Here is a 42,512-nt window from a genome sequence, read left to right as displayed (position 1 = left end):
GAAAATTTGGAAGCAATGAAGCTTATGGACGAGCATATTATGGAAGAACCTACTGCTGGAGTGATTACGATGAAGTGTATGCTGAAAGAAAAAGAAATAAATATGAGCTACGAAAGAGTTCGGCGTTTGATGCGAAAGGCGTCTATTATGCCAATCTATCCTCGCAGAATGCTCACACAAAAAGGGGAAAATAAATATATTTATCCTTATTTATTGAGGAATATGGAGATTAATAAACCCAATCAGGTTTGGCAAATAGACATCACTTATATACCTATGAAAAACGGATTTATGTATATGACAGCAGTGATAGACGTTTATAGCAGATATATTGTAGGTTGGGGAATTAGCAATTCGTTAGACGCTTCGGAATCATTAAAAGTGGTGGGCGAAGCCATTAAAATTCATGGTAGACCGGATATTTTAAACTCCGACCAGGGTACTCAATTTTCATGTAAGAGTTATGTAGAATATTTAAAAAAAGAGGATATAAAAATATCGATGGATGGGAAAGGTAGGTGCTTAGATAATATTTTCATTGAGCGGTTTTGGAGAACATTAAAATATCAGCATATCTTTTTAAATCCTGCGAAAGATGGATTAGAACTTTATCTGGGAATACAAAAATGGTTATTGCGATATCACAACAGAAGTCATCAAGGAATTAAACTCAAAAAGCCATTGGAAATGTATAAATTAGCAGCATAAAAACAATTAAGAAACAACTAATTGTGGTCTAAAGAAATGAGGGTAGAATAGTCATTTTCAACATTTCTATCATTAGTACATGCACTTAATAACGTAAATAGAAATAATAACATAGATAAGTAAGAACGATTTTTAATAATAAAAATTTTAATTGGTTAATATAAAACAAAATTAAAATTATGCAAGTTATTTTTGAAATTTTAACAATATTTACTCAATTTAGAATTAATTTACTAAAAAAATATATGGAAAAATTTAGAAATTTGGTAGAAAAGCGAAAGTCTCGCAGCAGACTTGAGTAAAGCTCCTTTTTGAAAAAAAGAGCGGGAACGGAAGGCATAAACAAAATTAAAGCGAATGCTTTAGTTGAAGTTTACGAACGAAGTTCTTGCTGCCCAAAAAATTATTAGAAGGAATATCTATTATAGTAAGTTTTGAAAATTAGAAAAGAAGATTGCTTCGTTCCTCGCAATGACTTACAAAAAAAATCCCCAATCTTGCGAAAGGGGATTTATATATAATTGCTTAAAGCCTAAAGCTTATAGCTTAAATCATCATACTTTGATCTCTACATCTACTCCACTAGGCAATTCTAGTTTCATTAATGCATCTACCGTTTTAGAGGAAGAAGAGTAGATATCCATCAATCTTTTGTGTGCAGTTACTTGGAACTGCTCTCTTGCTTTCTTGTTAACGTGTGGAGATTTCAATACTGTGAAAATTCTTTTGTGCGTAGGCAACGGAATTGGACCGTTTACGATAGCACCAGTTGCTTTTACAGTTCTGACGATCTTTTCAGCAGATTTATCTACTAAATTGTAATCGTAAGATTTTAATTTTATTCTTATTCTTTGTGACATTTTAATTTAATTTAGTAAGATTATCCTTTTGCTTTTGTAATCACTGTTTCAGAAACATGTGTTGGAGCTGCTTCATATCTATCAAATTCCATTGTAGATGTTGCTCTACCAGAGGAAAGTGTACGAAGTGAAGTAACATAACCGAACATTTCTGACAATGGAACATTTGCTTTGATAATCTTAGCATTGTTTCTATCGTCCATTCCGTTTACAGTAGCTCTTCTTCTGTTTAAATCTCCTACGATATCTCCCATATATTCTTCTGGAGTTACAACTTCCATTTTCATAATAGGTTCCATGATAACCGCTTTTGCTGCTTTACCTGAAGAACGGAATCCCATTTTTGCTGCTAATTCAAAAGATAATGCATCTGAATCTACCGCGTGGAAAGAACCGTCTTTCAAAGTAACTTTCATTGATTCTACTTCAAATCCTGCAAGAGGACCATTTTTCATAGAATCTTTGAAACCTTTTTCTACAGAAGGGATAAATTCTCTTGGAATATTTCCACCTTTAATTTCATTTACGAAAGTTAAACCTGGTTTATCTTCATCTGCTGGTCCAATTTCAAAAACAATATCTGCAAATTTACCACGTCCACCAGATTGTTTTTTGTAAACTTCTCTGTGTTGTGCAGTAGCTGTAAGAGCTTCTTTGTATTCTACTTGTGGTTCACCTTGGTTTACCTCAACTTTGAATTCTCTTCTCATACGATCTACCAAAATATCTAAGTGAAGTTCACCCATTCCAGAAATAATCGTTTGACCAGAAGCTTCGTCAGTTTTCACTTGGAAAGTTGGATCTTCTTCAGCTAATTTAGCCAAAGCGTTCCCCATTTTATCTTGATCTGCTTTAGTTTTAGGTTCTACCGCGATACCAATTACTGGATCTGGGAAGTCCATAGACTCAAGAATGATTGGATTATCAAGATCACATAATGTATCTCCAGTTTTTATAGATTTAAAACCTACCGCTGCACCAATATCTCCTGCTTCAATATAGTCTACAGGATTTTGTTTGTTAGCATGCATTTGATAAATACGAGAAATTCTTTCTTTATCTCCTGAACGTGTATTCAAAACATAAGAACCAGCATCTAATCTTCCAGAGTATGCTCTAAAGAATGCCAATCTTCCTACGAAAGGATCGGTAGCAATTTTAAAAGCTAAAGCTGCAAAAGGCTCTGTAACGCTTGGTTTTCTTAAAACTTCTTCGTCTGTTCTTGGGTTGATACCTGTAACACCTTCTTTATCCATTGGAGATGGAAGATATTTACATACAGCATCTAGCATAAATTGCACTCCTTTATTCTTAAAAGAAGAACCACAAGTCATAGGAATAATAGATAAATCTATCGTTGCTTTTCTCAAAGCCTCGTTGATTTCGTCTTCTGAAATAGAATCTGGATCTTCGAAGAATTTCTCCATCAAAGTATCATCATAATCTGCAACAGCTTCTACTAATTTTTCTCTATATTCTAGAACTTCTGCTTTCATTTCTTCAGGAATTGGCACTACTTCATAAGTAGCTCCTTGTCCTGCTTCATCCCAAACAATTGCTCTATTCTTAATTAAATCTACAACACCTTTAAATGTTTCTTCAGCACCAATTGGCAAAACGATAGGAACTGCATTAGATCCTAACATTTCTTTCACTTGCTTCACAACATTTAAGAAATCTGCACCTTGACGGTCCATTTTGTTTACGAAACCAAGTCTCGCAACGTTGTAATTATCAGCTAATCTCCAGTTTGTTTCAGATTGTGGCTCAACACCATCAACTGCTGAAAACAAAAATACAAGACCATCTAAAACTCTTAAAGATCTATTCACCTCTACCGTAAAATCTACGTGTCCTGGTGTATCGATAATATTAAAGTGATATGGTAATGTTTCTGGTAAAGCTTTACCTTGAGTAGTTGGGAAATTCCATGTACAAGTAGTTGCAGCAGAAGTAATTGTAATACCTCTTTCTGCTTCTTGCTCCATCCAGTCCATTGTAGAAGCACCATCATGCACTTCTCCAATTTTGTGATTAACACCTGTATAAAATAAAATTCTTTCTGTAGTAGTGGTTTTACCAGCATCAATATGCGCGGCAATACCAATATTTCTTGTGTATCTTAAATCTCTACCCATTTCTTAAAATTTAAAGTGGGAGAAAGCTTTATTTGCTTCTGCCATTTTGTGAGTATCTGCTTTCTTTTTGTAAGCTGCACCTTCTTCTTTAGCTGCCGCGATGATTTCTGTAGCCAATTTAAGAGCCATAGATTTATCATTACGAAGTTTAGAATATTTGATTAGCCATTTCATAGCCATAGAAATTTTTCTATCTGCTCTAATAGGCATAGGGATTTGAAAATTCGCACCACCTATTCTTCTAGAACGTACTTCTACGTGAGGCATTACGTTAGTTAATGCATCTTTCCAGATTTCTAAAGCACCTTTTTCAGTTTCTCCTTTTTTATTCTCTACCAATTCCATTGCGTCATAAAAAATCTTAAAAGAAATAGATTTTTTACCGTCTAGCATTAAATTGTTTACAAATCTCGTTACCAGTTGATCATTAAATTTTGGATCCGGTAACAACGGTCTTTTTTTTGCTTTCGTCTTTCTCATTGTTTTGTACCTTAAATGTTAATGATTACTTTTTAGCTTCTTTTGGTCTTTTTGCACCATATTTAGAACGTCTTTGCGTTCTTCCACTCACACCAGCTGTGTCTAATGCACCTCTTACGATGTGATAACGTACTCCCGGTAGGTCTTTCACCCTTCCTCCGCGTACCAATACTATCGAGTGCTCTTGAAGATTGTGTCCTTCGCCGGGAATATAGGCATTGACTTCTTTACCATTAGAAAGTCTTACTCTCGCTACTTTACGTAGTGCAGAGTTAGGTTTCTTTGGAGTGGTAGTATATACTCTTGTACATACACCTCGTCTTTGAGGACAGGATTCAAGGGCAGCCGATTTACTCTTCTTGGTAATTGCGACTCTTCCTTTTCTAACTAATTGTTGAATAGTAGGCATTTAATTGCTTTTTATTTTAGGGGGCAAAAGTAATGATTATATTTGGAACTGGCAACTAGTAGAACTGAGTTATTATTTTTTTTATTTTTTTCCAGTATAAATCTGAATAGGATAATAGCTTTCGCCAATGTTTTTATTCAAATTAAATTTCTGTAAATTCTTTTTCAGCGGCAAAATCTCTTCCTTTGAAAGCGCATAAAATACTACCGTTTTTCTTGCCGGTCCAAAACTATTTTCTGAAATTGTCCATGATGCAACAGGAAACCACTTTGCAGGAAGCTTCCCAGGAAACCAACCAGGATAGATGACGGCAACCTTGTAATTATTTTTTAAAATGTAATTTGATAAAAATCTGTTTTGAGTTTCTAATAAATGATCTTCAGTTTCATGCTTATTTTCTATAATATTTTTTGCAACATCCGTACTTCCTAATCCTACAATGTCTAACAGCTGAACATTGCTAAAATAAGCAATTGCGCCAATATCATTTGCGACAACTTTTTCATTTTTGTAAAACATCCCTAGAAATCTAGACATTTCTATCTGCTGTTCATTGATGCCTTTGCTAGAATAAACCAATGGATAATGCACAGATCCAAACCTGTATATTGAAAATACACCTATCATAAAAATAGAAAACAAATTTAAAACAGAACCAAAATTCAATTTTTCTCGTTTAAAATTCTTGAAAAAATCTGCAATTATCGGTGCTATTACCATTAAAAAGGCGATCATCAAATAGTTCTCATACCTATATTTTAAAACTGAAAATAAAGCATGCAAAATTCCAGTGATTACCATTGCAATTATTAAAGTTTCTTTCTTAAAAAAAGTATTTCTAAAATCAAATTTTCTGTATTTTTTTGCTAAATGAGCAATTATTAATACGAAAGGAAAGAACAAACATTTATAAAAACTTGGATTGAAAAGAATTCCAACTTCGAAAATTTTCCACATATTAGAAATAAAATGATTTCCTGAAGGGAAACTGCCTTTAATCATGACGGAATTTGGAAAAAAGTAGCCGCCATTTTTTATAGAAAATAATCCGAAAATTAAAATTGGGAAAACTCCTATTATCAATACCCAAATTCCTTGATAAATATTTTTTCTCAAAAAAAGCGCTACAGCTAAAGCAGACGTGAAAAACATACTTTCAAACCGAATTGTAGCTAGAAAAAAAACAATTATTAATAATTTAACAAATTCAAATCTGGATGAAAAATTAATTTCAACATTTTTATGGATAAAATAAACCGCCAACACCATCAAAAACATATGAATTGTATGCTCCATCCCAATCAAAACCGTGAAATGCAGCATCGTAAAAGGCAGCAATAGAAACAAGGCCCATTTAAATTCCGCAGCTCCATAAAAATCTTTGAAGTATCTATAAAATGCATAAAGCGTGAAATATCCAAAACATATATTGATAACTAATGGATAATATTCCCAATTCCCGAACAATTTTATGCAAAAACTCAACAGCAAAGTGTACAAAATAGATGAAGATGCACTATCAAATCCAGTAGAATTAATACTCCACGCTCCATTCTCTACATAATTTTTGGCTAAAGATAAATGAATATAGACATCATCTAACATATAAATATAGCGATGACTTGATGGCAATTGATGCCATCCCATGAAAAAGTAAAAAGCAAATATCGTTGTAAATAATAAAACGAGAAGAAACCAAAGTTTTTTCATTCTGCAAAAATGCGCAATTTTATCTTGACTAATAAATTGAATTCTCTATTTTTGTTTTAAATTATTTTTTACAATGATAAATATTCGCCTTCACTCTATTTTAGACAACGATTTCTATAAAATTACAATGCAGAACGCAGTTGTAAAATTATTTCCAGGGCAAATCGTGAAATATCAATTCATCAATAGAGGTGCACATATATTTCCAGAAAATTTTGGCTTAGAATTGAGAAAGGCAGTTGATGCAATGGCAGAACTTTCCCTTACAAAAGCAGAAAAATCTTTTTTAAAAGAAACTTGCCCTTATCTAGATTTACCTTATTTAGATTTTTTGGCAGGCTATCATTATGATCCTTCGGAGGTAAAAATTACACAAAATGGTGATGATGTAGAAGTATCTGTAGAAGGTCTGTGGTACAGAACAATATTGTGGGAAGTTCCATTATTAGCCTTAATTTCCGAACTTTTTTACCATCTAAATAATTTAAATAGAGATTCAGACGAAGAAATTATCGATAGTACTTTGCAGAAATCTGAACATTTGCAAGATCTTGGAGTTACTTTCGCAGAATTTGGAACAAGAAGAAGACATTCCTATTTGGTTCATGATTTGGTTGTGAATACATTACAAAAAAATTCTGGCAAAAATTTCATAGGAAGTTCCAACGTACATTTCGCGATGAAATACGGCATCAAACCTATAGGAACGCATGCTCACGAATGGTTTATGTTTCACGCTGCAGAATTTGGTTTCAAAATGGCGAATGAAATTGCACTAGAACACTGGGTAGATGTTTACCGTGGAGATTTGGGTGTTGCACTTTCGGATACCTTTACTACAGACGTTTTCTTCCGTCAATTTGATAAGAAATTCACCAAATTATTTGATGGTGTTCGTCACGATAGTGGAGACCCGATTGAATTTGCCGAAAAAACCATTGCGCATTATGAAAAAAACGGAATCAATCCTTTATATAAGTACATTATTTTTTCTGATGGTTTGAATTTGGAAAAAGTGGACGAAATAACCAAAGCTTGCCGCGGAAAAATAGGGATTTCATTTGGTATTGGTACCAATCTTACCAATGATGTCGGTTTAAAACCAATGAATATTGTGATGAAATTGATTGGAGTACAGGCGCCAAATAATGATTGGATTCCCACCGTAAAACTTTCTGACGAAAGAGGAAAATACACCGGCGATCCGAAAATGATAGAATTAGCGAAGGAATTTTTGAGGATTAAGGATTGAAATATATTTCAATAGATATCGTTAAATTTATATAAAAAGATTCCCATGAAAACAATTGAAGAAGTTTTAAAAAAATTAGACGAAATTATACTTTGGAGCAAGGAAAACCAAAATCCAATTGGCTATTTTGCTTGCACGTACAGAATAATGACGGCGCAAGTTTTGAAAGGAATTCAACAAAAAAAGTTTGAAGATAACAATCGGATGATTGCTCTAGATGTTGCTTTCGCAAATAGATATGTAGATGCTTGGGAAAATTATAAAGTTGGAAAAAAATGCACAAATGCATGGTTTATGGCTTTTGAGGCAGCTAAAAATCCGAAATTATTAATTCTTCAGCATATATTTTTGGGAATGAATGCACACATCAATCTAGATTTAGGAATTTCTGCAGCTTCCATTATGCCATATCGCAAAATAAATCCTTTGAAAAATGATTTTGGGAAAATAAATGTGGTCATTTCTGAAATTAATCAAAATGTACAAGATTCTTTAAATAAGATTTGCTACACCGTAGAATTGATTGACAAAATTTCCTACGGAAAAGACAATGTAATCTTAGACTTTGCCATCGCAAGAGCAAGAGATACTTCTTGGGCAACTGCAGTTATTGCTTCAAATACTCCAAATTTTTTGAAAGAATCTGTAGAAAGCATTATAGACTATGCAGCAGCAAAAGTAGCTTCTCAAATTTTAAATCCTAAATTGCTGTACTCACAAATTGCGGCACAATTAAGAAAATGTGAAAGCAACGATGTTGCAAAAAACATCAAAATCCTTGCGGACACAAAAAATATTTAATCCAAATCCGTAAAGCAAAATATTGTTACTTTTTGTAATTTTGAAAAATGGAAATTACATATTTAATCATCGGCTTTCTCGCTGGTGGAATTCTTGGAGCTACAATTTTATATTTCTTTTTAAAATCGTCAATGGTTTCAAGAAATTCTTTTGATGAAATTAATAATTTAAACATAAAAACAAATTCAAATTTTGAAAATTCTCAACTGAAAATAGGAGAATTGAACAGATTTATAGAAAATGAAAAATTCATTTATAAAGAACAATCTATAGAATTATCTACTATAAAAAATCAATTCTCAACAATTTCAGCTTCTTACCAATCACTACAAGATCAATTTATTGATACCAAAGAATTCATCGCGAAACAGACTTTGAAAATAGATGAATTGATTATTGAAAATAAAAATATATTTTCCACCAATACAGAATTAAACGCTATTAATGATAATTTAAAAAGAACGCTGGAAAACGAAAAAGCTGAAATTGAAAAAATACAAAAAGTCGCAAAAACAGAATTCGAAAATTTAGCTAACAGAATTTTAGAAGAAAAAACAGAAAAATTCACCCTTCAAAATCAAACAAATTTAAAAACCATCCTGGATCCGCTTCAAGAAAAAATAAATTTATTCGAGAAAAAAGTAGAAAATACACACAAAGAAAGCATCGATTATCATGCAGCACTTCGGCAGCAAATTATAGGTTTGCAAGATCTCAACCAACAGATGAGTAAAGAGACATTAAACCTAACCAAAGCATTAAAAGGTGACAATAAAATCCAAGGAAATTGGGGAGAGTTAGTTTTGGAACGGGTTTTAGAAAAATCTGGTTTGGAAAAAGGCAGAGAATATGAAGTGCAAAAAAGCCATACAAACGAAGATGGCAACAGAGTTTTACCAGACGTGGTCATTAATCTTCCTGACGGAAAAAAAATGGTGATCGATTCCAAGGTTTCCCTAAATTCCTACGAAAGATATATCAATGAAGAAGAAGAAATTCAAAAAAACATACATTTAAAAGAGCATGTTTCTTCTATAAAAAGACATGTAGAACAGTTGGGAAATAAAAACTATCAAAATTTATATCAAATGGAAAGTCCAGATTTCGTTCTGCTTTTCATCCCAATAGAACCAGCTTTTGCCATTGCTTTGAATGAAGATACTTACCTATATAACAAAGCATTCGAAAAAAACATTGTAATCGTTACTCCATCCACACTTTTGGCTACTTTGCGAACTATAGATAGTATGTGGAGCAACCAAAAACAACAGGAAAATGCATTTGAAATTGCAAGACAAGCAGGTGCATTGTATGATAAATTTGATGGATTTGTAGGTGATTTAATGAAAATTGGAAACAAGATAAAAGATTCTAAAAGTGAATATGACAACGCCATGAATAAATTGGTAGAAGGGAGAGGAAACTTAATAACAAGTGTAGAGAAATTAAAAAAAATGGGAGCGAAAGCAAAAAAAGCACTTCCAGAAAACATAATTGCAAGAGCAACTTCTGAGGAAGAAGAAATATAATTTTGGAAAATGATTGAAAGCTTACAAAACGATAAAATAAAATACATTTCGAAACTTTTAACAGATAATAGATTTCGGAAAAAAACTGGAGTCTTTTTAGTTGAGGGAAAACAAGAAAATGAAACCGCACAAAAATTTGGGTTTGAGATAGAAGCTTTGTTCATTGCCCCAGAAATTTATAAAGATGACATCCCAAATGAAAAGGTAGAACTCGTTTCTGAAAAGATTTACGATAAATTAGCCTATAGAAAAAATACAGAAGGCATTATCGGAGTTTATAAATCTAAAGAAAACAAGCTAGAAGATTTAAAAATAAGAGAAAATTCTACAATAATAGTTGTTGAAGGTGCAGAAAAGCCAGGAAATCTAGGTGCAATTTTGAGAAGTTGCGAAGCTTTTGGAATAGATGCGGTAATAGTAACAGATGCGAAAGTAGATTTTTACAATCCCAATGTCATAAGATCGAGTGTTGGCTGTATTTTCGGAATGAATATTTTCAATCTTGAAAATGAAGAAGCTGTAGCATATCTACAAAAAAATAATTTTCAGATTTTCACTACTCTTATGGATGATAGCTCGCAGAATATACAGAGTAAAGACTTCGCGAAAAAATCTGCTATAATTTTTGGTACAGAACATTCGGGCTTAAGCAATTTTTGGAGAAACAAAGGGGAAAATGTTTTAATTCCAATGTCTGGTTCTATAGATAGTTTAAATTTAAGCAATGCCGTTGCAATAGCCTGCTACGAAATATTACGACAAAAAACGACATAAAAAAACCGTTTCGATAAAGATCGAAACGGTTTCAAATAAATTTCTTGAGAAATTATTATTTTGTAGCTGGTGCAGCTGGTGCAACTTCAACAGTAGTAGCAGCAGGAGTTTCAACAACAACTGTAGAAGAATCTCCAGCTTTCATAGAAGTTGAATCTGCCATCATAGGAGCAGCCATTGTATCTGCAGACATCATAGTAGAATCTGTAGCGTTAGCATCAACAACTACTTCAGTTTTTTTACAAGCAACAACAGCTAATGCAGCGATAGCAGCTACGAATAATGATTTTTTCATAATAATATTTTTTATTTAAGTTAGTTTAGATTTGAGAAATAAGTGAGGCGAACCTCACTTAAAGTTGATTAGTATGTTACTAATTATTTAGTTGCAGTTTTAACAGCTTCTTTAGCGTCTTTTGCAGCATCTTTAGCAGCATCAGCAGCACCTTTAGCAGCTTCACCTGCACCTTTAGCAGCATCTTTAGCCATATCAGCACCAGCTTCAGTAGTAGCAGTTGCAGCATCTTTAGCAGCATCCATAGTTACACTAGCAGCAGAATCAACTACCATAGCAGCAGAATCAGCGATCATTGCAGAAGAATCTACCATTGCATTTGCAGTAGAATCAGCGTTAGACATAGTTTCAGAAGTTTCTTTTTTACAAGCTACAATAGATAAAGCAGCGATACCAGCGATTAAAATTGATTTTTTCATAATAATGATTTAAATTTGTTTATAATTTCGTTTGTGTTCTCTTATTTGAACAGGACAAAGATATAGTGAGAACAAAATTTGTTTTAGAAAATTAATTGTAATATATTTGTAAAGCTATTTTACAATTTTTAATAACTATAAATCAACGTGTTACGCGTTTATAAATATTTTGGAAGATTTAGACATACTTCATTTTGAACAGTTAAAATGTGAAATCCAAGCACGGTATTTGGAAAATCATATTCCATCTGACGATAATATTGCCAATTGGAAAGGAATAGACATCATTTATTTCCAAGAAGACTTGCGCAAACATAGCAAAGCAAACATCAGCGAGAAATCATTTTATACCTATTTTAAGACTAGCCCTGTACTTAAACTCCCTAGAATAGACATTCTAAACCTATTATCTATCTATGCGGGATATATTTCTTGGTATGAATTCAAAAAAAATCATCCTCTTGCACAAGAAATATTAGAAAATTTTTCCGAAAATTCATCAAAACTTCAGGAAATCAAGGTGGAAATTGATCCGAAACCAATTCAAAAGGACAATATTGTTGAAGAAAAACCAGTAGAGGAAACCAAGGAAGAAATACCAGTTATACAAATAAACAACTCTGATCTTGAAGAAGTTAAGCAATTATCTACTTCAAATAATACTACAAATTTACCATCAAAAAAGAGAAAAAAAATATTTCAGGAATATATATTCACAGGATTAACTGCAATTCTCACTTTGGTTGTAGGCTATCTAGGATTTGGAGATGATATTTTTGGAAAAACCTACACTTATAATTTTATGGATGCAGATCGCAACTCTGCAATCGCGAATACCTTAGAAGTAAAAGTAATAAAAGAGAACGAATCGCCTATTTTTTATCGGATTAAACCAAAAGAGCCATTCTACTATTCCACAAAGGATAAAAATCTTAAAATGGTGATCAGTTCACCTTTTTATGAAAACCTAGAGGTAAATAGAAATTTAGATAATGCTCCAGACGAAGAAACCATACTTCTAAGTCCAGACGATTATAAAATGGCAGTTTACACATTCTCTAAGAAAGATATGCGAGAAACTGCTGAAGAAATAAAGCAAAAAAGAAGACAATTAGAAAATTTAATTGCAGAAAATGCCGTAATATATCAAGTTTTTGATAGTGAGATTTACGGTGTAGAAACTTTAAATCGTCAGAAATACATAACATTGCTTACAATACCAACTACTTCTTTGAAAAATTTGAACATTATAGAAATGACAAAAGACAAAGGGAAAATTGTGGCAATCAAATTTAAAATCGACAATGAGAAACCTTAACCTATTTTTTATATTCTTGATTCTATTTACAATCCTTTCCTGTGATAAAAAATCACAAGATGTGAGCGAACTAGATACTCTAAGAAACAGCAGCAACAAAAAAACGTACCCTGCACAACAAATGGATAGTGTGCAAGCCATCAATTCTATCACCAGCCAAAAAGTACAGGATGTCTTTGATCTTTCCTCACTTTACATCGCCGGAAATAAAAACACAGAAATAGATTCTTCTATACATGCACAAATAAAGTTTTATTTCTACAAGCCAGATTCTCTCACATTAAAACCTTTATTCAAAGAATTGGAGAGCCTAAAAGTGAAATCCGCAAAAGTGAACAATCTGGAAGTGTACGATGTTTATTATAAGAAAGACACGCTCAACTTTGCAAAATTTAATGTTGAGTATTTTGATAAAGAGCGCAAAAGTATCGGAAAGTTTGATCACAAATCACAATTTATATTGGTACCTGCTCCGAAAAAATTTAAAAAAGAATTTAAATTCTATTTTCTCGATTTTTTCTCTAAACCTTTGAATGACAGCATAAAATCTGGGGTAATTAAATAATCCAACGCGACATCGGTAGTTGAAAAATCTTCAACATCTTCATCTGGAACGAAAAACCCGACCCCAATTTTTTTAGCATTTTTGTTTATCTCGCTGAAAAATTGATCATAGTATCCTTTTCCATAGCCAACTCTATTACCTAGATTATCAACATATAAAAGTGGTGTGATCACGTAATCGAAATTGGCACATTCATTTATAATTGAAGCTGGCTCCAAAATTCCAAAAGAATTTTTTACCAAAAACTCCTCCTCTTTTAATTGTACTGCAATTAATTGATCTCCTATCATTTTTGGAACGAAAATATTGGCGCCTTTTTCTTTAAAATAATTAATGAAAATCTGCGTATCTACTTCATTAAATTTTTCTATCGAAAGAAAGATGTGAACATTTTGACCAGAAAAAACTTCGAAATTTTCTAAAAATTGAGAAAATATTTCCAAAGACATTGCAAGAATTTCTTTTTTTGAAAAATTTTTTCGCAAAGCAATATATTTTTTCCTGATATCTTCTTTAGTCATATTAAAATCCCTTTAGATCATTTAAATTTTGACCAATTTATACAACTTATCAGATCTTCGTACACGGAATTCCGTCTTAAAGGTAATTACATCTCCTTCCCTAGCAAGCTTTTCGTCTGGCTTTTTGTCCACTCGCATTTCATTTACTACAATTTCTTGTTCCCCTGTGGTTTGTCCAGATATTAAAATTGAATCTCCAATTGCAACCTCATCTTTTGCAATTAAAAATTGCGCGATACTAGATTTTACAAAATAATGTTCTGCTTTGCCAATTAAAACTTTTTTCACTTTTACTACTGGAGTTTTAGCTTCTACTTTCGCAAATGATTTTTGAACTGGATCTCCAGAATTTTTAAATTTTAAAACTTCAGACCTTCCTTTTCTAAAGATTTTATTGCCTACTTCCAAGCCTTTTCTTAAAGATATTTGCTCATTGATAGGCAATTGCACAATTTCCAAACATTCGGTAGAGCAACAATTATCCATCATTGCCTTGCACTCATCACATTGAATAAATAATAAGTGGCATGCATCATTCGCGCAATTTGTATGGTTGTCGCAGGCTTTTCCACATTGATGGCATTTTGAAACGATATCATCTGTAATTCTCTCACCTAATCTATGATCAAAAACGAAATTTTTTCCTAAAAATTTGCTTTCGATAGCTTCTTCTTTTATTTGACGGGCATATTCTATAATTCCACCTTCCAATTGAAAAACATTTTTAAAACCTTGATGTTTAAAATAAGCACTCGCTTTTTCGCAGCGAATTCCGCCTGTACAATACATCAAAAGATTTTTATCTTCTTTAAAATCTTGTAGTTGCTCGTTAATAACTGGCAAACTTTCCCGAAATGTTTCTACATCTGGAGTTATTGCACCTTGAAAATGACCAACTTCACTTTCGTAATGATTTCTAAAATCTACCACAATAGTATTCGGATCTTCCAACAATGCGTTGAATTCATTAGCTTTCACATGAATTCCTTTATTCGTAACGTCGAAAGTATCATCATTCAAACCATCTGCAACTATTTTATGGCGAACTTTTATGGTTAATTTTAAAAATGAATGATCGTCTTGTTCCACCGCAACATTCAACCTTATACTTTTCATAAAATCATAAACCTCCAAAGTTGCTCGAAATTCTTCTAGATTTTCTGCAGGAATACTCATTTGCGCATTGATGCCTTCTTGGGCCACATAAATTCTACCTAATGCATCAAGAGCATTCCAGGCAATAAATAATTCGTCGCGAAATTGTTTGGGATCTGAGATTTTGGCGTACGCATAGAAAGATAAGGTGAGCCGTTGTTTACCAGCTTCATCTATAAGTTTTATTCTTTCTTCTGCGCTTAATTTGTTATACAGTTGCATGCTATCAACGATTTAAGTGAGAAAATTTAAAATACAAAGATAAACAAATATATTTTTTTTGAGAACTGACAAATTATACCTTGTAATCTTCAAATTTTATTTTTTCAAGCGAAAACGAATAAATTTTGTCACAATTTTTTTAAGAAAAACTTAAATCTTGTTAAACTATCGTTAAAGTTGAAACACTTCTGTTGCATATTATACCTATCTAGCATTAAATTTGATGTGGATAAAAAATAAATTAAACAAAATTAAAAATGAAAAATACATTTAAAAAATTTTTGCCATTTGCTTTTGTGGGAATTCTTTCTGGTGCAACTACTGTAGGAGCACTGAAATATATGGACAATAACGGTATTATTGAAGATACCGGATATTTTTCTCAATCAAAAAACACAACATTCACCAATTTGAGCGCAACTGCTCTAGGAGAAGATTTCACAAAGGCATCTAAGACGACAGTTCCTGCGGTTGTTACGATTAAAAATTACCAGAATAGCAATGCATCTAGACCATCAGATATGGATATATTCGAGCAATTCTTTGGTGCTCCACAAAAGAAGCGAGATGATAATATGCCTACAGGTCTAGGATCAGGTGTTATAATTTCACCAGATGGTTACATTATATCTAATAACCACGTTGTAGAAGGCGCTAATAAACTGGAAGTAGTTCTGAGCAACAGAAAGACATACATCGCAACTCTGGTTGGTACGGATCCAAATACAGATATCTCTTTGTTAAAAATTGAAGATAAAGGTTTGCCATTTTTGAATTTTGCAAACTCTGATATGATTGAAGTTGGGCAATGGGTTTTGGCTGTCGGAAATCCCCTCGGATTAAATAGTACCGTAACTGCGGGAATAATCTCTGCAAAAGGACGTGGAATTGGTATTCTTTCTGGACAAGGAACGGCAACAAATCCTATTGAAAGTTTTATACAAACAGATGCAGCCATTAACAAAGGAAATTCTGGTGGTGCATTGGTAAATATGAATGGAGAATTGGTAGGTATAAATTCTGCAATTGCATCTACGAATGGATATTACCAAGGATATGGTTTTGCTGTACCTTCTAATCTTGCAAGAAAAATAGTAGAAGACATCAAAAAATTTGGTCTTGTACAAAGAGGTTTCTTAGGAGTTAATTCCCTAGATTTATCGAATGATGAGCAACTTGCTGGATACAATAAAGATAAAAAAACCAATATAAAAGCTGGTAATGGAATTTTCGTAACAGGTGTAACAGAAAATAGTGGTGCAGAAGATGCAGGACTTAAAGAAGGAGACATCATCACTAAAATAAATGATATGGCTATCACAGATTTTGCAGATCTATCCCTTGCTGTTGGTAGCAAAAGACCTGGAGATCAAGTGGTAGTAAGCTATATGAGAAATGGAAAACCATATAATGCATCCATTACCTTGAAGGATCAGAAAGGAAACACCTCATCTAGAACGAAAGCAGACCTTACAGTTTCGGAAAAAATAGGAGCAGAATTTGAACCATTAACCAAAGAATTTAAAACCAATTATGGTTTAGACAATGGAGTTTATACCAAAAATGTAACTGGAAATGGCGTTTTAGGAAAATTAGGAATTCAAGATAATTTCATTATTATGGAGATCAATGGGAAACCTATAAATTCTCAAAAAGATGTAGAGAAAATTTTGAATAACTTCAAAGGAAATGTACAAATAAAATTTGCAGATCCAAGAGGACAAATCTATACGAGAGGTTTTGCAATGCCGAACTAGAATTAGCGATTAGCGATTAGCGATTAGCGATTAGCGATTAGCGATTAGCGAAAATTAAAAAACGCAGTTTGAAATATTCAGACTGCGTTTTTTTTATTCTCGAAGTTTTTTTATTTTCAATAATTTCTCTCTTCGCTTATTTCTTCTTTTATAAATAATTTCGGTTATTTTTCCGCCCATCCAAGAAAATGGAAAGAAAGTGAGGAACACACATATTTTGTAAAAAGTAGGATGATATGGAAATATAATAATATCCAGCATTGCAATGAAAAGCATTACAAAACCAATCAAAATTGCATAAGCAACCTTTGCGTATTTTACCAGAATAGCTGTTGCAACACCACCTAAAGTAGTTGATAAGCCTGATAAAAACAGAAGATATAAGAAAAAACCCTCGTCGTTTTGTACAGATTTTAGAAACTTGCCCCAATTTTGGAAAGGTGAAAATCTTTCATAAGTGATCCACTCGGTATTGATCCTTACACCAAATGTAATGACCAATCCTGCTATCACAAGACCTATTAAAATTGCAAAAATATTTCTTAAAATATTCATTAATACTAGTCTTGATGCGCTATCATAGAGATTTCTACGTTCACATTTTTTGGTAAACAAGAAACTTGTACTGTTTCTCTTGCAGGATAAGACCCTTCTTCTAAATATGATGCATAAATATCATTCATCACAGCAAAATCGTCCATAGATTTTAAGAAAATACTCGCTTTCACTACGTTCTTGAAACTCAAACCTGCTTCTTTTAGCACTGCATCTAGGTTTTTCATCACTTGATGAGTTTCGTTTTTTATACCTTCTACTAACTTTCCTGTAGCAGGATCTACTGGTATTTGTCCAGAAATGTATAATACTCCGTTTGCCATATTCGCTTGAGAATACGGTCCGATTGCAGCAGGTGCATTTGTAGTTGAAATTATTTTCTTCATGTAAAGATTTTTTAGATTACCGCAAATATATCATTTAATTAAAAATAAAAGAAGCTAGTTGTAAAAATTAGAAAACAGCGTTAGGTTGTTGAAAACTTCTTTCTTCGTATTTCACCGTATCACTAAGAATATTTGCTTTTATCCCAATAAAGAAATCATACACTTTAAATTGGCCAAAAGGAACCCAATTAAAATTGATAGAGAAACTTCTTTGATCTCTTGTGAAACCTATTCTTGTGTAGTCTAATTTCTTGGAAACCACATCGTAGAATGTGCTACCATTAATGCTCCAATAAGGGGTAAGATTCATAGTTCCATCTAATCCCACAGATGCAACTTTGGTTCCAAATAATGTTAGATTTCTTGTGTAGCTGTATTGCGCATTAATGTTTAAAGTCCATGGTTGCTGAAATCTTGCGTAGTTGTTTTCATCAAAATAGTAGACTTCATTTCGGATCTCTCCCTTGCTTTTATATTTTTTAGAAAGATCTTCTTGTTTTCCAAAAATTGCTTCACTCAAAGGATAAGATAATTGCAAACCAAAACCTTGCACGCTAAACGCCCCAAAATTATTGCTTCTAGTTCCAGATGTTTCGCCTGCAAGAAATATAGTTTCGTACGGATCTAATGTTAAATTCGTATTAATGTTTAATTTACCTTCAAATACAGAAGTTTGTCCACGTATAGAAAATGCCGACCAAGGATTGGTATCTGCTGCAAAATTGTAGCTTCCATCTATGCTTAAAGTTTCAAACAACTTTACTTTTTTACTACCCGTAGAATCTGTTTTAGATCTTACCTTCATTTCAATATTATTATTTAATGAAAACGTAAGTGCACCAATTTCACCCGAAGAAGGCGAGCCTACAATGCCGCCATCAAAGATAGAATATGGAGTAAGTGCACCTGCAATAGTATTGTAATTTCTGTAGTATCCAAAATTTTCTCTAGAAAAATCTGGTGAATAAGAAAATCCTACAGAAGGTGTAATCACATGGCGAATTCCTTGTATTGCAGAACCTTTTTTAAATATTTTTGTGCCGTACAAAGTTGTATTCATACTTGCATTCGTCGTAAAGGTAGAAAATCCTGCGATACCTTTATTCATAGTATCTTCTATTACATTCAATACAGGATTATATTCTTTAGACAAAGTTTTTGTAGTCAATGCATTATTTATTTGCCCACCCAAACTGACGGTAAAATACTTTGCAACCGTAGTATTTGTGGCTAACTGAATAGAATTTGTAAGACCTGTCTGCAGATTGTCAAACATTTCTTTTTGAAAGATTTTACCATCTTCAAAGTTGGAAGAATTGGTGAAATTGAAACCCGTATTTACATTGATATTCTCTAAAAGACCTTCACGAATTCCCGTTTTGGGAGTAAAAAGATAGAATTGATTGATTGCAACATTCATTTGTGGTAATCTAATGCTACCAATACCACTGGAAAAATTTTGAGAATATGAAGAAGTTCCGGTGATGGTAATCGGTAATCTCAAAAATCTTTTAGTAACACTTAATGTAGAATTTTGTTGTGCATTAAGCGTATTTTGGTTGAAAATATAGTTGTTATTGATGTTATTATTATAAAACTTATTGCTCACAACATCTACAGAAGCTGCAAATGTAAGCAGCGGATTAGATTTTGTATCTTGTGAGTGGCGCCAAGAAATTCTATAAGTCGCAGTTTTAGAATAATCATCTAGACCCTTAATTCCTCGAACTGTATTACCAATATCTAGATTTAAATTACCATTGTATTTATATTTCTTGGCATAGTTTACCTCTGGTCGTATGTTATAACTTCCTTTTGTATAATAATCTGCTAAAATTTTTAAATCAAAATGCTCACCTAACGGTTGATAATATCCAATTCCATTTAGGAAAAAACCAACATCTTCTCGTTCTCCAAAACTTGGTATTAAAATTCCTGCAGACCTTTTGTCACTGAAAGGTAGAATTGCGAAAGGCATGATCAACGGTGTCGGCACTTGCTCTATATATAGCTGTACAGGACCAGTGATAACAGAAGATTTATTCTTCCCTTTTACCAGTTTAATATTGGGAGCAAGCAGATAATAATCTGAAAGTGAGTCTTTTTTCTTCAAAAAATATTCATCTGTGGTATATTTTCCGCGTCTCATAAAAAATACAGAATCGTTGTATTTTTTAGTTTTTTGGGCAACTATTACGCCTTCACTTTCTTCTGTTCTAGCATTAAAAGCGATCGCTTGTCCAGTTTTTAAATTATAATTAAACTCTGTATACTCATAGGTTTTTCCAGCTTGAGTTGCAGAAGCTGCTCCTACAATTTTCCCCAAACTATCTTGTTTACCTCTTGCAAATACAGTGTTTGCAGCAATATCTAATTGAATATAGTCTGCATCAATCTGCATATCACCATATTTCACTTGTGCATTTCCAATCAAATAAGTAACTTTCTTTTTGGCAACATCAGATCTTGTTTCGTCTGCTTTTGTGTATAAAATGGAAGTTAATTGTTCTTTTTTAACAATTACGGTATCAGATTTGCGTTGCACAATATTACTGTCCTTAACTTTTGGCAAAACTTTAGCAGTTCTTTGTGCTAAAATATTGTTAAAAATTAGGATAAGTAATATATGTAATATATTTTTGAAGCTGATTTTGATTTATTTATTTAAATTATTAAAGGGTCAAAATTAAACAATTTTTAAAAATTGACAGATGATTAAAACGAATAGTTTAAAAAAATATTTCTTTCTAGCATTAATTTTCTTTAGTTCCATTTCTAATGCACAAAAGAAATTCACAATTGTATTGGATGCAGGACATGGCGGATCGGATATAGGCGCGAATCGCAAGTACGATTTTGGTTACCCAATGGAAAAGGATATTACCTTAGCAATTGTTCTAAAATTGGGAGCGATGCTAGAAGCAAACAAAAATTTTCATGTAATATATACACGGAAAACAGATTTTTATCCTTCTTTAACCGACAGAACGGATCTTGCAAACAGCAGTAAAGCAGATCTTTTTATGTCTATACATGTAAATTCCTCCCCGAGTAGAACTGCAACTGCAAGAGGTACAGAAACCTTCGTGCAAGGACCAGGACAGAATAGAGAAAACTTAGAAGTTGCGAAAAGGGAAAATGATGTCATATATTTAAACGATAAAGACAAGCAAACACTCGCATCTTATGATCCAAATTCTCCAGAATCTCTTATCTCTCTGAAAATTCAACAAAGTAAATATTTAGAAAAAAGTTTATTGATTGGCGGTTACATTGAAGAAAATTTTGATAAGGGCGGCCGTTTTTCGAGAGGTGTGAAGCAAACCAATTTGCACATCTTGAGAATGAGTGCTACTACATCCGTACTGGTAGAAACCGGCTTCGTAAATAATCCAGAAGATGCAGTCTATCTTTCATCAGAACAAGGACAAAAAAAGACAGCCGACGAAATTTATGATGCAATACAAAAATATTATAGTAAAGTAAACAATAGTCCATCGCCTACGATTGTAGTAAAAGAAAAGCCAGTAGAAACTCCCCTTAAAAATGATTTCCGAATTCTTTTGATGAGTACTAACATGAAATATACAGATGGACACCCTGCATTGCGTGGTTTAAAATACATTTTACCCATTAAAGAAAATGGTTTTTATAAGTATTACTACAGCGTTACCAATTTCGCATCAATAAGGGATAATAACCTTAAAACATCAAAAGATGCTGGTTTCCGCAATGCTTACGCGGTAGGTTTTATACCAAATCAGAAATTAAACTCAGGATATTATACCATTGAAGTTGCAGTGAGTGAAAGTAAATTAAGCAATTCCTCCCCTATTCTTTCCAAATTGAAGGATGTAGAAAGAGAGAAAGAAGGTAGGACATTCTACTATACTTGGGGGAAAGCAAGCACCTTAGAAGAGGCGGTCGCACTACAAGATCAACTAGAAAAAATGGGAATTACAGATACAACTTTACAAAAAGTAAATAAATAATCATTTTTATTTTGCAGTTCCAATAAATATTTCTATTTTTGCAGTCCTAAATCATTTGGCCTATTCGTCTAGTGGTGAGGACTCAAGATTTTCAGTCTTGCAACAGAGGTTCGATTCCTCTATAGGCTACTAAAAAATTTTAAAAAATAAATTTGTAAATATTAAAATAATTTATATCTTTGCACCCACATTTTAGAAACAATTATGGCAAATCATAAATCAGCATTAAAGAGAATTAGACAGAGCGCAGCGAAGAGATTGCAAAACAGGTTTTATCACAAAACCGCAAGATCTGCAATGAAGAATTTAAAAGCTGAAGAAAATAAAACAACAGCAGTAGAGCAATTACCTAAAGTAATTTCTTTATTAGATAAATTGGCAAAGAAAAACATTATTCACAAGAATAAAGCTGCCAACTTAAAAAGCAAATTGGCTAAGCATGTCAATTCATTAGCATAAACTAATTGATGGCCCGTTCGTCTATCGGTTAGGACCTCAGGTTTTCATCCTGGTAAGAGGGGTTCGACTCCCCTACGGGCTACATTTTTTGAAAAGAATCTCATTTTGAGATTCTTTTTTTTTGTTTAAAACTTTTTCGTTTTTAAAATATTCTATACTGCTTATCTATTTTTAAATAAAAATATCGCCAAATCTATGTAAGGCAATACTATTTAAAACTTCTTAATAGGATCTATTTTAAATAAAATCGTCCTCTTTAATTTCTACTTCACGCACAATGTTTATATTTGATAGCGCAAATCTTTATAAAAATAAGAATATCAATTACTGAAAATCTATGAACTCATTTGAACATATTAAAAATATTTTAAAAGAAATTGAAGAATTTTCAGATGGTACAGACGTTTTTAAAAACAAAATTGTAGAAGCCGCCTTAAGATTAGATCCAAAATTACTTTCTGTTTTGATGAAAGACGAAAGAAGTAATTCTATTTTTTTTCAGAAAGTAGATGATATTTTCATATTTGATAAAATTAAATTCCAAAAATTTATCTCTAACAAAGAATTTTTACCAGATAGTTTTACGTCTTTTAAAAATAAAATTGGGCTCACTGCAAATGGAGAATACCTAACGGAAGCAAAAGAAGTAGTATTAGATTTCCCATACAAAGATTGCATTTTAGAAGGTGGACAAACAAAGGAAGATCAAAAAAGGCAAGAAATATTTTGGAATGAAACACTAGCTTCTGAAGAAATTGATCGTCTATTTGAACCAAAAGCATTGATCAATTGGAAAAAATATGATGAAAATGGAGAACATATTGTAGAAGAATGCACTATAAATGATAATTTAATCCTCAAAGGGAATAATTTAATTGCCTTACATTCTCTTACAAAGAGCCATAAAGGAAAAATTAAACTAATATATATCGATCCGCCGTACAATACTGGCAATGATAGTTTTCAATACAATGATAGTTTCAACAGAAGCACTTGGCTAACTTTCATGAAAAATAGATTGGAAGTTGCCTGGAACCTATTGAAATCTGATGGAACATTTTTCATTCAAGTTGATGACAGCGAATTTGCTTATTTGAAAGTACTTTGTGATGATATTTTCGGAAAAGAAAACTTTCGAGAAACTATTGTTTTAAAATCTAGCACAGAAAGTGGAGTAAATGCCATAAATGTGAAACGCGGAGAAAGACTTTTTAAAGTAAAAGAATATATTTTATTCTATTCAAAATCTAAATCTTTCCGGTTTAAGCCTTTTTATACGAAAGCAGAATTTAATTTGAATTACAAATATGAGGTCATCAATAAAGATGGAACCTACACTGTAGAAGATATTTCTAAGAAATTTAAAGAAAAATTCACTCATCTAGACATTTCATCAACGGAAAAAGATCTTCTAACGAAAAAAGCTTTTGAAAATTATGCACTTCAAAATTCAGAAAATATCTATTCCTTAGAAAAAAACATTAAAAAAGCAGGTGAAAAATTTAAAAATTTTGCTTTAGCCAATAAAAGTAAAGGTATTGTAGAGGCCTACGAAAACTCTTTGAAAAAAATTGTGCTTATCTATGACGGTGGTGTTTTTGTGCCATTACAAGAAAGAGTTATAATAGAAGAGAATAAAAAATATTTTGGGGTTTTGGCTTCGGATTTATGGGTAGACATTGGCACAACACCTTCCAGTGAAGGAGGTGTGAAATTTAGCAATGGCAAAAAACCAGAAAAATTATTACAGAGAATCATTGCAATGACTACTGATGCAAATGATATCGTGTTAGATTATCATCTTGGAAGTGGCACTACAGCTGCAGTTGCGCACAAAATGGGCAGAAGATATATCGGTATTGAGCAAATGGACTATGGCGAAAATGATAGTGTTGTAAGGCTTCAAAACGTAATTTCTGGTGATACAACTGGTATTTCTAAGAATGTGAATTGGATCGGAGGTGGAAATTTTATATACGCAGAATTGGCAAAGCACAATGCGCAATATATTGCAAAAATTCAAGCTGCGAACAACGGAAACGATATTGAAAAAATACGGAAATCTATTTTAGAGGATTCTTCCAGAAATTACAAAATATCCAAGACTTCATTTGAAGAAAATATTCCTCTCTTTGAAGATTTAACTTTGGACCAGCAGAAGATCGTATTGATCAATTTATTGGATAAAAATGAATTATACATCAATTATTCTGAAATCGAAGACCAAACTTATAATATTTCAAAAGAAATAGTAAAAATCAATCAGCAATTTTATAATTCAAAATAAATTGTATGGCAAAATATACTGACGATAGAAGTTTTACGGATTTTGTGCACAAAAATATAGCAGTTTCAAAAATATATAATGAAATTGGATGGGTGCAAGAAGTATTGGAAGAGAAATATGCCGAAAAAATAGATAGGGAAAATGGTATAGATTACATTTTTAAGAAAGATGGGATTATAAAAACGGTCCAAGAAAGATTTAGAGAAAGAAAATTTCAGAAATATTCCGATTTTACGATAAGATATAGAAGAGATGGAAACATACACGAAGCGAGACGAGAATCAGAATATTACAAAATGAAAGCAGCTTTTTTCACTTATGGCATTACAAATTGCTTAAAAACAGATATTGCTGAATGTACAGATTTTATAAAATATGCCATTATTGATATGGAAAAAGTATATTCTAAAATAGATTCTGGCGAAATAAGGATAAAAGACAATGGCGCAAATTTTTGTAAAGTGATCATTGAAAACAATCAAAAGATAATAGAATGTCCTGTGAAATTTAATAAAGATCAATCTTCTTCATTTTTTCCGATAGAAATTTCTTATTTGATAGATCTTTTTGGAGAAAATATCGTGATTGCACAAAAAGGATTTTTATAAATTTATCTATGCCAAATCTGAATTCCGAAATATCAAAAGCTATAGAGTCTGGTTTTGTTTCCTTTGAAACCAATAAAAATATTGTGCAAAATCTTAATCCTAAATTGGCAATAAGACCCTATCAGGCAGAAGCTTTTGCACGCTTCAATTATTATTTTTCTGCATTTTTTAATGATAAGAAATCTTTCCAACTTTTGTTTCACATGGCAACAGGAAGTGGAAAAACTTTGGTGATGGCAGGTTTAATTTTAGATCTTTACGAGCGTGGATATCGAAATTTTATCTTTTTTGTACACAGCAATAATATTATTGAAAAAACCAAAGACAATTTTTTAAATAGTTCTTCGTCCAAATATTTGTTCAATAATATCGTTTCGTTTGCAGATAAAAAGGTCCAAATCGCAGAGGTAGAAAATTTAGAAGCTGTAAATTTAGAAGATATCAATATCGTATTCACTACAGTGCAAGGTCTTCATTTAAAATTGAATACACCACGAGAAAATGCCTTAAACTACGAAGATTTTGCAGATAGAAAAGTAGTTTTATTATCGGATGAAGCGCACCACATCAATGCTGACACCAAAAAAGGAAAACTTTCTAAAGACGAGCAAGAAGAGATTTTCAGTTGGGAAAGTACAGTAAATAAAATTTTCAAATCCAACTCAGAAAATTTATTGCTAGAATTTACGGCAACTGCAGATCTGGAAAATGAAAATCTGAAAGAAAAATATTTAGATAAATTAATTTTCGATTATCCTTTAAAACAATTTCGGATTGACCAGTATTCTAAAGAAGTTCAGCTATTGCAAGCAGATCTAGAACCATTTGAGCGTGCACTTCAAGCTGTTCTATTAAGTGTTTACCGAAGAAAGATTTTCGAAGATTTTAAAAAAAATATAAAACCTGTCATTCTTTTCAAATCTAAAACAATTGCAGATAGTATTAATTTTTTTGAGGAATTTGCATATAAGATAGAAAATTTAAAATCCGTCGAAATAGAGCAGATTAGAAATAAAAATTCAGAAAAAATTTTTGTAAAGATTTTCGATTATTTTAAAGAAAAGAATATTTCGCTAGAAAATTTATTATTAGAAATTAAGGAAGATTTCTGCATAGAAAAATGCATATCTGTAAATAGTAAAAATGATAGCGATGAAAAGCAATTGCTTATCAATAATTTGGAGGATGTAAAAAATGAATATCGGGTAGTTTTTGCTGTTGATAAGCTGAATGAAGGTTGGGATGTACTCAATCTTTTTGATATTGTAAGACTATACAATACAAAAGACAGCGACCACAAAGCTGGAAAAATTGGAAAAACCACCATGTCGGAAGCGCAATTAATCGGAAGAGGAGCAAGATATTGTCCCTTTCAAATTGATGAAACTCAAGCATTATTCCAAAGAAAATATGATGACAATTTGCAGCATCCACTAAGAATTTGCGAAGAGTTGTACTATCATTCTACTCACAATCCTAAATATATTTCTGAACTCAACAAAGCTTTGGAAGACATTGGATTAAAGCCTACTAAGGAAGAAAATTTAAGACAAAATGATAAAAAAACAGACACTACATTAGAAAAAAACAAAAAAGCTAATTATAAATTAAGCATTTCGGAACTTCCAATAGAACTGCGAGAAAAAATTTATACCGTGAAATTTAGCACCGGCTATTCTACCTCTTCCCGCATATTTGAAGATTCAATTCCAATTCCTATGGAAAATACGGTAGTAATTTATAATCTTTTGGATTTTGGAGAAGCCATCATTAGAAAAGCAATTAATAAATTGATATTCTACCGTTTCGATAATTTGCAGAAATTTTTTCCTAAACTTCTATCAATGAAAAATTTAATTACCGACGAAAAATTTCTAAAGGACATTAAAGTTAAATTAAATGGTCCTTCAGATGTGGTGAATAATCCTACCAAAGACATCCAACTAAAAGCTACAATTTCTGTATTGCAAGAAATTTCCGAAAATTTAATCTCTTAAAAATAGACCAAAATCATTAACTATACTCTTTTAATAGCTGCCTATATCCTGTTAAAATTTTCGATTTAGAAATAAAACCAACAAATTTTTCTTGCGAATCTAACACTGGCAAATGCCAAGCTCCAGTTTCATCAAATTTTTTGATTATTGCAACTGCATCATCATTTAAATGTACAATTGCTGGTGGCACTATCATTATCTTCTCTATACTTTCTGGCAATTCTTGATCTTTATTAAAAAGATATGGGCGAACATCATCCAAAGTAAGCACACCTTTCAAGTTTTGATCTTTATCTAATACCGCAAATATATTTTTTTTCCCATTTTTTATTAATGAAAATAAATCTGAAACAGGAGAATTTTCTAAAATTCCCTCAGAATTTCTATCGATAAAACTTTCTAATTGTAGAGAATTCACAAGATTGCTATCGTGCTCACTTGTAAAAATATGTCCACGATCTATCATTGGTTGCATTTCTGGATTCACTGGGGAAAACCACCTTGCCATAAGATAAGAAATTACGGCAACAATCATCAATGGGATAAATAGATCATAACCTTGGCTACTTTCTGCAATCAAAAATATGGCCGTTAAAGGTGCGTATAAAACGCCACTCATTACTCCTGCCATTCCTACCAATACGAGATTGCTCATCGGCACATTTTCCATCCCAAATTGTTTGCAAATAAGCGCAAATAGAAATCCTAGCGTGCCACCAGCAAAAAGAGAAGGCGCAAAATTTCCACCATTACCACCACTAAAAATAGTGATAGAACTCGCAAAAGCTTTTAATAAACAAATTAAAACAAGGAAGATGATGATTGTCCAACTTCCCAAATCTAGGTAGCCAAAAAAACTATTTTCTATGATGACTGCAGGATTTCCCATCGTCATTAATTTCAAGGTTTCATATCCTTCGCCAAAAAGTGGCGGCAAAAGCACACACAAAAAAGATAGAGCAGCACCTCCCAAAACTGCTTTTTTTAGTCGAGAAAATTTTAAATTTTTTATATAATGCTCAACTTTTAAATTTACATATACATAATATCTCGCGTAAAATCCGGTTGCTATTCCCAACAATAGATAATACGGAACATTGTAATAATCAAAAGATTGGCGTGTATAAAATCTAAACAAAACATCTTCTTGTAGCAATATTCTAGACAGTAAACTGCCACAAACTGCTGCCACAACCAAAGGTATGAAATCTGAAAAAACAACACCAGTTAATAATATTTCAAAAGCAAACATTACCCCTGCAATTGGCGCATTAAACGCAGATGCAATTCCCGCTGTTGCACCTGCAGCTAGCAAAAGTGTTCTTTCTTTGTAGCCCAATCTGTATGTTTGTGCAAAATTAGATCCTATCGCAGCACCAGTTACTGCAATTGGGCTTTCCAATCCTGCAGAACCACCAAGACCAACGGTTATAGCACTTTGTACTATTTGAGAATACATTTTTACGGAAGAAACTATACTAGAATTTTTTGCTATTTCGTAGAGAATTGCACCAATTCCTTTTCTATCATTACCTTTATACACATAAATTACCACGAGCGTAGTGAGTACAATACCTAAAAATGGGAAAACACCGTAGAAAAAAATTTGCTCTTCGAAATGAACTTTTGTAATGATAAAATGATGAATATAATGCACCAAAGTTTTCAGTAAAACTCCTGCCAAACCTGCGGTGCAACCTACTAAAATACCAGAAAGTATTAGAAATTGATTTCTGCTTAATCTATTGCTCAACCAATGCAAGACCAATTCATAACTGCGCACTTTCTTTAAGCCATAGCTTTGAAATTCATTTTTGTATTTTAAAAAACTGATTAATTTCTTTTTATTATGAATGTTCACAGATAGGTTTTGAGATTTTTTTGAAGTTACAAATTTACGAAAAACTATGAACCAAAATAATGGGATAGTCTTTGATTTCTTTTATGAACTGCGAAAAAATCTTTTTGTAGAATTAATATTTGAATGGTATATTTACTTTTAAATTTTATTTGATGAAAATATTAATAGTAAACGGACCCAATCTTAACCTTTTAGGAACGAGAGAACCAGAAATCTACGGAAATACTTCTATGGAAGAATGTTTAGAAGATTTAAAAATAAAATATCCTACCGCGGAAATAGATTTTTTTCAATCGAATATTGAGGGCGAAATTATTGATAGACTTCAAAAAATAGATTATGAAAATTTAATCATTAATCCTGGTGCATATTCTCATTATTCTTTTGCAATTGCAGATTGTTTGAAAAACATCAAGCTTCCAAAAGTAGAAGTTCATATTTCTAACATCTATCAACGAGAGGAATTTCGCCAAAAATCTGTAACTGCAGCTTCCTGTGATGCCGTACTTTCTGGTTTTGGGTTGAAAGGATATTCTTTGGCTATAAATTATTTATTAAAATAATAAAGAAACCATAAACATTTTGTGCTTTTATTAAATTATTTAAAAAAAACTAAAGAAATCCTTTGTAGTTTCATTTTTTTTAGGTTTATCTTGTTTGACAAATAAAAATACGCACTATGAAAAAAGTATTATTCGGACTTGTATTGTCCGTAGGAATGAGTGGAATGGCAATGGCAAATTCCCTTGACCCAATTAAAGAAATTAGTAAAGTGGATTTATCTACCACATGTTTCACTCAAAAAGTTACCGTTGTTTTAAATCATTGTGGAGGTCATGAAGGAACTATTGCTGGAGATCAAGTACCTATTACATGCGCTGAAGGACAGAACGAAGGTACAATCACTACGACTACAAAAACTTTAACTGAAGCAACGCCGCAAACTCTACATATATGCAGTTGTTCTCATTAGATAGTAATTATTAAATTTATTCTATGGTAAAAAAATTGAAATGTTTTATATTTTTATTCGTTTTTGTTTGCGTCAGCTCTCAAAAAGCAGATTTTGTTGTTGAATATATTTATGATTACGAACCTTTAAAAGGTAATAAAGCGTTTTTAATTGCTGATGCCAAAAATTCATATTTCTTTTTCTCAACAGATTCAAGTATTTCTTATGAAGATATTACCAAAAAAAATTAAAATGGAGTTAATACATCGTTCATACTAAATTATATATTTTCAGAAGACACAATGTATCAACCGGTTTATTTTAAAGGTATTTTGAAGAATGTTGAAGAAAATTTGATGAAAGATAAATTTGAAGATTTAAATTGGATTATTCAAAAAGAGAAAAAGACATTGTTAACATATGAATGTACTTTAGCTACTACAGAATTTAGAGGAAGAAAATATAAAGCTTGGTTCACTTATGACTTAAAAAATAATGCATTTCCGTGGAAATTAAAAGGTTTACCAGGTGTAATACTTGCTTTTGAAGATGAATCTGGAATTATTAAGGGAGAGGCTTCAAAAATATATATAAATTCGGATTTAAATATGCCTACAAAGTTTGCAGAATTTTTTGACAGTCATAGAACAAATTCAATACAATTTAAAAAAGTTATCCTTGAAATTAATAAATATTCTGCTGATCTTGAAAGTCAAGATCTTGCAAATTTACCGCTTGGAACGAAAGTAAAGAAGGGAAATCCGAGAGAATTTTCTGTAGAAAAGTCTTTTGAATGGGAAAAAGAATCATCAAAACCATAAACATTTTGTACTTTTATTAAATTATTTAAAAAAACCGAAATAAATACTTTGCAGTTTCATTTTTTTTTTTTTAGGTTTGTCCTGTTTAACAAATAAAAATAAACATTATGAAAAAAATTTTATTAGGACTTGTATTGTCCATAGGAATGAGTGGAGTTGCATTGGCCAAATCAGGTAAAGATGGTTATAATAAATTACATTATCGAAGCATTGAGACTATGAAATATAATTATTCTAAAGGATTAATTGTTAGTTGCACATTTTTTACAAGAACAAATGAATATAATATTTGTGGAGATCTTGTCAATTCCAGTGTAACTTCATATACATTACCTACTGCGCTGTGTGGTGATTTTGAAAATGGTGTTAGTATGAAAACTGAAAGATTTAATAATGGTTTTGGTGATTGTCATCCTGAAAAGAAAAGCAACAGTATTCAATAATTCACATGAGAATTATAACACTACTTACAATATTTTTATTTAGCTTTAGTTCTGCACAAAGTTCAATTATAATTTATAATAGAATAATAAATTTTGATAATGATACTAATAATATTATTTCAGATTATAAAGCATTGGTTTTCGAAAAAAATCATTCATTTTATTTCAATATTTATGATAGGGGAGATGAGATATTAAAATTTTTAAAAGAAAATAATAATATAATTAAAAGTACAAATGTTGTATTTAATAATAATGAATATTTAAAAATTAAAGATAATTCTTTTTCAAAAGAAATATTATTTTATAAAGATTTAAACCAAAATTATAATTGGAAAATAACTTCTGAAATTAAAAATATTTTAGGCTTTAAATGTAAAAAAGCGTTGGGTGAATTTAGAGGCAGAAAATTTGAAGCATGGTTTACTTCTGAAATTCCTACAAATTATGGACCCTACAAGTTCCGAGGATTACCTGGCACAATCTTAAGTATTTCAGACACTGAAAAAATGTATGTTTTTGAAGCTATAAAAATTATTAAAAACATCCAACCCAATATTAATGTGGAGTCCAAATTATCTTTCAAATTTCCATTAGGTTTAGATGAATACTTAACATATAAAGAATATATTGATTTAAACAATACTTATTTAAATGAACGTAGATCGAGAATACTATCATCTTTACCTTCAGGTGCAGTAGTTCAAGAAACATCTAAAAATCATGAATTCGATTTAGAAAAATCCTTTGAATGGGAAAAGGAACCAGAGAAACCGTAAACATATCGTACTTTTATTAAATTATTTAGAAAAAACTAAATAAATCCTTTGCAGTTTCATTTTTTTTTTTTTATGTTTGTCTTGTTTAACCAAATAAAAATAAACAATATGAAAAAATTAATTTTAGGACTTGTAATGTCCGTAGGAATGAGTGGAATGGCAATGGCTAGTAACGATGTGAAAATTGACAAATTGCAAAGTGTAGAAAAAGTTGCAGATTGTACGATCAATACACTAGTCACTGTAAGAGATTCTGAAGGTATACTAATTTCCTCATCGGAAGTTATTACTACTGGAACTGGAGCAGAATGTAATGGAGCGCAAAATGGTGTAGTTTATGGTATTTATATGGTAAGATTACGTGGTGCATCAATTCAACCTTAAATTACCATGGGCTACTATATAGCCCATTTTTATTCTATTTGATAATGAAAAAAATTTTTATAATATTTATTTTTTACAACGTATTTATAAAGGCGCAGACCAATGTGATTGAGTACATGTATAAAATTGACAATATTTCTATAGTAGATACTTATAATGAATTCCTTATTCATAATAATGTTGATGATATACTGTATTTTAGTTATGGAAATCAAGGTGAAAATTTAACTTTTGAGCAATTTGAAAAAGTAAAATTTGATAAAATAAAATTACAATATTTTATTTTAAATGATAAAAATAGTTTGCTTTATGAACTAGGCACGAAAATGCCACCTGTGAAGATTTTAATCAAAGATGAAATACCAAAAATAAATTGGAAAATATTACAGGAAACAAAGTCAATTCTTGGTTATAAATGCATTAAAGCAGAAGGTAGTTTTCGTGGTAGAGACTTTATAGCATGGTTTACTACAGAATTACCAATGCAAGTTGGTCCCTGGAAACTTCAAGGTTTACCTGGAACTATTTTAGAAGCCACGGATAAAGCATTAATGCATAATTTTTATGCAACAAAAATCAGTTTGAATATTTCTTATAAATTACCAGAAGATTTTCAAAATTATATAGATGAGAAAAAGAAAAATTTAATTTACATAAAAGATTATATAAAAGGAGAAAACGAATATTTACTAGATATAAACTCTCAAATTTTAGCTGGTTTTCCTATTGGAGCAAAAAACAAATCAGATAATGTTAGAAATTCTCAAAAGGAAACTATATTTGAATGGGAAAGCGAACCAGCAAAATATTAAATCATTAATATCACATTATAAATGGCAGAAAATCTCTGCCATTTTTTATTATTAAATTTATCTTTACAAAGAATTCCCCAAATGAGGATCATCCTTTTTATTTTCCTTTTCTTCTCTCAAATTTTATCTGCTCAAACACAGATAAAAGGCATCGTACAATCTGATTCTGCAAACGTTTCTTTGAAAGCAAACATCATCTTACTAAACGAAAAAAACGAGATAGAAACTTTTGGTTTTACCAACAAAGACGGCAGTTTTCTGCTGAATGTAGAGCGACTTGGGAAATATACGATACAAATAACAGCTTTTAATTATAATGAGAAAAAAATAGACCTTTTCGTAAACGAGAAAGATAAAACCTACGATCTCGGTAATATCAACATCAGCCATTTAAAAGAATATGAGATAAAGGAAGTTGTGATAACCAGAGACAAACCCATCCGCATCACCAAAGATACTATAGAATACAAGGCTTCAAAATTTGCAAACGGTACAGAAATGAACGTAGAAGATCTGCTCAAAAAACTGCCCGGTATGAAAGTAGGGAAAGATGGAAGAATAACCTTTGGAGATACTGATGTAGAAGTTGTACTCATAGAAAACGACGATCTCTTCGAGCGAGGCTACCAAACGCTTACCCAAAACATGCCTGCAAACGCGCTGGAAAAAGTGCAAGTCATTAAAAATTATTCTAAAAATAAACTGCTCAAAAATATTCAAAATACAGAAAGCATCGCCATCAATCTCACCATAAAAGAAGATGCAAAAGGCAAATGGTTTGGCAGTACCACACTCGCTTCCACAACATACGACACAAATTTTTATCAAGTAAAATTCAACCTCATGAATTTTACCAAACGCAAAAAAATCTATCTGCTCTACAATCAAAATAATTTGGGTTTGAACGAAATGTCTGGCGTTCAATATCTGATGAACCCATCTTCGGATAAAGATGTTGAGAATTTGGGTGGCAATATCAATTTGATTTCATTGATTAATTTGCACCAAAAAAATAACTTGTTTGAGGATAATAGAACCAATTTTAATAATGATAAATTGGTATCTCTCAACTACATCAACAATTATAAAAACGATTGGAAACTAAAATTTGTTACCGTTTTCAACGATATAGAAAACCGGAATTTCGTAAATTCTCTATATAAATTTAATTTTGAGGGCTTGAATTTCACCAATGTAGAAAGCAATACTTGGAAGCAAAGCAACCAAAATGTGATTGCGAAAGTAGAAATCCTTAAAGATTTTAAGAATGATGCAAGCTTGCAATTCTACAACAAACTTTCTTGGTTGAAGGAAAATAATGACAATGATTTTATTTTTAATAATAAAATTAACAATCAAAACGGGGAAAACAAACTTTTTGCGAGCGAAAACAAAGTAGTGTACACCAAAAAACTAGATTCTACCCAAGCAATTGTAGCCGTCGGAAAATTTATGTATCAAAATAGACCGTACCAATTCACCGATGAAAATGATGTTTTTAAATTTATTCTTAATAATCCTGCTGCAAGAAAAATTCAACAAAATGTAGATTCTAATATGCAATTTGGTGGTGCAAAGCTTTCTTATTTAAATACTATTGCCAAAGATAAAACATTGGAAATTCAAATTGGGAATGAATACAGAACAGACCACCTGAATTCTCAATTAAATGTTTTTGATGCCATAAATCAAGCAATTTTATTTGATAAAAATCCTTATGAAAACTTGGTAGACTTTACTCAAAACAAAGCTTTTTCTGAAGCGAAATATAATTTTAAAAACGATAAATGGAGTTATGGTTTTGGTTTGATTTCACAATATATATCTGCAAATCTTAATGAAAAAAATACCAACTTATTCAATATTTCGCCCATTCTAAACATTGGTTTTAAAACGAAACATTCTGGTAATTTCAACATCAATGCAAGCAGGAGAATTTCCCAAACTGGTGTAGAAAATTTTTACCAAAACTTTATTTATCAAGGAAACAGAAGCTTTCGACAAAGTGAAGTTGGTTTTCAAAATCTGCCCGCTTATAATGTTGGTTTTAGTTATAATTTGGGCGATGAAATTTCTCGTAAATTTAATTTTAACATCAACTATTCTCGACAAGAAGATTATATTTCTAATAATACGATCGTGAATCCGAATTATACATTTAATCAAAATATTTTAATTAAAAATAACGACAATTTAAATGGTAGTTTTGAAACGAGAAGGTATTTTAAATTTATAAAATCTAGAATAAGTCTCTTGGGAAATTACAACTATTCTCGCTACGAAAATAGTGTAAATAGCCAAGCATTAATTGCGACTCAGTTTCAAAATATTAAATTAGGGTTTGAAATGAAATCTGGCTGGACAAAAAAAATAAACTACGAATTGGGATATGATTGGGCGTTCAACATCATTAAATCTGATGTAAACAACACAGAATATCTAGACCAAAAAGGTTTTGCGAATCTGTATTACAATTTTAGTGAGGTGCTGCGTTTAGAATCTATTTTTGAATATTATAAATTTGGAAATGCGCAACAAAAAACAACCAATTTTTGGGATATTAAGTTCAATTATCAAGTGAAAAAACATGCATTCAATATTTTTATCAATGCTAATAATTTGTTGAATAATAAAAGCATACAGCGATTTTCTATTTCAAATATCAGCGAGAGTTTGTACACACAAAGATTGTTGCCAAGACATGTAGTTTTAGGTGTGAATAAGAACTTCTAACGAAAATCTGATCCATTTTCATCCATTTAAAAATTAAATTGTACACAAAAAAACCTCTCAAAAAATTGAGAGGATCATTATTATTTTTAGAATAAAATTATAGTTGCGGTCCAGCTGAAACTAAATTTTTACCTTCTTCCGTATCGCAATATTGCTCAAAGTTTTTGATGTATCTGCTCGCTAAATCTTTAGCTTTTGCTTCCCACTCACTTTCTGCAGCGTAAGTTGCTCTAGGATCTAGAATACCTTCAGAAACATTTGGCAAGGCTGTAGGGAATTTTAAATTCATCACAGGAACGGTTTCAGTTTCCGCTTTATCTATAGAACCATCCAAAATTGAATCGATGATTGCTCTTGTATCCTTCAAAGAAATTCTTTTTCCGGTTCCGTTCCATCCTGTATTTACCAAATATGCTTTTGCACCGTGTTCTTTCATTTTGCCAATCAATGTTTTAGAGTACATTGTTGGGTGCAAAGATAGAAATGCTTCTCCAAAAGCTGGGGAAAATGAAGGTGTTGGTTCTGTAATTCCTCTTTCTGTTCCTGCCAATTTTGATGTATAGCCACATAAGAAGTGGTATTGCGCTTGCTCATCTGATAAGATAGAAACAGGTGGCAATACGCCGAAAGCATCTGCAGAAAGATAGATTATTTTGCTTGCATGTCCTGCTTTGGAAGGCAATACAATTTTATTGATATTATAAATTGGATAGGCAACTCTTGTATTTTCTGTGATAGAATTATCTGTATAATCTACTACTCCATTTTCATCTACCACAACATTCTCTAGCAAAGAATCTCTTTTTATCGCACGGAAAATATCTGGTTCTTTTTCTTCAGAAAGATCAATTACTTTTGCGTAGCAACCACCTTCGTAATTAAAAACTCCGTTGTGATCCCAACCATGCTCATCATCACCAATCAAATATCTTTTTGGATCTGCAGAAAGCGTTGTTTTTCCAGTACCAGAAAGTCCGAAAAATACGGCTACATCTCCTTCTTCTCCTACGTTTGCAGAGCAGTGCATAGATGCAATTCCTTTTAATGGAAGGTAATAATTCATCATAGAGAACATTCCTTTCTTCATCTCTCCTCCATACCAAGTACCACCAATGATTTGCATTTTCTCTGTAAGGTTGAACATTACAAAATTCTCAGAATTTAATCCTTGCGCTTCCCAGTTTTTATTTACAGTTTTGGAACCATTGATTACTAAAAAATCTGGCTCTCCAAAATTTTCTAATTCAAAATGAGACGGACGGATAAACATATTCGTTACGAAATGTGCTTGCCAAGCAACTTCCATCACAAATCTTACTTTCAATCTGGTATCTTCATTAGATCCACAGAAAGCATCTACAACATATAACTTTTTAGACGAGCTCAATTGATTTAGAACTGCTTCTTTACAATTTGCAAAAATTTCTGGTGTCGTTGCAACATTCACTTTTCCATCCCAATGGATGGTGTCTCTAGAAATATCGTCTTCTACAATATACCTATCTTGAGGAGATCTTCCAGTGAAAACTCCTGTTTTTACGGCAACGGCTCCAGAATCTGTAACAATTCCTTTTTCATAACCCGTATTTTTATCAGAAATTTCAGCTTGATACAATTCTTCGTAAGAAGGATTGTAAACCACTTCTTGATCACCTGTAATGCCAAGTTTGTTTAATTGTTCGATAATCTTCATATTTTTCATAAGCAAATATTATATTTCTAGTTACGTGTCTTCCAAATCTACGGAAAATTTATAATTCTAAAAAAAGAGATTACTGTGATATTGGTCAGTACATAATATTCTGCAAATACTTAAAAATCAATTAATTAAATCTGACCATTCAAAAATGGTAAAATATCCTTTTGTTTTGAAGTAATTTTCAAATCCCGAAAATTTAGACGTAAGGATGAAATCTCCACCCCAAGCTCCAAGACTTTTTATAAAAACCGGACAATCTGGAAAGAATTTTTCTTTGGTAGTTGGTATTTCTAAAAATTTTGACAATAGAGCTTCATGCAGTATCATTAAAGCAGAAAAATCTGATAGAGAACCTGTTGCAAGTGCATCTTGCGTAATTCTAGAGAATTCATCTATGAGAACTTCGGATTTCATTTTACTTTTATATAGCGAAATACCTTCTCTAGAGTCTTGTTTTTGATTTAAATGAACGAAAATTAAATCATCTTTGAAATCTGGGTAAAAATCTACTACTTCAACTTCTCTGGCTAAATTTTTATTAATTTTAAATAATATAGATTTATTTTCTTTTGCAATCGCAATATCGTAACCGCTTCCTCCTAAACAATTATCATTTAAAACAAAAGCGTCAATTACGGCCCAATTTGCAAGATTGTTCATTAAAGTAGAGCTGCTTCCCAAACCGAAATTGGCGGGAAATTGTAGATTGGTGCGAAGCTGATAAGATGTATTTGAATGAAATTTATTCAAAGATAAACGCTGAACCTCTCTTAAAACTTTTAAAATAAATGCAGCTTCGTTTGGCAAATTGGTCTCAATTATTTCCCAACTTTGGTAATTAATTTTAACTTTCAACCAAGCTTGATCTTGATGAAAAGCCTCCCAAAAAATGAGCGATTTTCCATCTTCAATTTCATTAAAATTTAATTCTTGACCAACATTTGTGGGAACTGCCAAAGCTAGAGCGCCATCCAAAACCAGATATTCTGACGTGAGCAACAATTTTCCAGGTGAAAATAATGTACCCATTTTTTAAAAATCTATAGAGCTTCTACTGTTTTATCAATTTTTTTGATAAGACCTTGCAAAGTATTTCCAGGACCAACTTCTACAAAAGTTGTCGCTCCATCTTTGATCATGTTCTGTACAGATTGAGTCCATTTTACAGGTCCTGTCAATTGTGCAATCAGATTTGCTTTTATCTCGTCTGGATCGGTAACTGCAGTAGTGGTAATATTTTGATAAATAGGGTAACTCGGTTTTCTAAATTTTGTTTTTTCTATTGCATCTGCCAATATTTCTTGCGCAGAAAGCATCATCGGAGAATGAAAAGCTCCATTTACAGGTAACATCAAAGCTCTTTTTGCTCCGGCTTCTTTCATTTTTTCACAGGCGATTTCTACTGCAGAAGTTTCTCCAGAGATCACCAATTGTCCCGGACAATTATAGTTTGCAGGTACGACAATACCATCTATACTGTTGCAAATATTTTCTACCGTAGCATCATCTAAACCAAGAATAGCTGCCATAGAACTAGGATTGGCATCACAAGCTTCTTGCATTGCTTTTGCTCTAGCAGAAACAAGCTTTAAGCCATCATGAAAAGTAATTGCACCGTTTGCAACCAAAGCAGAAAATTCTCCTAGAGAATGTCCAGCAACCATTTCTACTCCTTTTGCGTCTGCAATTTTCAGCTTTGCAAGAGAATGTATAAATATTGCAGGTTGTGTGATTTCTGTTTTCTTCAAGGCTTCTGCATCTCCCTCAAACATTACAGAAAGTATATCGAAACCTAGAATTTCGTTTGCAGAATCCATCAAGTCTTTTATTTCTTTTCTCATTTCATAGAGATCTTTTCCCATCCCTACAAATTGCGATCCTTGACCTGGAAATACTAGTGCCTTCATTAAATCCTTTTAATTATTTCTACAAATTTAGCGTTAAAAAAACTAAATTCTGATAGTGAGTTTTGTTTAATTTTTGAGTACTACTTTAGGGAGCTAAACGCACAACACGATATCCTGTGTTTAAGTAAGCTCCATTACCGTTGGTTCTTACGAAATCAAATTTTGTAGCCAATTGTGTTTGTGCTTTGGATATTTGCTTAAAAATTTCGCCTTTGCTATTTTCTCTGCTCAACATATCGTTGGTAACATCAAATCCAACAACAGCATATTTCCCGGGCTTTTTACAATATTTTTCTTCGTAATCTCTCAAAATTTCTTTTTCAAAAGAACCTTCCATATTTATTTTTGTATCTACCAAATACATCAAATTTACTTGGCGAAGATTTTCTTGTTTAGAATCGAATATGGAAGAATAATACATACTAAAAGCTCTGATACCCTCAATTTCGCTAGACAATTCTAACAATTTGGTGGCGAAAGCAGCACCTTCAGAATTTCTATTATCAGCTAAAATTGCAATTATTGGTGCAGCTTGCCCAGTCATCATGTTGGTATCCAACTTCAATTCTGAAGATGAAGAAATGATAAAAACTTCTGCATTTTTCGATTGTTTTAAAATGGTAGCTTTTATTGAGTTTGCGTATTGCTTTTCACTACCTGCAACTATATAAATTTTTTGATTGCTGTACGTTTTCAGAACTTCCTCTGCGATTTTGTCGGCGTATATTTGATGATCTGTTTCTATAATGATCAAATTTTCATAGGAGTGCAAATCTTCGCTGTTTGCAAAAGGTGCAACCACCGGGATTTTGTTCAGTTTCACATAATCCAAAACTTCTACTAAATTGGATTTAAGAAACGGCCCGACTATTAAGTCTGTTGCATCTTTATCTACCTGAGAAAGGGATTTTTTGAAGGTAGATTCATTACCTGCATCTACAATTTTCACATTTAATTTTTGACCATTTTTAGCATTTCTTTCTAAAGCAAGCTTTACTCCAGTCAAAAACTCTAAAGACATTTCTCTATATTTAGAATCTCCATTTTCATAGCCAAATGGCAACATGAACACTACATTTAATGCATCGCCAGATTTTTTAATATAAGAAGCTGCTAATTTTTTTATTTTCAAAATCATTCCAGACTTCAAACCATTAGATAGCTGCGGATTCAAAGTAATTAATTGATCTATGGTTACATTAAATTTATTAATAATACCAAAAGTTGTATCTCCATCTTGAACAGTGTAATATAAAAAATCGTCTTTTACACTTGTAGTAGTATAAGTAGGAACTTCTACTTGCACATAATCTTTTACATTGGAAATCTTATCTTCAGAAACTTCTTCTGTAGCTAATGGTTGTCCGTTTCCGTATTTAGAAATTTTGTCCGTTGGTAAAGTAATTCTATCACCAATTTTCATGTTATTGTCTAAATCTGGATTCAATTTTCTTAATTCTGATTCAGAAATTTTGTATTGTTTCGTCAAACCATAGATGGTCTGCTTTGGTTGCAAAATAATATCTGCAGTTTTGCTGGAGGTAGCATTAGAAGTTGTGCCAGCTTTTGCTACGGTAATTTTATCTCCAATATTTAAAACCCCATCTTCTAAGTTTGGGTTTAATTTGTACAAATCTTCTAATGTCAAATTGTACATTTTGGAAATTCCATACGGAGTATCACCTTGTGCAGCGGTATGCGTTTTTTGCGCAGATGCCCAACTCACTAATAAAATGCTAAATAAAAATAAAAACTTATTCATGTTCTAAAAAATAATGGTAAAAATACTGCTTTAAAATTAAATTACCGCAATTACCAATTCCGGATTTTCAATTGGCATTTCTTTTAGACAAAATTGAAGCCAAGATTCTCCTTCTTCTGCATAAAAAACGCTAAAATTATAAACTCTTTCCTGCCAAATACCAGAAGGATGAATTTCTGTAAACAAATTTCTAGCTCTATCTAGAAGTTCGCTTTGTTTTATTTTCTCTGCACGCAACAATCTCTTTTTCATACGATCAAAAGATTTTAATTGTCTTGTTTCCTCCGCAACTACTAATTGTCCGAAAGTTATATCTGTACTCTCGGCAGAAGTTTTCATTTCCGAAAACTGAGTTTTCAATTTAATTTCTAAAAAATCTAAATGTTCTAAAATTTCATGATTGTTTAGCAACAGATTTTTAGAAATATTTTCAAAATTTTTGAATAAATCTACAATCTCCAATTTAAGCTTAGCAACTTTTTCTACTGTTTTCTCTTTTAGGAATAAAAAAGAGTTTCTAGGAATCAATATTGGAAAAGGAATTTCTAAATTTGCGAAAAAATCTTTTAATTCCAACCAGTACATTATTTCTGCATTGCCGCCAATGTACGCAAGATTTGGCAATATAAACTCTTGGAAAACTGGCCGCATCAAAGCATTTGGACTAAATTTCTCGGGAAACATTTGCAATTCTTGCATCATTTCATCTTTAGTAAATGATATATTTTTGTCTACGATATGATAATTTCCATTCGCAAATTCTATCCTATCTCGCGTGTCTGTGAGATAAAAAAGATTAATATCTCTAGGATTTACTTGAGCTTTGCCGTACGTATTAATTAAAAAATCTACCTTATCAGAACTATACTTTTTTAAAGTCTGATGTTGTAATTCTTCCTCAAAAATTGGAATTATTTGTTTTTTTAAACTTGCATCATCACCATCAATCATCAGCAATCCAAATTCTGAAAACAATCTTTGAACTAAAGTTCTTGTAGCTTCGGTAAGATTATTACCCAATTTGTAGGCTTCTTTTATAATTAAATTTAGCTCTGTGCCGAAAACAGAATCTTGAAATTCCTCAGAAAATTCTGTAATAAAGTGCAAATTCTCTGGAACTATTTTCCCTACTACTCCTCCAGATTCTCCTCTTATTTCGTAG

General features: G+C 31.8%; 39 protein-coding genes and 2 tRNA genes (1 of these 41 only partly in view). 23 read left to right on the top strand and 18 right to left on the bottom strand.

All coding sequences use genetic code 11. The features are described 5' to 3' along the window. Positions 1–708: IS3 family transposase (locus tag HNQ03_RS08910; protein ID WP_226927473.1), on the top strand; the 708-nt coding region annotated here is incomplete at its 5' end. Positions 709–1,262: 554 nt separating this feature from the next. On the opposite strand, the gene rpsJ is transcribed toward HNQ03_RS08910, so the two are convergent. The 5 genes from rpsJ to HNQ03_RS08885 all read right to left on the bottom strand — a co-directional run bounded on the left by rpsJ (position 1,263) and on the right by HNQ03_RS08885 (position 6,305). Continuing rightward, positions 1,263–1,568 (bottom strand): 30S ribosomal protein S10, encoded by a 306-nt coding sequence (gene rpsJ / locus HNQ03_RS08905; RefSeq protein WP_173779324.1) that lies wholly within the window; start codon positions 1,566–1,568, stop codon positions 1,263–1,265. A 20-nt stretch (positions 1,569–1,588) separates the two neighbouring features. Next, the gene (gene fusA / locus HNQ03_RS08900; RefSeq protein ID WP_173779323.1) at positions 1,589–3,706 is read right to left on the bottom strand and encodes an elongation factor G; all 2,118 of its coding nucleotides are present in this window, start codon (positions 3,704–3,706) and stop codon (positions 1,589–1,591) included. Positions 3,707–3,709: 3 nt separating this feature from the next. Beyond that, positions 3,710–4,186, bottom strand: a complete 477-nt coding sequence (gene rpsG / locus HNQ03_RS08895) for a 30S ribosomal protein S7 (protein WP_173779322.1) — start codon at positions 4,184–4,186, stop codon at positions 3,710–3,712. Positions 4,187–4,211: 25 nt separating this feature from the next. Then, the gene (rpsL, locus tag HNQ03_RS08890) at positions 4,212–4,595 is read right to left on the bottom strand and encodes a 30S ribosomal protein S12 (RefSeq protein WP_173779321.1); all 384 of its coding nucleotides are present in this window, start codon (positions 4,593–4,595) and stop codon (positions 4,212–4,214) included. Positions 4,596–4,676: 81 nt separating this feature from the next. Beyond that, complete coding sequence (locus HNQ03_RS08885; protein ID WP_173779320.1) at positions 4,677–6,305, bottom strand: hypothetical protein; 1,629 nt, start codon at positions 6,303–6,305, stop codon at positions 4,677–4,679. Between the two features lie 73 nt (positions 6,306–6,378). Here HNQ03_RS08885 and pncB point away from each other — a divergent pair, with 73 nt between their 5' ends. Genes pncB through HNQ03_RS08865 form a run of 4 tightly spaced genes read left to right on the top strand, consistent with a single transcriptional unit; the run spans position 6,379 to position 10,661 of the window. Further along, on the top strand, positions 6,379–7,557 hold the full coding sequence (pncB, locus tag HNQ03_RS08880) for a nicotinate phosphoribosyltransferase (RefSeq protein WP_173779319.1): 1,179 nt from the start codon (positions 6,379–6,381) through the stop codon (positions 7,555–7,557). Between the two features lie 45 nt (positions 7,558–7,602). Beyond that, positions 7,603–8,358, top strand: coding sequence for a DUF5995 family protein (locus HNQ03_RS08875; RefSeq protein WP_173779318.1), 756 nt, complete (start codon positions 7,603–7,605; stop codon positions 8,356–8,358). 47 nt (positions 8,359–8,405) lie between these two features. Continuing rightward, positions 8,406–9,887 carry a DNA recombination protein RmuC gene (gene rmuC, locus HNQ03_RS08870; protein WP_226927472.1) on the top strand — a complete coding sequence of 494 codons (1,482 nt, stop codon included), beginning with the start codon at positions 8,406–8,408 and terminating at the stop codon, positions 9,885–9,887. Positions 9,888–9,896: 9 nt separating this feature from the next. Then, on the top strand, positions 9,897–10,661 hold the full coding sequence (locus tag HNQ03_RS08865) for a TrmH family RNA methyltransferase (protein WP_173779317.1): 765 nt from the start codon (positions 9,897–9,899) through the stop codon (positions 10,659–10,661). A 55-nt stretch (positions 10,662–10,716) separates the two neighbouring features. On the opposite strand, the gene HNQ03_RS08860 is transcribed toward HNQ03_RS08865, so the two are convergent. Together HNQ03_RS08860 and HNQ03_RS08855 are read right to left on the bottom strand one after the other, a co-directional pair. Continuing rightward, entirely contained in the window at positions 10,717–10,956 is a 240-nt protein-coding gene (locus HNQ03_RS08860; protein ID WP_173779316.1) for a hypothetical protein, read from the bottom strand. Positions 10,957–11,039: 83 nt separating this feature from the next. Then, a complete protein-coding gene (locus tag HNQ03_RS08855) occupies positions 11,040–11,300 on the bottom strand; it encodes a hypothetical protein (protein WP_226927471.1) in 261 nt (86 codons plus the stop codon). A 244-nt stretch (positions 11,301–11,544) separates the two neighbouring features. Here HNQ03_RS08855 and HNQ03_RS08850 point away from each other — a divergent pair, with 244 nt between their 5' ends. Together HNQ03_RS08850 and HNQ03_RS08845 are read left to right on the top strand one after the other, a co-directional pair. After that, on the top strand, positions 11,545–12,693 hold the full coding sequence (locus HNQ03_RS08850) for a hypothetical protein (protein WP_173779314.1): 1,149 nt from the start codon (positions 11,545–11,547) through the stop codon (positions 12,691–12,693). Continuing rightward, positions 12,680–13,258 carry a hypothetical protein gene (locus tag HNQ03_RS08845; protein ID WP_173779313.1) on the top strand — a complete coding sequence of 193 codons (579 nt, stop codon included), beginning with the start codon at positions 12,680–12,682 and terminating at the stop codon, positions 13,256–13,258. The genes HNQ03_RS08850 and HNQ03_RS08845 overlap by 14 nt, the downstream gene beginning before the upstream one ends. Here HNQ03_RS08845 and HNQ03_RS08840 read toward each other — a convergent pair. Beyond that, positions 13,195–13,779, bottom strand: coding sequence for a 5-formyltetrahydrofolate cyclo-ligase (locus HNQ03_RS08840; RefSeq protein ID WP_173779312.1), 585 nt, complete (start codon positions 13,777–13,779; stop codon positions 13,195–13,197). The genes HNQ03_RS08845 and HNQ03_RS08840 overlap by 64 nt on opposite strands. Before the next feature lie 21 nt (positions 13,780–13,800). Beyond that, a complete protein-coding gene (gene trhO, locus HNQ03_RS08835; protein WP_173779311.1) occupies positions 13,801–15,156 on the bottom strand; it encodes an oxygen-dependent tRNA uridine(34) hydroxylase TrhO in 1,356 nt (451 codons plus the stop codon). Positions 15,157–15,413: 257 nt separating this feature from the next. Here trhO and HNQ03_RS08830 point away from each other — a divergent pair, with 257 nt between their 5' ends. After that, positions 15,414–16,913, top strand: a complete 1,500-nt coding sequence (locus HNQ03_RS08830; RefSeq protein ID WP_173779310.1) for a trypsin-like peptidase domain-containing protein — start codon at positions 15,414–15,416, stop codon at positions 16,911–16,913. Between the two features lie 93 nt (positions 16,914–17,006). Here the strand turns inward: HNQ03_RS08830 and HNQ03_RS08825 are convergent, their stop codons facing one another. From HNQ03_RS08825 to HNQ03_RS08815, 3 genes are all read right to left on the bottom strand, one after another. Beyond that, complete coding sequence (locus HNQ03_RS08825; RefSeq protein ID WP_173779309.1) at positions 17,007–17,468, bottom strand: hypothetical protein; 462 nt, start codon at positions 17,466–17,468, stop codon at positions 17,007–17,009. Positions 17,469–17,473: 5 nt separating this feature from the next. After that, positions 17,474–17,854: a RidA family protein gene (locus HNQ03_RS08820; RefSeq protein WP_173779308.1), complete on the bottom strand. Its 381-nt coding sequence runs from the start codon at positions 17,852–17,854 to the stop codon at positions 17,474–17,476. 67 nt (positions 17,855–17,921) lie between these two features. Beyond that, positions 17,922–20,510, bottom strand: a complete 2,589-nt coding sequence (locus HNQ03_RS08815; RefSeq protein WP_173779329.1) for a putative LPS assembly protein LptD — start codon at positions 20,508–20,510, stop codon at positions 17,922–17,924. 55 nt (positions 20,511–20,565) lie between these two features. Here HNQ03_RS08815 and HNQ03_RS08810 point away from each other — a divergent pair, with 55 nt between their 5' ends. The 7 genes from HNQ03_RS08810 (at position 20,566) to HNQ03_RS08780 (ending at position 27,197) form a co-directional block, all read left to right on the top strand. Further along, a complete protein-coding gene (locus HNQ03_RS08810) occupies positions 20,566–21,846 on the top strand; it encodes an N-acetylmuramoyl-L-alanine amidase family protein (RefSeq protein WP_173779307.1) in 1,281 nt (426 codons plus the stop codon). Between the two features lie 57 nt (positions 21,847–21,903). Further along, positions 21,904–21,975: transfer RNA gene (locus HNQ03_RS08805), tRNA-Glu, on the top strand. 75 nt (positions 21,976–22,050) lie between these two features. Further along, on the top strand, positions 22,051–22,305 hold the full coding sequence (rpsT, locus tag HNQ03_RS08800; protein ID WP_173779306.1) for a 30S ribosomal protein S20: 255 nt from the start codon (positions 22,051–22,053) through the stop codon (positions 22,303–22,305). 10 nt (positions 22,306–22,315) lie between these two features. Continuing rightward, a tRNA-Glu gene (locus tag HNQ03_RS08795) sits at positions 22,316–22,387 on the top strand. A gap of 255 nt (positions 22,388–22,642) precedes the next feature. Next, complete coding sequence (locus HNQ03_RS08790) at positions 22,643–24,592, top strand: DNA methyltransferase (protein WP_173779305.1); 1,950 nt, start codon at positions 22,643–22,645, stop codon at positions 24,590–24,592. A 5-nt stretch (positions 24,593–24,597) separates the two neighbouring features. Further along, a complete protein-coding gene (locus HNQ03_RS08785; protein WP_173779304.1) occupies positions 24,598–25,200 on the top strand; it encodes a hypothetical protein in 603 nt (200 codons plus the stop codon). An 8-nt stretch (positions 25,201–25,208) separates the two neighbouring features. Next, on the top strand, positions 25,209–27,197 hold the full coding sequence (locus HNQ03_RS08780; RefSeq protein ID WP_173779303.1) for a DEAD/DEAH box helicase family protein: 1,989 nt from the start codon (positions 25,209–25,211) through the stop codon (positions 27,195–27,197). 16 nt (positions 27,198–27,213) lie between these two features. On the opposite strand, the gene HNQ03_RS08775 is transcribed toward HNQ03_RS08780, so the two are convergent. Then, complete coding sequence (locus tag HNQ03_RS08775; protein ID WP_173779302.1) at positions 27,214–29,058, bottom strand: chloride channel protein; 1,845 nt, start codon at positions 29,056–29,058, stop codon at positions 27,214–27,216. Positions 29,059–29,210: 152 nt separating this feature from the next. On the opposite strand from HNQ03_RS08775, the gene aroQ reads away from it, so the two are divergent. From aroQ to HNQ03_RS08730, 8 genes are all read left to right on the top strand, one after another. After that, entirely contained in the window at positions 29,211–29,621 is a 411-nt protein-coding gene (aroQ, locus tag HNQ03_RS08770; RefSeq protein ID WP_173779301.1) for a type II 3-dehydroquinate dehydratase, read from the top strand. 170 nt (positions 29,622–29,791) lie between these two features. After that, on the top strand, positions 29,792–30,031 hold the full coding sequence (locus HNQ03_RS08765; RefSeq protein ID WP_173779300.1) for a hypothetical protein: 240 nt from the start codon (positions 29,792–29,794) through the stop codon (positions 30,029–30,031). 335 nt (positions 30,032–30,366) lie between these two features. After that, positions 30,367–30,831, top strand: coding sequence for a GLPGLI family protein (locus tag HNQ03_RS08755; protein ID WP_173779298.1), 465 nt, complete (start codon positions 30,367–30,369; stop codon positions 30,829–30,831). 107 nt (positions 30,832–30,938) lie between these two features. Further along, positions 30,939–31,274, top strand: coding sequence for a hypothetical protein (locus HNQ03_RS08750; protein ID WP_173779297.1), 336 nt, complete (start codon positions 30,939–30,941; stop codon positions 31,272–31,274). Between the two features lie 5 nt (positions 31,275–31,279). Continuing rightward, positions 31,280–32,053: a GLPGLI family protein gene (locus HNQ03_RS08745; RefSeq protein ID WP_173779296.1), complete on the top strand. Its 774-nt coding sequence runs from the start codon at positions 31,280–31,282 to the stop codon at positions 32,051–32,053. Between the two features lie 108 nt (positions 32,054–32,161). Continuing rightward, positions 32,162–32,437, top strand: a complete 276-nt coding sequence (locus HNQ03_RS08740; RefSeq protein ID WP_173779295.1) for a hypothetical protein — start codon at positions 32,162–32,164, stop codon at positions 32,435–32,437. 44 nt (positions 32,438–32,481) lie between these two features. Further along, complete coding sequence (locus HNQ03_RS08735) at positions 32,482–33,249, top strand: GLPGLI family protein (RefSeq protein ID WP_173779294.1); 768 nt, start codon at positions 32,482–32,484, stop codon at positions 33,247–33,249. An 81-nt stretch (positions 33,250–33,330) separates the two neighbouring features. Further along, the gene (locus tag HNQ03_RS08730) at positions 33,331–35,982 is read left to right on the top strand and encodes a TonB-dependent receptor (RefSeq protein WP_173779293.1); all 2,652 of its coding nucleotides are present in this window, start codon (positions 33,331–33,333) and stop codon (positions 35,980–35,982) included. A gap of 97 nt (positions 35,983–36,079) precedes the next feature. On the opposite strand, the gene pckA is transcribed toward HNQ03_RS08730, so the two are convergent. The 5 genes from pckA to bshC form a co-directional block, all read right to left on the bottom strand. Then, entirely contained in the window at positions 36,080–37,684 is a 1,605-nt protein-coding gene (gene pckA, locus HNQ03_RS08725) for a phosphoenolpyruvate carboxykinase (ATP) (RefSeq protein ID WP_173779292.1), read from the bottom strand. Positions 37,685–37,801: 117 nt separating this feature from the next. After that, the gene (locus HNQ03_RS08720; protein WP_173779291.1) at positions 37,802–38,710 is read right to left on the bottom strand and encodes a GYDIA family GHMP kinase; all 909 of its coding nucleotides are present in this window, start codon (positions 38,708–38,710) and stop codon (positions 37,802–37,804) included. Positions 38,711–38,721: 11 nt separating this feature from the next. Then, positions 38,722–39,588, bottom strand: a complete 867-nt coding sequence (gene fabD, locus HNQ03_RS08715) for an ACP S-malonyltransferase (protein ID WP_173779290.1) — start codon at positions 39,586–39,588, stop codon at positions 38,722–38,724. 85 nt (positions 39,589–39,673) lie between these two features. Further along, complete coding sequence (locus HNQ03_RS08710; protein ID WP_173779289.1) at positions 39,674–41,350, bottom strand: amino acid ABC transporter substrate-binding protein; 1,677 nt, start codon at positions 41,348–41,350, stop codon at positions 39,674–39,676. A gap of 36 nt (positions 41,351–41,386) precedes the next feature. Continuing rightward, positions 41,387–42,512 carry the 3' portion of a bacillithiol biosynthesis cysteine-adding enzyme BshC gene (gene bshC / locus HNQ03_RS08705; protein ID WP_173779288.1) on the bottom strand. It continues 461 nt past the right edge of the window, so the window shows 1,126 of its 1,587 coding nt (coding positions 462–1,587); the start codon falls outside the window, past its right edge — the gene reads right to left on this strand; its stop codon occupies positions 41,387–41,389.

The organism is Frigoriflavimonas asaccharolytica (assembly GCF_013294015.1).
GTDB lineage: Bacteria > Bacteroidota > Bacteroidia > Flavobacteriales > Weeksellaceae > Frigoriflavimonas > Frigoriflavimonas asaccharolytica.
The sequence above is the reverse complement of the archived record's forward strand: the minus strand, read 5'-3'. Positions and strand labels throughout refer to the sequence as shown.

Excerpts from the sequence above, each read along its gene's own strand:
- aroQ (WP_173779301.1), top strand. The coding sequence starts at position 29,211 with ATGAAAATATTAATAGTAAACGGACCCAATCTTAACCTTTTAGGAACG.
- pckA (WP_173779292.1), bottom strand. The coding sequence starts at position 37,684 with ATGAAAAATATGAAGATTATCGAACAATTAAACAAACTTGGCATTACA.
- HNQ03_RS08825 (WP_173779309.1), bottom strand. The coding sequence starts at position 17,468 with ATGAATATTTTAAGAAATATTTTTGCAATTTTAATAGGTCTTGTGATA.
- rpsG (WP_173779322.1), bottom strand. The coding sequence starts at position 4,186 with ATGAGAAAGACGAAAGCAAAAAAAAGACCGTTGTTACCGGATCCAAAA.
- rpsL (WP_173779321.1), bottom strand. The coding sequence starts at position 4,595 with ATGCCTACTATTCAACAATTAGTTAGAAAAGGAAGAGTCGCAATTACC.
- HNQ03_RS08755 (WP_173779298.1), top strand. The coding sequence starts at position 30,367 with ATGAAAGATAAATTTGAAGATTTAAATTGGATTATTCAAAAAGAGAAA.
- HNQ03_RS08865 (WP_173779317.1), top strand. The coding sequence starts at position 9,897 with ATGATTGAAAGCTTACAAAACGATAAAATAAAATACATTTCGAAACTT.
- HNQ03_RS08790 (WP_173779305.1), top strand. The coding sequence starts at position 22,643 with ATGAACTCATTTGAACATATTAAAAATATTTTAAAAGAAATTGAAGAA.
- HNQ03_RS08840 (WP_173779312.1), bottom strand. The coding sequence starts at position 13,779 with ATGACTAAAGAAGATATCAGGAAAAAATATATTGCTTTGCGAAAAAAT.
- rpsJ (WP_173779324.1), bottom strand. The coding sequence starts at position 1,568 with ATGTCACAAAGAATAAGAATAAAATTAAAATCTTACGATTACAATTTA.
- HNQ03_RS08785 (WP_173779304.1), top strand. The coding sequence starts at position 24,598 with ATGGCAAAATATACTGACGATAGAAGTTTTACGGATTTTGTGCACAAA.
- HNQ03_RS08740 (WP_173779295.1), top strand. The coding sequence starts at position 32,162 with ATGAAAAAATTAATTTTAGGACTTGTAATGTCCGTAGGAATGAGTGGA.
- HNQ03_RS08820 (WP_173779308.1), bottom strand. The coding sequence starts at position 17,854 with ATGAAGAAAATAATTTCAACTACAAATGCACCTGCTGCAATCGGACCG.
- HNQ03_RS08830 (WP_173779310.1), top strand. The coding sequence starts at position 15,414 with ATGAAAAATACATTTAAAAAATTTTTGCCATTTGCTTTTGTGGGAATT.
- HNQ03_RS08845 (WP_173779313.1), top strand. The coding sequence starts at position 12,680 with ATGAGAAACCTTAACCTATTTTTTATATTCTTGATTCTATTTACAATC.
- HNQ03_RS08810 (WP_173779307.1), top strand. The coding sequence starts at position 20,566 with ATGATTAAAACGAATAGTTTAAAAAAATATTTCTTTCTAGCATTAATT.
- pncB (WP_173779319.1), top strand. The coding sequence starts at position 6,379 with ATGATAAATATTCGCCTTCACTCTATTTTAGACAACGATTTCTATAAA.
- HNQ03_RS08885 (WP_173779320.1), bottom strand. The coding sequence starts at position 6,305 with ATGAAAAAACTTTGGTTTCTTCTCGTTTTATTATTTACAACGATATTT.
- HNQ03_RS08750 (WP_173779297.1), top strand. The coding sequence starts at position 30,939 with ATGAAAAAAATTTTATTAGGACTTGTATTGTCCATAGGAATGAGTGGA.
- rpsT (WP_173779306.1), top strand. The coding sequence starts at position 22,051 with ATGGCAAATCATAAATCAGCATTAAAGAGAATTAGACAGAGCGCAGCG.
- HNQ03_RS08875 (WP_173779318.1), top strand. The coding sequence starts at position 7,603 with ATGAAAACAATTGAAGAAGTTTTAAAAAAATTAGACGAAATTATACTT.
- rmuC (WP_226927472.1), top strand. The coding sequence starts at position 8,406 with ATGGAAATTACATATTTAATCATCGGCTTTCTCGCTGGTGGAATTCTT.
- HNQ03_RS08780 (WP_173779303.1), top strand. The coding sequence starts at position 25,209 with ATGCCAAATCTGAATTCCGAAATATCAAAAGCTATAGAGTCTGGTTTT.
- HNQ03_RS08765 (WP_173779300.1), top strand. The coding sequence starts at position 29,792 with ATGGCAAATTCCCTTGACCCAATTAAAGAAATTAGTAAAGTGGATTTA.
- HNQ03_RS08855 (WP_226927471.1), bottom strand. The coding sequence starts at position 11,300 with ATGTCTAACGCTGATTCTACTGCAAATGCAATGGTAGATTCTTCTGCA.
- HNQ03_RS08745 (WP_173779296.1), top strand. The coding sequence starts at position 31,280 with ATGAGAATTATAACACTACTTACAATATTTTTATTTAGCTTTAGTTCT.
- HNQ03_RS08710 (WP_173779289.1), bottom strand. The coding sequence starts at position 41,350 with ATGAATAAGTTTTTATTTTTATTTAGCATTTTATTAGTGAGTTGGGCA.
- HNQ03_RS08735 (WP_173779294.1), top strand. The coding sequence starts at position 32,482 with ATGAAAAAAATTTTTATAATATTTATTTTTTACAACGTATTTATAAAG.
- trhO (WP_173779311.1), bottom strand. The coding sequence starts at position 15,156 with ATGCAACTGTATAACAAATTAAGCGCAGAAGAAAGAATAAAACTTATA.
- HNQ03_RS08720 (WP_173779291.1), bottom strand. The coding sequence starts at position 38,710 with ATGGGTACATTATTTTCACCTGGAAAATTGTTGCTCACGTCAGAATAT.
- fabD (WP_173779290.1), bottom strand. The coding sequence starts at position 39,588 with ATGAAGGCACTAGTATTTCCAGGTCAAGGATCGCAATTTGTAGGGATG.
- HNQ03_RS08730 (WP_173779293.1), top strand. The coding sequence starts at position 33,331 with ATGAGGATCATCCTTTTTATTTTCCTTTTCTTCTCTCAAATTTTATCT.
- HNQ03_RS08860 (WP_173779316.1), bottom strand. The coding sequence starts at position 10,956 with ATGAAAAAATCATTATTCGTAGCTGCTATCGCTGCATTAGCTGTTGTT.
- fusA (WP_173779323.1), bottom strand. The coding sequence starts at position 3,706 with ATGGGTAGAGATTTAAGATACACAAGAAATATTGGTATTGCCGCGCAT.